We start from the raw sequence: 57,671 nt of genomic DNA, 5'->3' as shown, positions 1-57,671 counted from the left end.
TACCGGCAGATGCTCCGGGAGAGCCTTTCCCTGCAGCGGCTGGTAAACGATCTGCTGGACCTGTCCAAGCTCCAGAACGCCGATTTTAAAATGGAACTGCGTGAGCTGAACCTCTGTGATATTTTGAACGACGCGGTCCGAAGCGCCCGGCATCTGGCGAAGGAGAAGCGCGTCGAGATCCTTCAGGATTATGATGTTCCGTCTTTCCTGTTTTCCGGGGATTACGGGCGGCTTCGCCAGATGTTCCTGATCGTACTGGACAACGCAGTGAAATTTTCGCCCGACGGCGGCGAGATCCTTGTCTTGCTGAAAGACGGCACGGTATCCGTCAGCGACAAAGGAACCGGGATTTCCGAAGAGGATTTGCCCTATATTTTCGAGCGGTTTTATAAAACGAAGTCGGAGGAAAACAAGAACGGGTCCGGGCTCGGCCTCGCCATCGCCAGGCAGATTGCGGACAGGCACGGCATCCAGCTGTCCGTCAGCAGCAGGGCCGGCGAGGGCACGACGTTCCGGTTTCAGTTTCAGCGGACTTGAAATGTGAAAATAGACCTGCGATGATAAATCGTAGGGCTCGGTTTTTCTAGAACCCTGGTTTTCACGGGAATGATTAAGGGAGACTCTTTAACTTTGTATAATCGCTGATGTACTCCATACGGGTCGAACGGCTATTTCTTTTTTGACTTGGGGATGCTGCCGTGATAGTATAATGAATGTAATTAATTTACAGGAAAATATACCCTGCAGACGGAAAGTGAGAACGCTCCGTTTTGAGGGGAATCCGTAAAGGGAGGAAAGGCTGTGAAAGAGTATTTTCATTATTTCAAAGCATCCGATGGAGCCGATATCGAGTATGTGGATGTGGGAGCGGGGAAGCCTATGCTTTTTGCCCATGGATTTTCCGGCAGCGCGGAGATGCAAATTCCTATGTTTGAGCGCATCAAGGATAAATTCCGGTGTATTTCCTTTACCCAAAGGGGCTATGCTGGACTGAGCGGCATCAGCCCGGGAACCTGCGCCTCGGGGACACTTGGTCCCCATATTTCGGCCAGAGATGCAAAGGAACTCCTGGAGCACCTGGGCCTGGAAAACGTCAACTATATCGGATATTCCATGGGGGCGACGGTACTGTTTGCCTACGTGAGGCAATATGGCTGTACCCATTTGGAAAGAGCGATTATCGTGGATATGACGCCGAAGCTGATAAACGACGGGACCTGGAACCACGGCCTTTACCAGGGACATTACACGAAGGAGCAGTATGAAAAGGACCTGCGCTCTATGGAGGAGGAGTATTCCCGATTTAACCGCTATTTTATGACTCAGGTGCTGCTGCCCCACACCGCGCAGGAACACCGGGACTATGTATTCACCCCGCAGCACAGGGCGATTCTGGAGCAGGTGGTCAAAATGAGCGGTATTCCGGGCTTTACCGTGGACGGCCTGATTACGGTGCCCAGAACAATGTGGGCCGTCAACAAGGCTTACTGGAGGGGAATGGGAGACAATGATTTCCGGGACGTGCTGCCCAAAATTACAGTGCCCGTAGCGCTTCTTTACGCTCGGCCCGGCTCTATTTACGACCAGGGTACGGCGGAATACATGTATAAAAACATTCCCGGCGCGACGCTTACCTACTCCGATGACAGCACCCACTTTTCCATGGCGGCGGAGAAAATGGAGAACCTCATCCGCCTCATCAAAGAATTTTTCGCCTGACCCTAAACGGGATAAAAACGGAATAGGCCCGCGGACGCTTCAAAAGGCAAGCGGCCGCGGGCTTTACATCTCTCATACGATTTTCCCAATAAAGGATAGACAAGATTTGCGGGGGAATTATTCTCCTGCAAGGCCGAGTAGGAGTACGGGCTGACGCCCGCCGACGATAAAAACGCTGCAGAGCGGGAAATGAACCGCAAAGATGTCTGCTTTTTCGTGGATAATAGTATCAGATTCCGTGCTGCGGTTAAAAAGAATATGAAAAGGAACAGGAAGCCGTGGATGGACAATCATTCCCCGGCGCTTACGTATAACTCTTCCGCCTACTGCCGGGCCTGGATTAGCAGGGTTGTGGCGAGAATGTATTCTCTCGTGTCCGGTGCCCTGATTGCCTCCGTTTTCTTATTGAAAAGAAGGGTATAAAGCCTCCGATAGTCCGCCATCCGACCGCCCTCTTATGAATATTGCGTCATTCTTGCGTCGTTTCTACATATTATTAAAATGCGACGTTAAAATAAAGTCAATACTTCATCAAAAGGAGGCGCGGTAGGATGGAAGAATCTTTGGCCAGATACACGTTCCGTGTCAGCCCAATACTGCTGGATAAGTTGAGATACATTGCTGAATTCGAGGGCAGGTCAAAAAACAAAGAACTCGAACAGCTTGTTAAAAAGCGAATTGAGGAATTCGAATCCAGACACGGCGCCATTCCCACGGATGGAAAAAAAAGGTAAAATAATAAGAAGGACAGGGAGGCCCTGTCCTTCTTTCTGTATTCAAAAGAAATAGCTGCAATGTATGCAAGATAAGGCAAAACGCCGGACCCGGAGTTTTATTTCGCGGCTGCGCCCCTCCCGGAGATGAGCCAGGGGGCGGGGAAGGGTTCCAGCATGTTCTTGCTGTTGACCCGGGAAACGGCGATATGGATCGTTTCGGTGCGCTCCAGACCGTTTTCCAGGAAAAAGGCGGAAAGGGAGGAGAGAATTTCAAAGTCCAGTGTGTAGATTACAAACCGCATAGAGGGATTCATGGCCAGAAGGCGTTTTATTTCCCAACCGAGCCTGGGGGAAGCCACAATAAAGGCGATGTCCGGCGCCGGAAGACTCTTCAGCGCGTCATCCTCCAGGGATTGTACGACGCTTACGTTGTTGAGGCCGAATTTTTCTGCGTTTGCCTTCATGGTGCTGTAATCCCGGCTGTCGTACTCCACGGCGACGACGCTTCCCCCGGAGGCGATCATGGCTGCCTCCACGGCGATGCTCTCCCCGGATATGACGCAGATGTTGTCCCGGTCTCCCAGATTCAGCTTGCTCATGATAACGGCGCGGACCTCCCGGCACACATAGTGCACCGAACCGCAGGAGAAACGGCTGTTTTCCATGCCGATCTGGTAATTGGCGGCGGCGTTGGGATTTAGGATCAGCATGGCGGCCGAGGCGTTGATCCCGCGGTTAATCATATAGGAGAGCTTGTTGTGCTTGATTTCCCCCGTGGGGCTCGAGCCCTCGTTGTACCAGATGTCGCAGTCGCCCAGCTCCGCGTTCCACATGTCGTAAAAAATATCCGGGTGTCCCGCGTCTGTGAATACCAGCACTGCCCGGCTGCTCATAACGGCGGGGATCAGGTTTTTGTTTTCTCCGGTGATGTCCAGGAGCTTGATTTTCGACAGCTGGATATCTAGGTTTTTTGAAAAATACTGAAGCCAGGACAGGATGACTTCGTTGGTAAATATGCTCTGTTCCACAAATAGCCCCCCTTATTATACAGTATTCTACCATACTTTCAGGATTTGTGAAGAGCGGTAGCTGCGTGAATTTTAACTGCGGATCCGGACCCGCCTGCGTCTTTGAAAAGAAGGCATATGAAAGGCCGTGACACCGGAGCCGTTTGAAGGACTGGATTCAGTTTTTGTTGAAAGTTAGCTGTATCAATGATATAATCGTAAAAACGGATTGGGAAGGATTGGATGCAGATGGCGCATTACGACCAGGATTTGATCGACTCCTCCGGAGTTTTCAGAGCTTTGAGCCACCCTGCCAGATTGTGCGTGGTGAACAAACTGACGACCACCGTTCTGACGGTGGGACAGATGCAGGAGTGCCTTGGCATGTCCCAGTCCAATGTTTCCCAGCACCTTTCCATTCTGAAGAGCAGGGGAATCATCAAAGGGGAACGGATCGGCTCTGAGGTGTTTTACTCGCTGGCGGATGATAGAATGAAGGATCTTGTGAAAATTTTTCTGAATGACTGATAGGGCTTGATTATTTTTTTAATAATGATATTATGGTATCATGATATTATAACTGTATGATATCATGATAATTTTTACATTCAGGAGGCTTTTATTGTGAAAACAGACGTATTGGTCATCGGCGGAAGCGCCGCGGGACTGGTGGCGGCGACGACGGCAAAATCCAATCATCCCGATAAGAAAGTCACCCTTGTGAGAAAAGAAGAAAAGGTCATGATTCCCTGCGGGATCCCTTATATTTTTTCCACCGTCGGCACCAGCGAAAAAAACATACTGCCCGATGCCGGTCTAAATCAGCTTGGCGTTGAGATCAAGTTCGGCGAAGTGACAGATGTGGATACCGATAAAAAAATCGCGAAGGTGAAAAACGGAGAAGAGATTGAGTACGACAAGCTGATTCTGGGCACGGGCTCCAGGCCCGTTGTGCCCGGCTGGCTGAAAGGAACGGAGCTTGCAAACGTCTTTACGATTCCCAAGGACAAGTTGTACCTGGATGACACCAAGGAAAAACTGAAGAACCTGAAAAAAATCGTGATTGTGGGCGCCGGGTTCATCGGGGTGGAAACCGCGGATGAACTTCAGTCCAACGGCCATGAAGTGACCATTGTGGAGATCATGCCTAGAATCCTGGGACTGGCTTTTGACGAAGAATTTGCCGCCGCGGCCCTGGAAAAGCTGACGGCGAGAGGCGTCGCGGTAAAGACGGGGATGGCCATTCGGGAAATACTGGGCGACGGTAAGGTCGCGGGAGTCAAGCTGGACGGCGGCGAGACCATGGAAGCGGACGCGGTCATCCTGGCTCTCGGATACGCGCCAAACAGTGATCTGGCCAAAAAGATGGGCCTTGAAGTTAATGAGCTGGGATTCGTCAAAGCCGATCAGTATAAAAGAACGTCGAAAAAGGACCATTTTGTCATCGGCGATTGTTCCGAAAAAAGGGATTTTCTCACAGGAAAGCTCAGTCGGATCATGCTCGCCTCGGCCGCGTGTGCTGAAGCAAGGGTGGCCGGCCTAAACCTCTATTCCCTGTCCACCGTAAGCACCTTCCGGGGAACCATCGGTATTTATTCCACCTGTGTCGGCGACACCGCCTACGGAGTGGCGGGGCTCAACGAAGTATCGGCCAGAAACGAAGGGTTTGATATCGTGACAGGGAGCTTTACCGGCATTGATACCCACCCCGGATGCATGGCGTATTCCCAGAAGCAGACGGTCAAGCTGATCGTCTCCAAATGCGGCGCGATCCTGGGCGGAGAAACCATGGGGGGCAGAAGCGTAGGGGAGCTGACCAATGTCATCGGATTTGCCATTCAGAACAAGATGACCGTCAATGACCTTCTGGTCGCCCAAATCGGCACGCATCCCATGCTGACGGCTTCTCCGGCGGGATATCCCCTCATCAAGGCCGCGGAAGTGGTGGCAAAGGAACTGAGAAAGAAGTAAGAGGTCTTCTGTACTTTCCATGATAGAAGCAGACCGGCGCCGCTGCTGAAGCGGCGCCGGTCTTGTCAATCGGATGGATGCATGATGCGGCGATTTACGGCAGTTCCAGAACGGCGCCCTGACTGTTAAGCTCCTCTCTCAGGGCGGACACGTCCACCTTCTGCACGCTGCAGTCCTCGACGATGGCAAGCTTGGCGGCCGCTCCCGCGGCCTGGCCGAGTATCATGAACTGAGGCTCCATTCGGATGGAGGAATAGGCGATGTGGCTGGCGGAGACGCAGACGGGAACGAGAAGGTTGATTGCTTCCTCTTCCTTTGGCAGCAGGATGCGGTAGGGCAGCTGATAGGGAAAGACCGGGACCTGAAGTTCCCCCTCGTTTTTAACAAAGCCGTCCTCCGTGATCACCCTCTGAACCTGATGGGAATCGATATTATAGGAGGCCATACCCACGGAGTCGTATTTTTCAGACTCCATGTCAAGATCCTTCTGGGTCATGACAAAATTGCCCACCATGCGCCGGGCTTCCCGGATGTAGAGCTGATACGGCCAGTTATCGTGATCCGTATACTCGTCTTTGGCAAGTCCCCAGCGCGAAATGTCCCGGCGCAGCTCCTCCGGTACGCTTTCGTCGTTTGCCAGAAAATAGAGGAGGCCCTGGAGATATTCTTTATGCTCTTCTATGATGGTGTCTCTGGTATCGTAGCCGGCTTCGGGATATTGCCAGCTGCCGCCGACCCAGTCGGAGGAGAAGGGGCCCTTGCTGTTCAGGTCGTATTTGCCGTCCGGCAGCTTCCCCAGGGAAAATACATCTGTGATTTTAAGATCCCGGCCGCCCTCCGATTCCTTCAGAAGGTACAGCCACTGCAGCAGAAGCTCGTATCGGGAAGAATCGTAATGGTCCGGGCGGGCGAAGGGGACCCGGTTGTCCGGATCCGCCGTAATGCACAGGCGAAAATTATAAGCGGGCAGCTTCCGGTCTCCTGTGCCGGGTTCCGCAGCCTGAGCATTCAGTATGCCCGGCAGAAGTCCTCCTGCGGAATACGCGGACAGATCATAACTGAAGTTGTTGGTGATGGAAAAGGGGGTTACGCCCGCGAGGGATTCACCGTATGTATCACGGCTCTCGCGGCCCACGGTGTATGATACCCCCGACATGGCCATCAGGTCGCCCTCATAGGAACAGTCGATAAAAACTTTCGCGGTGAATGTGGCATTGTCTTCCGTGGCAATCCATTCGATCCGGCTGCCGGACTTTTGTACGCCGTCGTTTTCCCGTAGCCGGTGCTCGTAATATACGTCGATGCGGGCCGCTTCCACAATGAGAGAAAACAGTTCTTCCGCAAAGTGCGGTTCGATGGGGTAGACGATGGAACCCCCGTCGTCGTAGTAGATCCCCGCCCAGACGAAGAACTCCTTTGCAAGCCCCCCGATGACCTTGATATTCCCCACGTCGCTGTAGCCTAACCCTCCCGTGATGATACCTCCGAGGTGCCGGCCGGGCTCCAGGATCGCCACCTTCAGCTTTTCCCGGGAAGCTGCCAGGGCCGCCATCACTCCGGAGGGAGTACCCCCGTAAACAATGACGTCATAGGAGTAATCGGCTTCCACCTCAGGATATGTCTCGGTGGGAGCGGGGGTAGCCGCGGGTTCCGACGGCTCCGGGGAGGGGGAAGCGGAAAGAGATGGCTGCGGCGTTTCGGTGACGGATGCCGAAGGCGTCGGGGAAGAGGTTTCATGGGAGGAGAAAGACCCGCATCCCGGAAGGAGAAGGGCAAGCAGCACAGCGAGGGGAAGCAAACGAAGACGATAATTCCGTCTCGGACTTTTTTGGGCCTTGCGGCGGAAAGAAAGCGTCATAGGGGCTCCTCCGATCCTGTCGTTCCGCGAAATTGAACAGCGCAATCGCCGCCGGTTGCCCTCTGTGGGCGCGCCGGCCTCGCATCCGGGATATAATGAATAGTATACCAGAACAAAGGGGTGGTCCGCACGGAATTTTTATACGGCGGGATTGGAAGAAAAAAGCGTTGGGATCCGCCATGCGGGTTTGCTTGAAAAATAAAAAACGATTTGGGCGGAGTGCCCGCAGCCGCCCGGAAAAAACTATAATATGGAAATACAGATATAATATTACTGAATCGGAGGCAGAATTTAAACGATATATTCAATATTTATTGACTTTTGAATTGATATGATTATATTATTGTGATTGTGTTCATGAAAACTTCACAATTGCAGCCGATGAAAGGAGGGGTCTCACATAAACCTCAAGAAAGTTAAGCACGTTTTGATCGGGAAACCTCTGGACAGCGCGGCGCTTGACAGCGAAAAGTTTAGTGTGGGTTGGGGTCTTCCGATCCTCTCCAGCGATGCGATCTCGTCCGTGGCGTATGCCGGGCAGGAAATCCTGGCGATCCTGCTCCCGGCAATAGGTATACTGGCTTACAAGCATCTGATCATTATTTCGGGCATCATCATTCTCCTTTTATTTGTTCTTATGCTCTCTTACAGGCAGACCATTGAGGCATACCCCAACGGCGGCGGAGCGTACACCGTTGCAAAGGAAAACTTCGGAACAAAGGCGGGCATAGTGGCGGGGGCGGCTCTGTCGGTGGATTATATCATGACGGTTGCCGTCAGCGTATCCTCCGGAGTCCAGCAGATTGTCTCCGCGTTTGATCCCATCGAGCAATATACTGTTCCCATTTGTGTCGTGCTGGTAGTTTTGATAGCCATGGGAAATCTGAGGGGAATCCGGGAAGCGTCCAAAATATTCGGGATCCCTACATATGCCTTTATCTTCGGCATACTGGTCATGCTGGCCGCGGGCTTTATCAAGATTGCCGGCGGATATCAGCCGCCGGATCCTGTTCTTCCCACCGATGCAAGCCTGCTGCAGCCGATTACCACCATGCTGATGCTGAAGGCGTTTTCCAATGGATGCGCCGCCCTGACGGGCGTCGAGGCGGTCAGCAACGGCGTGCCGAATTTCAAAAAGCCTTCCAGCAAGCATGCCCAGACGGTCCTGCTCCTTCTTGCGTTTATTATCCTGGTCCTTTTCGGAGGGACCGCGATCTTGGCGAATCTCTATAAGGTGGTTCCCGGAGAGAAGGCAATCTTGGTGCTCATGGCCTCCCAGGTGTTCGGGAACGGCTTTATGTTTTACTATGTAACCATCACGACCTTTATCATCCTCGTGATTGCCGCGAACACGGCGTATTCCGACTTCCCCATTCTGATATCCATCATGGCGAAGGACGGGTTTATGCCCAGACAGCTGAGCATGCGCGGAAACCGTCTCAGCTACGACAGCGGAATTCTGCTGCTGTCTTCCCTCGCAATTATTCTAATCATCCTGTTCAAGGCCAGGGTGGAGCTTTTAATCGGGCTTTATGCCATCGGGGTTTTCATATCCTTTACTCTGTCGCAGTCGGGCATGTTCCTGCACTGGCTGAGGCTGCGCAAAGGAGCCTGGCGCCATAAGGCTCTGATCAACGGAATCGGGGCGATTGCTTCGGTGGTTGTCGTCGGAATCATCGCGGTGACCAAATTCAGCCAGGGCGCCTGGATCGTGGTGATCGTGATACCCCTCATGGTTATAGGCATGCTGAAGATCAAGTCCCATTATACGAAGCTTCACGACCAGCTCAGAATGGAATGCGAAGAGTATGAGACGGCTATGAAGCCTGAAAATCTGTATAAAAACCGGGTGATCGTCCCCATTGAGAGCGTGAACCGCGCCAGCATACGGGCGCTGCGGTATGCCAAGACGATTTCGGACAACATCACCGCCTTCAATGTGGTGATCGATCAGGAAACTGCGGAAAAAAATCGTCAGAAATACGACAGATTACATACCGATATCCCCCTGGTCATCAAATACTCACCCTACCGGGAAATTGTGGAGCCGCTTCTGGAACTGATAGAATCCGCCGAGTATAATCTGGGGGAAAATGAAATCGTATCCGTAATCCTACCCCAGTTCCGGGTACAGAAATTCTGGCATCGTATCCTTCACAACAACACCCGCGCACATCTGGAGCGCGAACTGCTCAAGCACAAACAGATAGCGATCTGCACCATACCTCTCCAGGTGGAAGACGGCGACTGACAGGATGCGCCGTATGCGCCTCAATCAAATTCAAAGCCCGCCGGAAAACCGGCGGGCTTTTCGTAAAGGAAAGGGCGGTGGATTGGGTCCCTTTACCGCCTTATTCTGAAGGTGTCCTCCAGCAGGACCCAGTTCTGGGGGAAGGGATATCCCAGGGCCCAGTAACTGACGCCGGCCAGATTGTAGTCCTTCACCGCGCTGAACTTCGCCCTCGCGCTTCTGGCATCCTCAAACCAGACCTCGTGGGCGCTTCCCCGGGAGTCCGTATACCGGAAATATGGAGACTCGGCGGTGTAATCATATTGGATTTCCGCACCGAACTGCGCTGCCCTCCGGATGGCCTCCTGAGGGCTGAAGGTTTCGGCCTCGTCCCCTTGGGTATGGGGAAGGGTCCAGTCCCGCGCGTAGATCTGAAAGCCCATAAGGATTTTATTCCGCGGGATGACCGAAACGGCGTAGTCCAGCACCTCCCGGATCCGGTCGATGGGCGAGATCGCCTGGGGCGGGCCCTTCCGGTAGCCCCACTCATAAGTCATGAGGATCACGAAATCGGCGATCCGCCCGTGTGCGGGATAGTCGTGGGCTTCGTACAGAAGTCCGGCCTGCTCCGGGCCGGTTTTCGGCGCCAGGGCGGTGGAAAGGAAATAGCCGCTTGCGTGCAGCCGCGCGGCTGCGCCTTCCAGAAAGCGGTTATAGGCCCCGCGGTCCTCCGGCAGTACGTTTTCAAAATCCACGTTCAGGCCCTTGTATCCTTTTTGCCGCATGATGTTCATGCTGTTGGTCAGAAGCTGTGCGGACAGGGCGGCGTCGTTCAAAATAATGGAGGCGAGATTTTCCCCCTTTGAGGTGGCCGTGAAGTTGGTTACGGCCATCATCGGCACTGCCCCCTCCTCCCGCCCGGTCTGGATCGCCGGTTCGTCCTCGATGGGCTGGAGGCTTGCGTCTTCCCGGATAAGATAAGCAAAGGGACTCAAGTAGGTCAGGAGCCTCCCCACCTCCCGGACGATGGGGACGGCGGCCTGCCCCAGCATATAGATATAGCCGTTAACGGTTTTCACCGGCCGGACGGTGCGGGGAATAATCAGTTCCATGCCGGGCTGAATCCTGTCCGGATCTTCAATGTCGTTGATCCGGATCAGATCCTGCAGAGAAACGCCGTAGCGCCGCGCGATCCCCCAAAGGGACTCTCCCGCCGCGACACGGTGCCGTGCCGCCGGAATGTAAATCATCATGCCGGGATAAATGCTGTTCGGATTGGCGATGGCATTGTTCTTAAGAATGTACGGCATCGTTACGCCATACTCTTGGGCGATGTTCCACAGCGTATCTCCGGGCTTCACGACATAAAATATATCCTCCGTGGGGACGAGCAGCGCCTCGCCCACCACCAGCACGTCCGGGTCGGAAAGCCCGTTGGCCGCGACGATGGAATCCATCGGGACGCGGTATCGGTTTGCGATCTGCCATAGCGTTTCGCCGGATTTTACCACATGAATGATCATAGAAAACCTCCCTTATTCCCCGCGCGGCCGCCGGTTTATGACGGACGGCGCAAAAAGTCGTAAGCGGCGCCTGCCTCGGCCCGTGCTTTTCCTCTTACAATATATGCAAAACCTTTCCCGGAATGGCAGATTTCAGGGGCTTATGTGAGGATGCCGGATATGCCGGCGGTGGAACGAAGAAACCGGATTGCTGATAAAAAACGGGATCTGCCCGTGTATTCCAGGTGCAAAATACGGTATTTGGAACAATATACGCGGTTTGGCGTTTATTTTTATGGAAGAATGGAGTATGATTTTATAAGACACGGCCGCAGTTGAAATTTGTCGGAATCCCCGGCGGAAAGAAAAATCTGCGTTTCTTCGGCGAGCCGGATGTTCGAAAACTCCGCGGCCAACGCCTTACAGTGGTGTTTTGCAGGGTGGAGGTAAGGGAGCGTATGCCTGGGGCGCAGAGAGCGGAGCATTCGGTGCCGGGTAGGGCCGGACCGGCTTGGGGAGGCGGTACTGCTGAATTTGATACGGATACGGTTCACGGACTTTTGGGATTCCTTCGATCCTGAAAATAACTTTGTTTTAGACATCCTCAGAACGCGCTACGAGGTTGTTCAGACCGGCCGGCCGGAGTTTCTTTTCTGCTCGGTGTTTGGGCATGAGCATCTTCAACACGACTGCGTGCGGATCTGCCTGATTTGTGAAAATACGGCTCCGGATTTTAATGGCAGCGATTACGCGGTGGGGATGAACGATCTGCAGTTCGGCGACAGGTATCTCCGATGCCTCCTGAATATAGCCGCGCCGGAGAATCCCGCCGCCCTTCAGGCGGTAGGGGATAAGCATCTGAGGGCAGAGGCGGGCATGAAAACAAAGGACGGCTTCTGCAGTTTTGTCTATTCCAATTCCTGGTGTTCCGCTCCGCAGCGCATGGAACTGCTGGAGGCCATAAGAAGCGTGGAGCATGTGGACTGCGGCGGAAGCATCGAAAACAACATTGGTGGAAAAGTGGCCGACAAGGTTGCCTTTGAGGCGCATCATAAATTTTCCATTGCCTGTGAGAACAGCAGCCAACCGGGATACTGCACGGAAAAGCTCCAGGAGTCCTTTGCCGCATGCACGGTGCCGATCTACTGGGGCGACCCGGACGCGGCGCGGATTTATAACGAAGACGCCTTTATTGACTGCGGAAGGTTCGCGGATTTCGGCGCGGTTGCCACGGAGGTGGCCAGAATTAACGGCGACGAGGGCCTCTACAGGCGAATGTTGCTTCAGCCGGCTTTCGCCCCCGGTTTTGATCCCCTGGAGCATCGCCGGCGCCTGGAGGACTATCTGCTGTATATTGTGGGACAGGGACCCGAGAAAGCCTTCCGGCGCTGCCGGTGGGGATGGGCAAAGCCCCATGCCGATCTCGAGCGGAATGTGCACAGGCTGGACGCGCTGCTCACGAATCATTTCCGGACCGGTCAGGTGGTCTGCCGGGCCGGCGAGCGACTGTCAAAGCTAATGGACGGCAAAGCGGTGCGGGAAGTGAAAAAGCTGCTGAAATAGAGGATTGTAAGGCGCGGCGTCCGGCGGTGGGAACAAGAGAAGGCGCCCGCGGGAAGAGGCGGATTGAAATGAAGGACACGGAACCCGGAAAAAGCGAAAGGCGGGCTCTGATTACCGGCGCTACGGGCCAGGACGGCAGCTTTTTAGCCGAGCTGCTGCTGGAGAAGGGATATGAGGTCTGGGGAATGGTCCGGCGCAGCTCCGTGGGCAGATACGAGCGGATCGAACATCTGATGGGCAATTCCCGCTTCCATATCCGCTACGGCGATATGACCGACGCCGTGAGCCTTGTGCGCCTCGCGGCGGATCTGCGGCCGGACGAGGTCTACAATCTCGCCGCCCAGAGCGATGTGGGGATCAGCTTTGAGGTTCCGGCCTACACGGCCCAGACAGACGCCCTGGGCACACTTTATCTGCTGGAGGCCGTGCGTGCCGCCGGACTTGAAAAATCCTGCCGCGTGTATCAGGCGTCCACCTCCGAGCTCTTCGGCGGCAGCGCCGGAATACCGCTGGGAGAGGATACCCCGTTTCATCCCCGTTCTCCCTACGCGGCCGCCAAACAGTACGCGTTTTCCATCTGCCGGAATTATCGCGAGGCCTACGGCATGTTTATATCCAACGGCATCCTATTCAATCACGAGTCGGAGCGCCGGGGCGAGAACTTCGTCACCCGCAAGATAACGCTGGCTGCATCCCGCATTGCCCACGGGCTGCAGGACAGGCTGCACCTTGGAAATCTGGACGCAAGGCGGGACTGGGGCTTTGCCGGAGACTACGTGGAGTGTATGTGGCGGATGCTTCGTCATCCCCGGCCGGACGATTTTGTCATCGCCACCGGCAGGCAGCATTCGGTCCGGGAATTTTGCTCGCTGGCCTTCCGCTATGCCGGGATGGAGATCGCCTGGAGGGGTGCGGGGCCGGATGAGCAGGGGGTCGACAAAAAGACGGGCCGCGTTCTGGTGGACGTTTTGCCGGAGCTGTTCCGGCCTGCCGACGTGGAGTCGCTTCTGGGGAATCCCGAAAAAGCGGTGGCCTTGCTGGGCTGGACCCCGGAGAAGACCTCCTTTGAAAAACTGGTGCGCCGGATGGTGGAATTTGATATGAAATACGTTCTGAAATAGGGGGACCGGGATGGACAGGCATGCGAAAATTTATATTGCCGGACACCGTGGAATGGTCGGCTCTTCCATCGAGAGGGCCCTTGAGCGCAGGGGGTATGACAATCTCGTCTGCCGGAGCCATAAAGAACTGGATCTGACGGATCAGGCGGCAGTGAAACGGTTTTTCGATGCGGAGGAGCCGGAGTATGTGTTTCTTACTGCGGCAAAGGTGGGAGGAATACTGGCAAACTCCGCCTATCCGGCCGATTTTCTGTATGAAAATACGATGATGGAGATGAACGTGCTCCGCGCAGCCTTTGAGCATGGGGTTAAGAAACTGCTCTTTACCGGTTCCTCCTGTATCTATCCCCGGCTGGCGCTCCAGCCCATCAAAGAGGAAAGCCTGCTGACGGGAGCCCTTGAGCCTACCAATGAGGCTTATGCCGTTGCAAAGATCTGCGGACTGAAATACTGCGAATACCTGTTCCGCCAGCACGGCGCGGATTTTATCAGCGTCATGCCATCCAACCTGTACGGACCGGGGGACAATTACCAGCCGGAGGAAAGCCATGTTCTGCCCGCCCTGCTTCGGCGCTTTCACGAGGCGAAGACCCTGGGAAGGGAAGAGGCCGCGGTATGGAGCAGCGGAAGGCCCCGCAGGGAATTTCTGTACGTGGACGACATGACGGACGCATGCCTGCTTTTGATGGAGAACTATTCCGGACCGGAGACGGTGAATATCGGCACGGGACACGATATTTCCATACGAGAGGCCGCCGAGGCGGTGGCGCGCGCCGTGGGGTTTGAAGGACGACTGGCTTTTGACGCCTCGAAGCCGGACGGAACACCCCGTAAGCTGCTGGATGTGTCAAAACTCGGAGCCATGGGCTGGAGCGCGCGGGTGCCTTTGGAGGAAGGACTTCGCCTGACCTATGCGGATTTTCTGAAAAACGAAGGCGGGAGATACGGAACATGATGCATGTAATTATCCTCTCCGGCGGTTCCGGAATAAGGCTGTGGCCCCTTTCCAACCGTGTGCGCTCCAAACAGTTTCTGAAACTGTTCCGCGATACGAAGGGGGAACCCTGCTCCGGCATCCAGAGGGTATACCGCCAGCTTCGGGAGGCGGGCGTCGCGGCGGATATTTCCGTCTCCACCGGAGCGGATCAGGCGGGAATGGTACGAAGCCAGCTGGGGGAAGAGGTTGCCGTCATCACGGAGCCGGAGCGCCGGGACACCTTCCCGGCGATACTGCTTGCCTCGCTGAACCTTGCCCTCACACGGAAATGCGGCGGGGACGACGTCGTCGCAATCGTCCCCGCGGATACGTATGCGGACACGGAGTATTACCGCTGCCTTTCAAAGCTGGAGCGGGCCGTCTGTGAGAAGACGGCGGATATTCTTCTCATGGGCGTTGAGCCCACCTATCCTTCCGCCAAATACGGATATATGATTATGGAGGAAGGCGCGGAGCCCAGACGGGTATCCCGGTTTATTGAAAAACCCGGCGAAAAGGCGGCGGCGGAGCTGATTGCACAGGGCGCCGTCTGGAACGGGGGGATTTTCGCCTTCAGACTGGAGTATATGCTGGAGCTTGCCGAGCGATACCTTCCGGTATCCTCCTACGACGAGGCCCTGGCACGGTACGGGCAGCTGAAAAAGACGAGCTTTGACTACGAGGTTCTGGAACATTCCGGTTCCGTTGCCGCGGTAACCTACCGGGGGCCCTGGAAGGACCTTGGCACCTGGAACACCGTCACGGAACAGATGGACGGCCCCTCCATGGGAAACGTGACGCTGGCGGACACCTGCCGGAACACCCATGTATTGAACGAGCTGAGCATACCGGTGATGGCAATGGGTCTGAAGGACCTTGTGATAGCCGCCAGCGCGGACGGGATATTGGTCGCGGATAAGGCCGAGAGTTCCTACATAAAGCCGCTGGTGGACGGTATCAGGCAGCGCCCCATGCAGGAGGAACGCGCCTGGGGGGAATACCGGGTCCTGGATATGGTATCGTTTCAAGACGGGACAAAATCCCTGACAAAGCAAATCTGTATCCGCGCGGGGCAGGCGATCAGCTGCCAGCGGCATAAAATGCGCGACGAGATATGGATGGTGGCGGACGGTACCGGAGAGCTGCTGCTGGACGGAAAGCTTCTTGCGGTGGAACGGGGCAGTACCGTGAAGATTCCTGCAGGCGCGTGGCACCGGCTTCGTGCCGAGACCGATCTGCATCTTATTGAGGTGCAGATCGGCGGGGAACTGACCGAAGAGGACATCGAACGTTGTGAGCAAATTCCGTAAAAAGACGCCCGCCAAAGCATCTTTCATCCCCTCCGGCGGCGTCGTAAAGCTTTATCGGCAAAAAAGCAAGAGCCCGAAAAGGCTCTTGCTTTAATAATATGAATTTAATATCGGCTTTCTATTTGGCGTGGGAACGAATCTATGAAATACTGATCCTCACCGCCATGGCCGCCATTTCGGCCCGGGTCACCGGAGCATCCGGCCGGAAGCTTCTGTCGGGATATCCCGTCAGGACGCCGGAGGCGCTCAGGGCGCAGATGGCGCCGTAGGACCAGGAATTTCCGTCCGCGGTGACATCCGTGAAGGGCGAGGTTCCGCCGCCGTTATCATATCCCAGCAGATTACTGAGCATAACGGCTATTTCCTCCCGGGTCACCTGCCTGTCGGGTTCGAAGAGATTGCCGCCCACGCCCGAGAGAATACCGTATTTTCTCGCGGTGTCTATGTGCGCCTCTGCCCAATTTCCGGCACAGTCGGAAAAACTGTAATCGCTGTCCTTCGCGGCAGTCAGACCCAGCATTCTCACAAGGACGGCGGCCGCCTGGGCCCGGGTAAGGGATGTGCTGGGAGAAAAGGATTCGGAGGAGACGCCGATCATCCAGCCCTTCAGGTAGGCGCTCAGGATGTAGTACTTTGCCCAGCTGTCCGGAACGTCGCGGAAGGTACAGCCGTTGAGCCAGAGCGTATAGTAGTTCCAGGTGTCATCCGTTTCCTGACCGAGGCTCCAGCTTCCGGTGCCCTTGATGTCGTACTTGGTGACCAGCTCCAGCTCCGCCTTGAGAGCAGCCTCGCCGGAGTACCAGATGACATAGGTGCCGGCCGGCAGTTTGCTTCCGCCGACGGTCGGCTTCACGTCGGAAGCCTTGACGGTGATGGTGGCGCAGGAGGACAGGCTGGCTTCATCCAAAGAAACCGTTCCGTCATACGCCCCGATCAGCGCTTCTATGGCGGAATCACTGACTCCGTAGCCGTCGGGATATCCTCCGTCGGCGGACCAGATCCGCCCGTAAAACGGAAGGCCCAGCACGATCTTATCCTTGGATACGACGCTCAGGGCATATTGAATCGACTTTTCCACAAAGGAGATGCTGGCGACCGGACCGGGATCGCTGCCGCAATAGGATTCGTCATAGGCCATGATCATGAGATAGTCGCTGTATTCGGCGAGCTGTGCATAATCGTAGGACCCCGTCCATCCTAGCGAAGTACCCCAGGGATTGGCGGCCACCGACACCACGATCCGGGCATCTTCGGGAAGCTTTGAGCGCAGCATCCGGACAAAATCCACATAGGCGGTACGCTCGTTGGGGGTCACGTTTTCGATGTCGATATTGACCCCGTCCAGGCCGTATTCGGATACCGCCGCCGCCAGCTGGCTGGACAGTGCTTCCCGGTTGCTTAAGGCAGCGATTCCCTTATTCCGGTCCCAGCCGTTGGAGAGAAAGGGCACGACGAGTATGCCCGCGTCGTGCATGGTCTGAACGAAGCCGCTGTCCGCGGCGGAGGTCAGAACGAGACTGCCGCCGTCGTCCAGAGTAAAATAGGCGGGCGATACCTCGTTCAGGGAATCCTGCGCTTCCGACACCAGCTGAGAATACTGGGAAGAATCGCCGAAGTATATGTAAGACATGCTGTATTTATAGTCCAGCGCATAGGCGGGCAGGCCGGAGACCGAAACAATCAGCAGAAAGATAAAAATTAGGAATGGTCCTCTTCTAATCTTTTTCAAAACGGCGGTACCTCTCAATGAATAATATATTTAAATACTACCGGATGGCGATTGAATTTTCCATGAGAAAAAATTGGAATAAGGGTGTGCGCAGCGGAGTCCGGTTCATTGCCGGAAGGGCTTGATACGATCCGACGTCGTTTGAATCAAATAAAGAAACAGAAATAAATGGATTAAATTAAGTAGTGCTGTACGGTCCGCCGGGTGATATACTGGAATACAGACAGATGGGCCGGAGCATCATAAGCAATAAGCATCTTGCTCAGATCCCACTGACAAATCGGTCTGTAATTGAAATTATATTTTTAGTGAATTCATTTCAGGGAATGAAAGGAGTTAATATGCTTAAGAAAAGACTTGCAATGCTGGGTGTTTCCGCCGCAGTTGTCTGTGCGGTTATGATTCCGTCGGTACGGGGAGCCGCGGAATCAGCCCTGTCTATTTTTCGCGTCGGCGATACCAGGACGATCACGATCACCGTTTCTGATATCCAGGACATGATAACATATTATGGGAACTGTGACCTGCCGCTTAAGATGCAGGAAGGATCGGATGAGCAGGAGGATAAAATGCCGGGCAGCGCTGAGCTGTCCGATAAGATCGGTGAAGCGATGTCGCAGGTAAAAACGCTGAGCACACTGGGCGATTTTACCGCTTTCTCCTTTCACCTGCCCACGAGCTTGAAATTGGAAACGCCCAAGCTTCTCGCCGTCGATGCCCGGTCTGAAACCCTGACGCTGGATACGGCGAAAATCAACGCGGCGCTTCAAAAGCAGGGCGCGACTGTGACGGTTGACGACAGTTTCGACGGCACGGAAATCACGGTCAACCTGCCGGCGGCAATCGCGGCAGAGTATCAGGATGTGACGCTGATAGCAACACAGAGCGTTTATGTCGATGCGCCAGATGCTGTTATGAACAGCCTTTGGTCGGGCCTGATCAGCATCCCGGCGATTTCGGACGATCTGCGGGTGCAGCTGGAAGCGATCGACCCCATGACGCGGGACATCTATCTGCCGGTGATAGAAGGACTGGGCCGTGAAACCGATCTCGGCAGTGTGACCGGATATATTTATTCCGCAAGTGATTTGTCTCAGGTCATGGCCATGATCCCCAGCCTGGCCGACAGCACGATGACAGCGCGTCTGCAGAAGGAAAATGCTTCGGCGCTACTCTGGACCAAAAACGGCGTCCTGTACTGCCTTGCAGGCCAGAAAACCGACAGCGAGCTTTCTCAGATAGCAAGGAGCATTCACTGATGATCATTGAAACCGAAAATCTGGTAAAAGCGTATCAGAATAAGGTTGCTGTGAATTCCATAAATCTGTCCGTTGAAAAAGGACAGATTTATGGCTTTTTGGGACCGAACGGCGCCGGAAAAAGCACGACGATCAAAATGCTGACCGGCCTGGTGTTCCCGTCCTCCGGGAAAGGGCAGGTGCTGGACCGGCCGCTGGGCGATGTGCAGGCGCGCGCCAAGCTCGGTTACCTCCCGGAACATTTTCGCTATCAGGAATGGATGACCGGAGAAGACCTGTTGAATTTTCACACGAGTTTGTACCGCCTGAAACGTGACCCGGAGCGCAACAGGAACGTTCTTCGCCGCGTAGGACTTCTGGAACAGGGAAATTATAAAGTGGGCGGATACAGCAAAGGGATGCAGCAGCGCATCGGACTGGCCTGCGCGCTGCTGCCGGGTCCGGATCTGCTTTTTTTGGATGAGCCCACATCGGCCCTCGATCCCATCGGCCGAAAGGATGTGCGGGATATCATCCTGGACCTGCAAAAAGAAGGCACGACGATTTTTTTGAACAGTCATTTACTCAGTGAAGTGGAGGCCGTGTGTGATCATATTGCGATTATCAATAAAGGCGTTATCGTGAAATCCGGGTCTATGAAAGACCTTCTCATGGGAAAAGTGACCCTCAGCATCCGGTGCAGTCCAATTACGGAAGACATTTATCATAGGATCAAAGAGCGGTTTGACAGCACGGCGGCCCCTCAGCTGGAAGACGGCAGCATTTTTATGACGCTGAAAACCAGGGAAGAAATTCCGGAAATTGCCGCTCTTCTTACAGCCGGCGGGATAAAATTGTATGAACTGACGCCGCAGCATGAAACCCTGGAAAGCGTCTTCCTTAAGGTAGTGGGAGAGGAGGAGACCTCATGATACCCATCGCGTCAGCAGCATGGAAGGAAGCGGTCCGCAAGAAGACCTTTATTGTGATGAGTATCGTAACCGTGCTCTATCTGGTACTCTGGGCAATCCTGCTGTATTACTTTCAGAATCTGGGCCCCGGGAGTAAAAATGAATCGTTCAGGGCGCTGGCGGAGGTAATGGTGAGCCAGATGGGACTGCAGTTTTCTTCCATGCTGATGTGTCTGCTGACCATTATCCTGGGAGCGGGAACCATAGCCTCAGAGCTGGAATCCGGAATGGTCCATGCCATACTGTCAAGACCTCTGGGCCGTACGGAATACGTCCTTGGCAAAACGCTGGGGCTTGCTGCCCTGACAGCCTTGTACACCACAGCGCTCTACACCGCGCTGCTTCTGATCAGCGGCGCTTTCGCGCTGAGTACAATTACGACATTAACGTTTGTTCAGATACTGGAGGGCTGGATTTTATATCTGCTGGTACCTCTGTGCGTTTTGTGCCTGACGATTTTCGGCTCCGTATCCTTGAAGGTTGTGCCAAACGGGCTGCTGATGATATTTATCTATTTACTGGGCAACCTGGGCGGTATGGTTGAGATGATCGGCAACTATTTAAACAGCAGATCGGTCGTCAGCTCCGGAATATTCATCAGTTTGATCTCACCGTTCCATACGCTTTATACAGCGGCGGAAAGAGCATTGCTGCCCTCTTCCGGGCTTGCCGGGGAAATGATGAGAGGGATGGGCGGTCTCACCGGCGGCGGCCGGCCGGCCAGCACGGTGATGTATGTTTATATCGCGCTGTATTCCATTGGATTTCTGGCGTTGGCCATACGCAAATTCGGCAGGATCGATATAAATTGAGATGCCGATAGGGGCGAAAGACATGAGTAATTTTATATGCCCTGTCTGCGGGAAAAAACTAAATAACAACACGCATTGCCTGTATTGTGAGAACCGTCACAGCTTCGACCTGGCGAAAAGCGGGTATGTCAACCTGCTTTTATCCCAGCAGCCGAAGGAAAAGCGCCACGGGGACGACAGGCGGATGGTCCGCGCCAGGAGCGATTTCCTCGATCGGGGGTATTACGCTCCGCTGCTGCGAAAACTCCTGGAAACGGTGAAAAAATACGCCCTCCCCGGGTGCAGGATCCTGGACGCCGGGTGCGGCGAGTGCTGGTATACCTCGAATGTTTTTGAGGATCTGACCGGCTGCGGCCTGAAACCGGAGCTGTTTGGGGTGGATATCTCGAAAGAAGCCCTGGCGGCGGGGGCGAAACGGAACCGGGCTATCGAGCTTGCGGTTGCCAGCGTGTTCCGCCTTCCCGTTGAGGACGCGTCCTGCGACATCGTCCTTTCGATTTTTGCCCCTTTCACCGGGGAGGAGTTCGGCCGGGTCTTAAAAGACGGTGGTGTCGTCATCCGGGTAATTCCCCTGGAAAAGCACCTTTTGGGCTTAAAAGAGGCCGTCTATGACCATGCGGTGGAAAACAAGGAGGAGCCCATAAACGCGGAAGGCTTTGAACTCACAGAGCGGCAGGAGATCCGGGAATCCATGGTTCTCAGACGCAGCGAGGATATACGAAACCTTTTTATGATGACACCATATTATTATAAAACCGGCGCTGAAGATCAGGAAAAGCTGGCGCGGCTTTCGGGCCTGGAAACGGAAATCGAATTCGGGATACTGGTCTATCGAAAAAAGCGGCAGGTATAATGAATCGGACCAATAAAACGACCGCCTCGGATGAGGCGGCCGTCAGTCTGTCGAAAAAGCCTCGCAGAGTTTCGCCACCGGAGTGGCGAAATATAATCGGATCATTTTCGGGCGCGGCGTGTACGTGCCCGAAAATACATCTCAGGCTGCAAGCGGCGAACCGTCCGCCTGCGGCGGACGGCGAGGCGCACGGCAGACTGTAAGCCCTTTTGTCGAAAAAGGCAGAACGCCTTTTTCGACAAAAGGGGCCGCCTCGGATGAGGCGGCCCCTTCGTCCTTGTAAAAGCGTTATGCGGCGATGCGGGACATGACGGCGGCGCCCATGGCGCGGCTGGCTGTCCCCAGGGGGTCGAAGGCGGAGGCGCTGCCGGTCATGATGCCGGAATCGGTGCAGTAAGCTACGCCGAGCAAGGCCCAGCCGTCAACGGAGGCCGCATCGGTATAGGCAAGCTCGATGCTGGTCTGGGCGTCTTTGCCGGTGAAGAGCTCATAACGGTAAATCAGTGTGGCCATCTGCTCCCGCGTCAAAACCGCATTGGGAGCGAAGGAGGCGGCGGTAATGCCGCTCACGATGCTGTTCTGGGAAGCCCACACGACAGCGTCCGAATACCACTGGCCGTTTTCACAGTCCGTAAAGAGTCCGGACACATTTCCGGTGACGGCGGGAGAGCCCTCCAGACGGTAGAGCATGGTGACGAACATGGCCCGGGTCATGGCCGTGTCGGGAGAGAAGGCCGTCGTGGAAGTGCCGGACATGATGCCGCCGGAATAGGCGCTGACAACGCTGCCGCTGTACCAGGCGTAAGTGGAGACGTCGCTGAAGTGGCTGATGGCCGTGATGCGCCCCTGGGCGGACCCGTAGGAGGCGGGAACGACGCCGCCCAGCGTTTCCGTGATGTACGTGATGAGAACCTGATTGTCCAGCATGACGTCTTCCAGGATAAAATGGTTGTCGGCGAACATGTTGATGCCGTCGCCCCCCGATTTGAGCATGTAGTTATGGGAAGCGAGGGTGTAGGTCTTCGTAAGGCTGATGGGCTCGTATACGCCGGTCGCGCCGTTTAGCACCTGCACGTCTTTGACGCGGCGGCCGCCGTCCACGCCCACGAACATTCCCTTGTCGTCCACCTTGACGGAAGAGGCCACGGCGGTGTCGATGGTGTATTTGAGGCCGGATACCTGCAGGAAGCCGCCGTTTTCCGACGGGCAGTTGCGGGAGGCCATCTCCAGGGCGTCGAGTATCTCCTGCCCCGTGGCCTCACAGACACACAGGGCGTTCCCGAAGGGGTTGACCGCTATGATCTGGGAATAAGTGATATCGCCGGCGGCGATATTGTCCCGCACGCCGCCGCCGTTGACCCATCCGATGTCGGCTCCTCCGACGATGCGGTAGGCGTCCGCCACCAGGTCGCCCATGTTGGTCTCCCGGTTGCGCACGGCCCGGGTCCCGTCCGGGTTTTTAATCGTGAGGCCGACGGAGGTGCCGGCGACCACGGTATTCAGAAGCGTGTCATTTTCCGCCTTGATATTGTCTACAAAAGCGGCGATGTCGGCGTCCTTCTCCGTATAGTCCGTGACAAGCTCGCTGGTGACCGTGCCGTCCGGCGAGATGACAAGCTTGCCGATTGCTGCCAGCTTTGTGCCGGAGGAGGTGAGGACTACGGTCTTGCCGTCTTTATCCGTCACGTTCTCACTGGGTATGACGCTGTGGGAATGCCCGTCGATGAACGCAGCAAGCCCCGAGACGTTTGCGATGATGTCGGTGGAGCGCCAGGGAGCGCTCTGCTCGTCGGTGCCGCAGTGGCCCACGGCGACGACGTAATCCGCGCCGGCGGCTTTGGCGTCGTCAACGGCGGCCTGGACGGCGTCGTAAAGGTCCTGGCCGTTGTTTCCTTCGCAGAAGCTGTAAATATATTTGCCCGCATCGTCCTGGAAATACGTGGGGGTGGATTTTGAGAAGGTCTCGGGCGTGTCGATCCCCACGTAGGCGACCTTCACGTCGCCGTAAGAGATCATTTTATAGCTGTCGAAAACAGGATCGCCTGTAGTCAGATCGATGAAATTGCAGCAGATATAGCCCGCATCCTGCATCCCCGCCAGCTCCAGGAAGCGGTCCATGCCGTAGTCAAACTCATGGTTTCCGGGAACAAGTACGTCGTAGTCCATCTGGTTCATGATGTCGACGAGATAGGCGCCCTTGGAAAGAGTGCCCAGAACGCCGCCCTGGAGGGCATCGCCGTCGTCCACCAGGGTCACATAGTTGCCTGCCTCGAGCATGTCAGCCCGATAGGCAGCGAGTCCCGCGTAGCCGATATTGTCGTCCACGGCGCAGTGAACGTCGTTGGTGTAGAGAACCACAATATCGCTGTTTGAGTCTGCTGCGAACGCCGTGATACAGAGATTGAGCGCGAGTATAACCGCGAGCAGAATGGATAGAAGCTTTTTCCCGATTTTCATTTTCATCCTCCTTTAGTGCTTATTTAGCAGATTATTACAATTATTATATCACGGGATTGTAAAATCCGATAGGGTCCTCATGGATATTGTTTGCTGATTTTATATCTTCATGTCGATACTATAGAAGAGAATAACAAAAGACGGCGGCTCCGTTCCGGCATTTTCTGAAACGGCTCGGACGGACTCAACTATGGATTTCTTGTACAATATCGGGTGAAATGATACACTGTGAGCAGATGACAGGTATTCCGCGATTCAAAATGGTGTTTATCGGCTATAGGATTCATAGTATCGGCGCTTTTTAGCCGCATACTCGCTCAGGGCTTTTATTCCAAAATCGGGGGCAGGAAAATGACGGAAACAGGCGTTGTTGTGATACTGGTTTTTATTATCGCCTCCGGCCTCCTGTTCGCCCTGTCCAACGGCCTGCACGACGCAAGCTCCGTGGTGGCCACCTTTATCAGCTGCAGGGCGGCCACCCCGCGGCAGGCGATTGCCTTGGCTTCCGTTTTCGGTCTGCTGGGGGCGGTATTCGGCGGGGACCAGGTAGCAAGCACCGTCTCCGGAGTGATAGACCTGCCCGCCCAGACCCAGCTGCTGCCAGTGCTCCTGTCGGCCATACTGGGAGCGACCTTATGGAATTTGGTAACCTGGAGACTCGGAATTCCCTCCAGCTCCACCCATGCCCTGATCGGCGGCATCATCGGGGCGATTCTTGTCTCCCACGGCCCTCAGCATGTGCTATGGGGCCTTGCGGAGCTGTTTGGCCCGTCCCATGAAGTCACCGGCATGGTCAAGGTGGTGGTTTTCCTGCTGGCTTCGCCGTTTATCGGGTTTATCCTTGGGTTTTTCTTTGAAAAATTATCCGATCTGATACTCAGAAATGCCAAATTCACGGTCAACCGCTGGCTGATACGGCTTCAGTGGATCATTTCCGCTCTGCTGTCCTATAACCACGGCGCCAACGACACGCAGAAAATGATCGGCCTTATCGCTCTTGCCCTGGCTTCGGCGGGCGCGGCGCCCGCCGGATCCGCGCCTCTTTGGGCGAAGATCTGCGCAGGCGCCGTCATGTTTGCCGGAACCATGATGGGCGGCTGGAGCATCATGAAGACTATCGGCCGCCGCATCTATAAGCTCAGGCCGGTTAACAGCCTGAATTCGCAGTTGTCCGCCTCCGCGTCGGTCATCGCGGCCAACTGGTTCGGCGCTCCCGTTTCCACCACTCATGTGGTGGTGGGAAGCGTGATGGGCGTCGGCTCCGCGGACAGATATAAAATGGTAAACTGGTCGATTGCAAAAGAGATCGTTGTGGCCTGGGTAGTAACCATTCCCCTGTCCGCCGGGGTTTCGGCGGCCGTGTATTTTCTTGTTTCCATGCTGCCCGGCCTGAAGTAAACGCAGAGAGGGAGGATTCCATTGAAGAACCGGAGCATTCTGGACAGGCTTTTTCCTAAAAAGTACGATTTCTTCAACAGCCTCGGCAGGCAGGCTCAGATCAACGCCCTAAGCATTTCCGCCCTCAACAGCTGGCTGAAAGAAGGGAAGGACGGCGACGCCGATGTTTTAGAGCGGTGCGGGAAGGAGGCCGACGAGGTCAGGCTGAGCCTGGAAAGGGATCTCGTGGAGGCATTCTCCACTCCGGTGGAGAGAGGCGATATTTATCTGCTTTCCGTGGACATGGACAAGGTGATCGACTATGCCCGTTCGACCCTTCATTCCATGAGGGCCTTCGGCGTGGAGTCGGACGGTATCATCCGGAGTATGGTCGATGAGCTCAATTCGGGTGTGAACGGATTCTATGAGGCGGTAAAATACCTGAAGAGCGATCCCGCGAAGTCCGAACAGCTGATTCCTGCAATGAGAAAAACCCATGCCGCCGTGGAAAAGCTGTATATTGACGGGATGGCGGCGCTGTTTCAAAGCGGCGACCCGATGCATGCCCTGAAGCTCCGGGAGGTTTACCACCACATCAAGGACGCCTCGTCCAACCTCGATTATTCCGTGGATACCCTGCACAGCATCATCGTGGGGCTGATCTGAAGCGCAGCCGATGCATAATAAAGACGCCCGCCTCACAAAGAGACGGGCTCAGATATAAGATGCATTTTTATTGCCTTCCGAATATAAAATCAGCATGATTCCTTTTCCATGAGATAACAGCGGGGATGGGGCGGAACCGGAGAATACCCCGTCGTTTCTTTGCGGATGTGGAAACCAAACTTTTGATACAGGCGGATGGCCGCCGTGTTGTCGGACAATACATGAAGGGATATCGGCTCCGAAGGGTATCTGCCGGAAAAAGCGCTCAGCAGCCCGGTCCCGACTCCCTGATTCCGCATGGCGCTGTCGACGCAGACATTCAGGATATAGATGCCCTTCAAAGCGCCCGTGTCCCGCTGGGTTTTTTCAAAGTAGGCCGACGCGGCGCTGTAAAAATGCTCCGGAACGGCAATGCCGTGCTCTTGAAATGCTTTCAGGAACAACCCGGCGTCCCACTTGAAATCGCGACGGATATAATAAATCAGGCCTGCCATCCGCCCTCCTGAAACCGCTGCAAAAAAGCGATCCGGGCGGAAACAGGACTCCCCGCGCCGTATCACCTCGGGCAGAACCGTTTCGGCGGTTTGGACGCTGCCAAAAAGCGCGGGGTAGATATAGTCGTCCGTCTGATAAATCAGCCTTGCAGCGTCCGTCAGATTGTCCGAAAGTTTCATGGGCCTGAATTCGAGTTCGAAACGGCCGTCCCGCGGACTATTTGGCATAGCTGTCAAACTCCTTCGTTTTGTCCAGGGCCGTTTCCTCCAGGAGAATCGGCAAACCGCTTTTTTTTCGGTAGGCGCTCCATTTTTTATAGAGCTTGAAGCACCCCTTGTAATACTGAGCCTCGGGACACAGTTCTTCTTTTTGGATCACCGGGTTGTTAACGGCGAGAAAAAAGCGGTACATGAACAGATCGTCGATATTCTTAATATTGAGAACTCCCCGGAAAATCATGGCGGCCAGCGCCTCGTGATAGACAAGATAATTGATGACGGACTGCCTTTGGGATTCCGGAAACTCAAATTCCCCCGTTTTCCGGTATCCTTCCAGGGCTTTTTCGATCTCTGTCAGCTCCGGATTCCCGATGAACGCGGTGTTGTAATTCATGATGAATTCCGCTTCCTTGAGATCCTTCTCCCGCTTTAGCTGCCACCAGATGGCATAGGCCCCGATGATGGCGGTAAGGGTGGTGAGGACGGTGGAGGTGTATTCTATGTTCCAAAAACGGCAGCCCGCGATATATACGGCGGCCAGCACCAGCAGAGAAATGGGCAGAAGAACACGTTTCATTGGCGGTACCTTTCCTGTGTGGTTTTCAGAATTTTGTCAGCGCCTGCGGCAGGTATACCACAAACGCGAAGCGTTTCGTGGTATATGGCCTCGTTTGCGGTTTCGCCCGAAGGGCGGGAGCAAACCGCGCCATTGAGCCCGGTATAATGGCTGCTTTGCGGCAAGTCCCATCGTCCTTTTCGCCACCGGCGAAAAGCTTTTTTGGATTTCGCGTTGCGCTCCGTGACCAAAATCCAAAAAAGATCAAATCCCAATGTCTTGCGGGAATTCACTTTCCGCAAGACATACTTTGCGCGCCTTCGCAAAGGCGCGGTCCTTCCCCCGTACCCGTCGGAAAACAGGGTTTTTCGACGGCCGTATAATAGCCGCTTTGCGGCTATTATACCATGTCTTTTACGGTACGGAAAGCATTCCCGTGGATAATGTACGTTTTGTTCACGGCGGATTGGGAAATGGAGCCGGAACGGATTCGGACGGCGGAATAGGAGAAAGGATACCGTTTGACAAATTCCCACGAATGGTTGTAATGTGGAAGAAAGACGGACGGATAAGGAAGAGGAACATGAAACTTAAGATTGCAGGCCTGTTTAGCTTGATCGCACCTGTTTACGGATTCTTTTTCGGATATCAGAAGAGGCATTACAAAGAGATCCTGGAGGGTGCCTCCTGTCAGCTGGACTTTTCGCAGTATAAAACCTGCGTCGACGTCGGCTGCGGAACGGGAGCCCTGTGCTCCGTGCTGCGCCGGAAGGGGCTCGACGTCACCGGGGTGGATCCCGCTCGGGGAATGCTCCAGATCGCTTCCAGGAACAACAAAGGCATGGAATTCGTACAGGCAAGCGTCGTAAAGGGACTGCCTTTCGGAGACAAGAGCTTTGACATCTCCTTTGCCTCCTATGTGGCTCACGGCCTGAATAAAGAGGAAAGACGGGCCATGTACGCCGAGATGGGCAGGATTACGAAATATTTCGTCTTAATGATCGACTATAACGAAAATCGATCGCCTTTTGTGAGTGTTGTGGAGTGGCTGGAAGGCGGGGACTACTTCAATTTTATTAAGAACCCCCGCTCTGAGATGCAGGAGGCCTTTGCGGACGTACGCGCGGTGGACGTCGGCCCCCGCGCAGCATGCTATATGTGCGTGCCGTCTGACGGGTAAGACGATAAAATAGGCATTGACAAAAAAAGCCCGGTATGGTATTTTGATAAAAATCAATACGCAAACCGTTGAAGCGGAGATAACGGTGACGATGCTCCTACAGAGAGCCCGGGACACTGAGAACCGGGCGGAAAACAAGTCATCAAATGGACCGCGGAGGGCGCAGTCAAAGGCAGGGGCCGAGTATTCTGCGACGTGGGGGCATACGTCAGTTGCCGGGGATATGTTGGTATCCCGAAAAGCGCACGGCTGCAATATTCCGTGAATCAAGGTGGCACCGCGAGTTCAGGCTCGTCCTTGACAGAAATGTCAGGGACGGGCTTTTTTGCCGTTCCTGGCAGGGAATCAAAAACCGATGAGAGAAAGGCGGGCCGGGAAGATGATAAGACCTACGTTCATGGAAGCGAAAAAACTGGCCGAAACGGGGGTGTATCAGGTGCTCCCGGTAAGCTGCGAGCTCTATTCCGACGTCAGCACCCCCATGGAAGTGCTGCGCAGGCTGAAAAACGTCAGCAAACACTGCTATATGCTGGAATCCGCGGAGAACAACCGGATGTGGGGGCGCTATACCTTCCTGGGATACGACCCCGAAATGGAACTGACATGCACCGACGGAAAGATGACGGTCAAAATGGGCACGTCCATAGTGTTGGATACGAAAAATCCAGGGGACGTGATCCGGCAGGTGCTGGCGGACAACCGAAGCCCGCATTTTGAGTACCTGCCCTCTTTTACCGGCGGACTGGTGGGCTATTTCTCCTATGACTTCATCAAATACGCCGAAAGCTCCCTGGTGCTGGACGCGAAAGACGAGGAAAACTTCAAGGACGTGGACCTGATGCTCTTTGACAAGGTGATTGCCTTTGACAACTTCCGGCAGAAGATTATCCTCATCGTCAACGTTCGCTGCGGGGAGATGGAAACGGAGTACAACCGGGCGGAAATGGAACTGAAAAGCATGAAGGAGCTTATATTACACGGAGTCCCTAAAAAGGATGTGCCCGGAAGGATAACGTCGCCGGTCCGGAAGCTGTTCGGCAAAGAAGAATTCTGTCGGATGGTGAAAAGAGCGAAGGAATACATCCGCGAGGGCGATATTTTTCAGGTGGTACTTTCCAACCGGCTGGACGCGGATTTCGAAGGGAGCCTTCTGGACACCTACCGCGTTCTCCGGACGATAAACCCGTCACCGTACATGTTCTACTTCTCCAGCGACGACATCGAGATCGCCGGCGCTTCCCCGGAAACCCTGGTGAAGCTGGAAAACGGAGTGCTGCACACCTTCCCCCTGGCCGGGACCCGGCCCAGGGGCAAAACGGAGGAAGAGGACAAACGGCTGGAAGAGGAGCTTTTGGCCGACGAAAAGGAGCGGGCCGAGCACAACATGCTGGTGGACCTGGGACGCAACGACATCGGGAAGATCAGCCGGTTCGGGAGCGTAGAGGTGGAAAGCTACATGAGCATAGAGCGGTTTTCTCACGTCATGCACATCGGTTCCACCGTCCGCGGCGCCATCCGGGAGGACAAGGACGCGGTGAGCGCGGTGGACGCGGTGCTCCCCGCCGGGACTCTGTCCGGCGCGCCGAAAATCCGGGCCTGCGAAATCATCAACGAGCTGGAAAACAACAAGCGCGGTATATACGGCGGCGCCATCGGATATCTCGATTTCACCGGCAATCTGGACACCTGCATCGCCATCCGGATCGCGTTCAAAAAGAACGGCAAGGTGTTTGTCCGTTCGGGCGCGGGCATCGTGGCCGACAGCGTGCCGGAAAACGAATACCAGGAGTGCATCAACAAGGCGAAAGCCGTTGTCCGCGCCCTTGAGATCGCACAGGAGGGACTGGACTGATGGTACTGCTCATCGACAACTACGACAGCTTTTCCTACAACCTGTATCAGTTTGTCGGGACGGTGGACCCGGAGATCCGGGTCATCCGAAACGACGAAATATCCGTGGAAGAGATCCGGGCGCTGCGCCCGTCCCACGTCATTTTATCTCCCGGGCCGGGATACCCCCGGGACGCGGGCATCTGCGTTGCCGCCGCGGCCGAGCTGGGGAAAGAGTTCCCGCTGCTGGGGGTATGCCTCGGGCATCAGGCGATCTGTCAGGCCTTCGGAGCCACCGTTTCCCACGCGAAACGGATGATGCACGGCAAGCAGTCCGAGGTTATTCTGGACGATGCCTGCCCACTGTTTGGCGGTATGCCGAAGCGGATCAGAGCCGGCAGATATCACTCCCTCGCGGCAATGCGGGATACCGTCCCCGCCTGCCTGCGCGTCACGGCCGAAACCGACGAAGGGGAGATCATGGCCGTGATGCACCGCGAATACCCTGTTTTCGGCCTGCAGTTTCACCCGGAATCCATTTTGACGCCGGACGGGATGCAGATCATCCGGAATTTTCTGAAACTTTGAAAGGAGCCCCGCCATGATTAAGGAAGCAACCGCAAAACTGATTGATAAGGAAAACCTGACGTATGAGGAGTCCGCTGCCGTTATCGATGAGATCATGAACGGCCAGACCTCCCAGGTACAGACCGCGGCGTTTCTGGCGGCCCTTTCCGTCAAGGGGGAAACCGTCGAGGAAATCACCGCCTGCGCCGCCGGGATGCGGGCCCACGCGACGCCCGTGAGGTATGGGCAGGATCTCCTGGAGATCGTCGGAACCGGAGGCGACGGCGCGAAATCCTTCAACATTTCCACCACGGCTTCCATCGTCATCGCCGCCGGGGGCGTAAAGGTGTCCAAGCACGGCAACCGCGCGGCTTCCTCCAGAAGCGGCGCGGCGGATGTTCTGGAGGCGCTGGGGGTGAAGATCAGTCTGTCTCCGGCAAAGTGCGTGGAGCTGCTGGATACCGTCGGGATCTGTTTTCTCTTTGCACAGAGCTACCACGCCTCCATGAAGTATGTCGCTCCGGTGCGAAAAGAGCTGGGGGTGCGCACCATATTCAATATCCTGGGGCCGCTGACCAATCCCGCCTCGGCCAATCTGCAGGTCCTCGGCGTGTATTCAGAAGCGCTGGTGGAACCGCTGGCCCGTGTGCTGGCAAACCTCGGCGTCAAGCGCCTTATGGTGGTATACGGAACGGACGGGCTGGACGAGATCTCCATGTCTTCCCCCACGTTGGTCTGCGAATATGACGGAAACGCTTTCCGCACATACAGGATCCGGCCGGAGGACTTCGGCTTTGTATCCTGCGAAAAGGCGGACCTGGAGGGCGGCACGCCCGGGGAAAACGCGCAGATCACTTTGGATATAGTAAGCGGCGCGGCGGGCGCGAAGCGGGAGGCGGTGCTTTTAAACGCAGGCGCGGGCTTATATATCGCGGGGAAAGCCGATTCCCTGGCGGGCGGCGTGCGTCTTGCCGCGGAGCTCATTGACAGCGGAAGGGCAAAGGCCAAGCTGGAGGAATTCATCCGGCAGTCCAACCGGTAGGGGGAGCGATATGATACTGAGCGAACTTGCCGCCCATGCCGCCGGGCGGGTGGAACAGGCAAAGAAAAGGATCGGCCTTGATGAGCTGCACGATGCTGCCTTGCGGCTTCCCAGAGGGGAATTTTCCTTTGAACGCACCCTGAGGGTCCCCGGAATGTCCTTCATCTGCGAAGTGAAAAAGGCGTCCCCATCCAAAGGCGTAATTTCGGAGATCTTTCCATACCGGGAAATCGCAAAGGAATACGAAGAGGCGGGCGCGGACTGCGTCTCCTGCCTCACGGAGCCCAAGTGGTTTTTAGGTTCGGATGAAATATTCCGGGAGATCCGCGCCGCGATTTCCCTTCCCATGCTTCGCAAGGATTTCACGGTGGACGAATATCAGCTGTACGAGGCCAAGTGCATGGGAGCGGACGCGGTGCTCCTGATCTGCGCGCTCCTGGACACGGTCACGATGGCGCGGTATCTCGGAATCTGCGGCGAACTGGGCATTTCGGCCCTGGTGGAGGTCCATGACGAAGGGGAAATCGTATCTGCGGTTTCAGCGGGCGCCCGGATCATCGGAGTTAACAACCGGAATCTGAAAAATTTTTCCGTGGACCTGTCCAACGCCGCAAGACTGCGGGATAAAATACCGGCCCCGGCGCTGTTCGTTGCCGAATCCGGCGTCTCATCGCCCTCGAACGTTGCTTCACTCAAAGCAATCGGCGCGGACGCGGTGCTCATCGGCGAGGCACTGATGAGATCGGAGGACAAAAAAGCACTGCTCGCATCCTTCCGGAGGGCGGCGGAATGAGCGGGACGAAAATCAAGATATGCGGACTGTTCCGGCCGCAGGATGCAAAGTACGTTAACGACGCCATGCCGGATTACGCGGGCTTCGTGTTTTACGAAAAAAGCAGGCGGTATCTCCCGCCGGAAGAGGCGAGTAAACTGCGGGAGGCAATCGACCCGAAGATAAGGACCGTCGGGGTGTTTGTCGGGTCGTCGAAAGAGCAGATCGCGCAAATCTACCGGGAGGGCAGTATCAGCATAATCCAGCTGCACGGCGATGAAAACGACGCTTACTTGGAAGAGCTGCGCGGTATGCTCCCCGGCGCAGAGATCTGGAAGGCGCATAAAATCCGATCGGAGAAAACCCTGGAGGCCGCCGCAAAGTGCGTGGCCGACCGGGTCCTCCTGGACAACGGATGCGGCACGGGAGAACGCTTCGACTGGTCGCTGCTGCTCTCTTTTCGGCGCCCGTTTATCCTGGCGGGAGGGCTCACGCCGGAAAACATACCGGAAGCGGTGAAGCTCTGCCGCCCCTATGCCCTGGACGTAAGCTCCGGGGTGGAAACGGACGGGGTGAAAGACGGGTACAAAATACTGTCCGCGGTAAGAGCGGCAAGAAAGTATGAAATAAGCCGTATCCAGGCAGACAGCCAGTCCTGTGGATAAGAAACGGTTTCCCCGGAAAGTAGCCGGCAGCTCTCTCAACAGCGAAGAAAACGATCCCGCCTCGAAAGAGGCGGGATCGTTTTTGCTTGTCGTGCCTGCCGGTTTTTTTAATCCAGCTGGAACTGCAGCAGCACCGGGTTGTGGTCCGAGGAGAGGAAGCCGGCCTGGATATGCGCTTCATGAACCACCGTTATATTATCGGAAACGAGAAAGCCGTCGAGAACGGTTACAAACGACACTCCCTCCACATAGCCCGCGTCGGTGGAGCGGAGGGTGGGAAGAAGATCCTCCTTGTTTTCCGGGCGTACGAGGGTAAAGCAGTCCGGGATCAGCTCCGTGTTGATCGGCTTGGCCCAGACGGGTGTCTCCCGGGTCGTGCCGAAGAGCTCAGGCGAATTGCCCATCAGGTCCTTGTTGAAATCGCCGCCCACAATGACGTAATTGCCCGAATCGTATTCGCGTTGGGCGTCTTCGAAGAGCATTTTCAGCTGCTCTTCGCCGATGGTGACATCCGCCGTGAAGGCAGAGAGGTGAACGTTTATCAGGATAAGCTCCTTACTGTTTGAAACGGGGATCCTTGTCACGGTATAACAGCGGTCCAGATCCAGCAGCTTGCGGAAGCCCGATTCCAAAGGTAGGCTGCGGCGGAGAGATGAGCGGATGAAGTATTTCGAGAAGGTGGCGATGCCGGACACGGATTTGCCGATGGGATCCGTGATGGGATAAAGAAGATACGGGGAGTCGTAGTTGACGGCGAATACCGACGAGCAGGCGGGGAAGTTATCCTGAAACATGGCATACTCGTCCACATGGTAACTTCTTGTGGCGTTGGTGTCCACCTCCTGGAAGAAGGCGAAGTCCGGGCTGATGTTGGAGATGACGCCGGCAGCGCCGGTGATGTTTTTATCGACTTCCTCTTTGCTGTATGCCCTGGAGTACTTGCCGCCGTCCATGAAAAAGCTGTAATCCCTGCTGTACGCCCCGTAGCCCACGTTGAAGGTCGTCAGAGTATAGGTAACGCCCGGCTGCGGCATGTCGGAGGAAACACCGTCGACTTCCAGCGCAAGATTGTCCTCCACGCGGTGATACGCGATAAAGACATACGCGACATAGCTCCCCGCCGCCAGAACCACGACTAAAATCACAATGGCGATCATTTTCATCAGCTTCTTCATAAGGCCTCCCTGAATCGTTTTTTCCGGTAAACGGGTGAGCTGAAAGGAGGTAATGCATTCTGCGGCGGATCCCATGCTGTATTTATAAGGCAGCCGCCTGAAACGGGTCCGCCTGTCTTTATTGTAATATGGACCTGCGGGTTTCACAAGAAAAATGAAACGGGAAGCTCCGCGCTCTTTATTATAAAAACAGCGGGAAACTCCGCCGGGTAAAAAAGTGTACTGGTATTGAAATGGGGAGGGGGGGGAGAGTATGGATAATAAGGTTGTATTTACCTGATAAATGAGCTAATATTGGTTTAATGTTTGTTTGTAAGGAGCCGCTTATGAAACGAAAGCTGTTGAGCGCCGCGCTGATCCTCTGCATAACACTGATGATCCTGCCGGTTTCCGCTGCGGCGGAAAAAGCGGTGGGCGTTGAGATAGACGGGACCCAGGTGGAGTTTACGGAGTCCAGCGGAAGTCCCTTTGTCGATTCCAACAGCAGAACGCTGGTCCCGCTCCGGGTCACCATGGAAGCCTGCGGCTGCGAGGTCACTTGGGACAACGAGAACTACCGGGCCGTCGTTTACAAAAACGGCGTCACCGTCGTGGTCCCCATCGGCGAGAACCGCATTATCGTAAACGGGGTGCCGGAGGAGATTGACACCGCCGCCGTTGCGAAAAACAACCGCACTTATCTTCCCATCCGCGCCGTGCTGGAGGCTTTCGGTTCCGACGTGGGCTGGGACGGAGAGAACTGGACGGTGACCGTGTCCCTTCACGAAAGAGACTATGGGGAGTGTGACGATCACACCGCCGCCATTGTTGCCGCCATCGGAAGGAATACCGGTATCAGCCAGGAGGACCGAGAGGTTCTCACCGACTACGCCCAGCGGCTGTTTGCCAACCTCACGCTGACGGATGATCAGGCGGCTTCGGTCGCGAACAAGTTCTCCACTCTGAGAATCAGCCACGGCAGCCTGGAGCAGGGCCTGGACGGATGGGCGGACACCGCCGCGAACACGATTGCCGTCGACGACGGCAAATTTACTGCGGCGCTCAATCAAGTATACTACTATAACACCTTTTATCACGAGGTCAATCATATTATCGCCGGAAATCTCAAAAGCTGCGAATTTATCTCGGAAGCCCTTGTGGAAACACTGGCTGAGGAATTCAGCGGCGCCGCGGACTATGCCAGCGACTATCGCCCCTGGGTCATCGCCGTCCGGATGATGGCGGAGGTTATCGGCACGGAGGTTCTGGAGAAGGCAATTCTCACCGGGAACCCCCAGGTGGTGTTCACCGCCCTGCAGCAGTATGACGGGAAAGACAGCGCGAGCGCCTATCTTCTGCCCCTGATGGATCAGCTGAAAAGTTACTACATGGCGATGGACGGAGAAAATCTTCGTGTAGCTGCGACGGAATTCTGCGGGTATATCTACGCGGCGTATGAAAACAGATACCATGTTTCCGCGGAAGAGGATCCGGTGATGGAGGCCTACGCCTCCTATTTGAAAGGCATGTGGAGCGGAGGTACGCCCCTGCAGATGAGCAAGCTGCCCGTCTATTTCCGAAAAGACGCCGCGCCGGACTATGTGGTCGTTACGGACCGGGAAAAAACCTACTGCGATGACGGCACTTTCATAGTCTACCTTTACGAGAGGCCCTGCGCCGGGTGAGGAATTTTCCTGCTCTGCCGGACCGGCCGTATCGCAGGAGACGAAGCCGGCCGGAGTTTGGATACAAGGAAGCACCGCCGGCATTGTTGGACGGATAATTCTATGCTAGAATATTTGACGTACTGTTCAGATATAATTTCACACCTGCTCGTTCCGAAAGCTGAGCCTGATAAACGCTTGAAAGAAGATGAAATAAATGGATAAACTTACGAAAAACGATAACGGTGAAATGGTATTGGTAAATATCGTCGAGGAAATGGTAAAGCAGAAAGTGGATGAGATGATAAAGAGCCTTGATATGTGCGGCTGCGAAAAATGCCGTCTCAACGCATGCGCGATTGCTTTGAATAATCTTCCCTCCCACTATGTGACCACGGAAAAGGGAGCTTTATTGGGCCAACTGGAAGATGTGGAGGTCAATTATCAGACCAATCTGACGGTTGAAGTCATGAAAGCCCTCATGACCGTTAAGGAGCACCCGTTCCACTGACAAGCTGCGGCTTTTGAGATAAACCTTCTTTAAAAAACAGGCTATTCGGCCTGTGCAGTATGAACCCCGCTTCCGGCGGGGTGCGCGGAGCCGCTCGTAACAAGCGTTTTACGCTTCGCACAAAACCTTAATGCCGGGGCAATTCATTTGCCCCGAACAGATGAAATAACCCACGATACCAAAAAAGAAGAACAGGCATAGCCTGTTCTTCTTTTTTGGCGGATCGACTCAACTCAAATACGAACGGTGCTGTATTTGCCGGCGGCTTTGCGGTTTTCATACGGCTATAGCTGTTTAATCAGTTTTGCCGTGACAAAATCTGCAAATTATACTTAAGGAGTATGGACATGCACGGAATCATTCCTTTTACTCTCTCGGTGCGCCAAGAAAACCGTTCTCCTGGCACCCGATCTCTTGTATAATCCAAACTTGCCGTAATCGCTATGCGATGAATCCAGAAATGAACTGCTGAACACCATAATACCGCCGAAGCAGCCGTTAAAACTCTTTATATTCGTATGTGGTGGTGAAGTCCAGCGTGACGCCGTCCTCCAGAAACCGCTTCTGGGAAATCAGGCAACCGTTGCTGTCGTATCCATATTCAATCATATAAGCCATTGAGCTGTCAGCGTATTTCATCCTGACGCAGTTGCCGGCGCTGTCGTAGGTGTATTCCACATTCGTTTCGTCGGAGGACGAAGAATATGTATGCAGCTGCTTCTCGGTCAGCACTCTGCCCGCGGCGTCGTAAGTGTATGTGTACCGGGTACTCTCCCACAGCTCTCCGTCCTGCGTATAGCTGTAGGTGAGCGGGTTTCCGAAGGCGTCATAGGTGTATTCCTCCAAAAGCACGTTGCTGGGATAATAAACATTGGCGTTTCTCTCCGTGAGCAGATTGCCGAAGGCGTCATAGGTGTAGGTGTGCTTCATCTGTGTGCCGCCGCCCGACGCATTATCGTAGGTTTCCAGCATGGAGGCAACGCTGCCGTCGGCGTTGTATGTATAGGCGTATGTGTAAGTTTCATTTGCGTTGTTATATGTAGTTGTCTGCACACTACCATCCGTATTGTAGATATAGCTGTATGTCAGCGTCATTCCGCCGCCATTATTCAGGGTGAACGTATCCGTCAGCAGGTTTCCGTGGGAATCATAGGAATATGTATCATATCCGTAGTTATTGGTCGCCTTTACCAGAAGATAGAGCTTATCCGAGCCCGTATCTGCCGCGCCCGTCAGCCCGAACGTTTCGGCATAGCCAGCGCTTATTACGCCCTTGTCCGCAAGCGTTTTCGCCAGCGTCACGCCCGCGTCCTTGATTTCGGCTGACAGCGCGTTATAGCTGGTATACACGCAGTCGTCACGATAGAAGGTATCGGATGTATATTGTCCGCTTTTGCACACACCTGTCTCCGCAGCTTTCAGATAGGCCGTGCTGTAACTGAAATCACCGGATTTGTCACTATAGCCCAGTGCGCGCAGAAGGAAAGTCAGATACATGTTTGCGGTAGCCGTTGTATTCGGGTTAAATGCTGTTGCCGACACGCCGGTCGTGTAGCCCTTGCTGTATGCGTAGGCCACATATGCTTTGGCCCAACTCGATTCGGTATCCGTAAATGGGTTTTCGCCTGTGTAGCTTTTGGCATTTTCCTCCTCGCCAAGCAGTCGAATCAACATGACCAACGCCTCAGCGCGTGTCGGAGCCCGGTCCAACTGATAAATCGGGTGCCCGTTTGAATCCGTGCCCGTGCCATTGAACAGCCCCAACACGTTGAGCCTGTCGGCGTATGCAGTATACTTCGGAGTATATGCCGCCAGCGCGGTCGCGGGGAAAAGGCTTAGGCACATGATAAGTGCCAACGCAAGGGTAAGAATGCGTTTTTTCATAAAAAAAATGACCTCCTCTGTTTTTTTACCTCAGAGGAAGTCATATCGTTCCGCTATGTACTCCTCAGAGCCGCACAGTTTGCCCTCGGGGGTGTTTTCCTCGGAGGTATTATAAAGAATGTATCTTTATCTATAATATACTCCGAACCAACTTTGTTTGCAATACCCTCTTTTGGAGAATACTGGAGTGCTGCGATAAAAGCAGAATCGCAAAATGCTTAAAAAGAGATAGAATCAAGGTGAAAGGTTTGAAGCGATAATGGCACGACATACGACAAACAATTCAGGGAAGAAGCTATCACACCGGGCGGAGTAAAGATAAAGGACCCTTTTTGTTCTTTGCCCTATGAATTTTCGGGAGCGGCGGAGTTTAATGAGATATATAATTCCTCCAGCTCCAAAGCCGCCTGAACAAGTCTTGCCTCCGAATCGGCGGAAAGAGCCGCGGACAGCTGCGCCAGTTTCACCGCGTCGGCAACCTTGGCGCTGATGCTTGCAATAGAGTCCTCCATGCATTTACGCTGTATTTCTATTTCCTCCCGGTTCATAGGTATCCCTCCCATATAGTATACTTCAATCCATTTCAAGGGAATATACCTTAAAAGTAAATAAGGGATATACCCTTATTGCATAATTGGATTGAGGTGACCGGCATGTACGAAAGAATCCGCAATATGCGGGAGGACAAAGACCTGACCCAGGCCCAGATGGCCGCCTATCTCAGCATCCACCAGACCACGTATTCCGACTACGAACTCGGAAATCTGAATATCCCCGTCTCCGTCCTGGACAAACTCGCCGACCTGTTCGGCACCAGCATCGATTATCTGGTAAACCGGACGGATGTAAGTAAACCGTATCCAAGATAGAGATATTAATTGGTTATTATGGTTGCTGCATAACAATACCCCGCCTCCGGCGGGGCGCGCGGAGTCGCGCGTAACAAGCGGTTTGCGCTTCGCGCAAATCCTTGATGCCGGGGCAATTCATTTGCCCCGAGCAGATAAAATGTCCCTCGGTACCCAAAAAGAAGAACAGGCATAGCCTGTTCTTCTTTTTGGTGGAGGTGAGGGGAGTTGAACCCCTGTCCGAAAGCACTTTGACGGGAATTTCTCCGGGCGCAGACGGTTATTTAGAATTCCCTTTCCCCGGCGAAAGCCGTCACTCTCCGGGTTCCGGTAGCTTCATTTTACATGCCGCGGGCAAAGCTTACCGCGGACACGTGCACCACTCAGTCACGCCCAACCCCGGCTCGTGGTCCTTCCGGGGCGGACGGCCGCGTTAATTACGCAGCGTAAGCGAGTTTATTGTTGTTCTTTAATTTATAAAGATGCCCATATTAAAGCGGTTGGGCGCCGCTGCCCGCTTATCCCGCCTCCACACCCCCGTCGAAACCGGTACACCCCCGCGGACGGGACGCTGAGACGAAACCGCGTCCCGTATCAACAGTATACACGATGGAAAGGGCGCTGAAAAGGGAAATGATTGCCTTGGGAAACTGGAAATGAACTTACACCTGTTCGGGAGGCGGATACTCCTGGCCGAAGGTTTCCACACGGACCCGGAGCATCTTCTGAGGCGTCAGCGGCGCGTCCGAGCGGCTCCGCTTCACGTTCACGATGCGGTCGGCCTCTTGCATTCCCTCGATGACCTTGCCGAAAGCCGCGTACTGCCCGTCCAGGTACGGCGCGTCCGCCACCATGATGAAAAACTGGCATCCCGCGGAGTTGGGGTTCTGGGCCCGGGCCATGGATAAAACGCCCCGGGTGTGGGCAAGGTCGTTGGGAAATCCGTTGCCGGAGAACTCTCCCTTGATGTTGTATCCCGGGCCGCCGGTGCCGTTTCCCCGGGGACAGCCGCCCTGGATCATGAAGCCGGGGATTACACGGTGAAAGATAAGTCCGTCGTAAAAATTTGCGTTCGCCATGAAAATGAAATTGTTTACGGTGTTGGGGGCGATCTCTGGATAAAGCTCGGCGCGGATGACGCCGCCGCCTTCCATTTCAAAGGTTGCCACCGGATTTTGACTCATGAGAATTCCTTCCCTTCCTAGATAAAAATGCCGGGAACGCCGTCAGTCGTCCCGCCTTCGGTCCTTCATGCTCCGGTCCATCTCCCGCCGGGCGTCTTTTTCCGCTTCGGCCTCCCGCTTGTCGTGGAGCTTCTTGCCCTTGGCGAGTCCCAGCTCCACCTTGACACGGGCGTTTTTGAAATAGACCGAGAGGGGGATCAGGGCGTATCCGTCCTGCCGGATGCGCCCGTAAAGCCGGAGGATCTCCTTTTTATGCATCAGGAGCCTGCGGGGCCGGACCGGATCCTTGTTAAAAATGTTGCCCTTTTCATAGGGGCTGATGTGCATGCCCCGGAGGAAAAGCTCCCCGTCGGAAACTGTGCAGTAGGAGTCCTTCAGGTTCAGCGTTCCCTGGCGGACGGACTTGACCTCCGTGCCGAACAGCTCGATGCCGGCCTCGAATTTGTCTTCCACAAAATAGTCATGCCACGCCTTGGGGTTTTTGGCCACCACCTTGATGCCCTTTGGTTCCACGGGAACACCTCCTTTCCGCGGGGACGGATGATTCCATAATAGAGTATGCTCAGGCCTTTTCCCGCATACACCGGATGAGCAGCTCCTCGGCCAGTACCGCATCCGCCTTGCCGCGGGTTTCCCGCATCACTTGGCCGATGAGGGACTTGACGGCCTTTTCCTTGCCTCCCAGATAGTCGGAGACCACCTTGGGATTGGCCTCGACGGCAGCCCGGCAGATGGCCAGGAGCGCGTCCTCGTCTACTCCCTCGAGGTCCTCCTTCGTGATGAACCGGGCGGCCGGCTCTCCGGTCTCCAGCATTTTGTCCAGGGCGGCCTTGGCCAGGTTCAGCCGCAGACCCTGGGCTTCCATCATGGAGCACAGCTCCCGGAGATGCTCCGCGGAAACGGAAATCCGGGCGGCTTCCTTGTCCTCCTCGGTTTCCAAAGTGCGGAAGATCTGTCCCAGGATGAAATTGGAGACGGCCTTGGGATTTTTAAGGCCCCGGGCGGCGGCCTCGAAATATTCGCAGATTTTCGGGTACCGGACCAGAAGACGGGCGTCCGCGTCGGAAAGTCCGAAGGAGGAGATGTAGCGGGCGAGCTTTGTATCGGGAAGTTCGGGAAGCAGGGCCCGGATTGCCTCGACTTCCTCCCGCGTCGTCACGATGGCCACCAGGTCGGGTTCCCGGAAGTACCGGTAGTCGTGGGCGTCCTCCTTGCTGCGCATGGACTCGGTGGTATTGTCCCCGTCGTTGTAGCGGCGGGTCTCCTGAACGACCTTTTCTCCCGACTCTATGAGATCGATCTGCCGGTGAAACTCGTAGTCCACTGCCTTTTCGATGAAGGAAAAGGAGTTCATATTCTTGATTTCCGCCCGGGTCCCCAGCTTTTTGCTTCCGGCCGGGCGCACGGACAGGTTGACGTCGCAGCGCAGAGACCCCTCCTGCATTTTGCAGTCGGAAATCCCGATGGATTTCATGAGAAGCTGAAGCTGCTCCAGATACTCCCGGATTTCGGACGCGCTCCGGAAATCCGGTTCGGTGACGATCTCGATGAGGGGCACGCCCCCCCGGTTATAATCCACGAAGGTGTTGCCCCCCTGGTGCACCAGTTTGCCCGCGTCCTCCTCGATATGGATCCTCGTGATCCCGATTTCCCGGCCCGAGGAGAGGGTGACATGCCCATGCTCGCACAGGGGCTTGTCGTACTGGGAGATCTGATAGGCCTTGGGAAGGTCGGGATAGACGTAGTTTTTCCGGTCCATCCGGGCGTCCCCGCGGATCTCGCAGTTCATCACCAACCCCGCCATGATGGCGTAGCGCACGACCTCCCGGTTGAGCTTCGGAAGGGTCCCCGGGTGCCCCACGCAGATGGGACAGCAGTTGGTGTTGGGCTCCCCGCCGAACCTGACACGGCAGGAGCAGAAAATTTTCGTCTGGGTGGAAAGCTCCACATGGGTTTCCAGCCCGCACACCATTTCCCAGCTCATAATTTTACCCCCATTTCCGCGCTGCGGATCCAGACCCTTCCGGTGGCCTCCTCGTACTGCCGGGCGGCGTTCAGAATGGTCCTTTCCCGGAAGTGGTTCCCGATGAGCTGCATGCCGATGGGAAGCCCTTCCCCGTCCAGCCCGCAGGGGACCGACACGGCGGGGATCCCGGCGATGTTCACGGGAACGGTGCAGATATCTGTGAGGTAGGTTTCCACCGCGTCCCGCTGCCCGGCGGAGCCGGACTCAAAGGCGGTCATGGGCACGGTGGGGGCCAGGATCATATCGCACCGGGAGAATGCCTCGGTAAAGTCTTGGATGACGGCGCCCCGGAGCTTCTGAGCCTTCTTGTAATACGCGTCGTAGTAGCCGGAGCTGAGCACGTAGGTGCCCAGAAGGATCCTTCGTTTCACCTCGGCGCCGAATCCCTCGCTCCGGGTGCGGCAGATCATGTCGTGAATGCTGGAGTACCCCGCGGCCTGATATCCGTACCGGATGCCGTCGTAGCGGCCCAGGTTGGAGGAGGCCTCGGCGCAGGCCAGAATGTAATAGACCGGCAGGGCGTACCGAATGGAGGGCAGGCCCACGGGGACAAGCTCGGCCCCCATCTCCCGGAAAACGGATATCGCCTGCTCCAGAGAGGCCTTTACGTCTCCCCGGATCCCCTCGAAATATTCCTCCGCGATCCCCACGCGAAGGCCGCTAAGGGATTTGGAAAGACCGGGGACCGCGGGCTCCTCCGAGCCGCAGCTGGTGGAATCCTGAGGGTCCTTGCCGGAAATGGCGTCGAAGACAATGGCTGCGTCCTCCGCGTCCTGGGTAATGGGCCCGATCTGGTCGAGACTGGAGGCGAAGGCCACCAGGCCGAAGCGGGAAACCGCGCCGTAAGTGGGCTTGAGCCCCACGAGGCCGCAGAAGCTGGCAGGCTGCCGGATGCTGCCCCCCGTGTCCGAGCCCAGGCCGTAGACCGCCAGGTTCCCGCCCACGGCGGAAGCCGCGCCCCCGCTGCTGCCCCCGGACACGTGAGTGAGATTCCGGGGGTTTTTCGCGCCTCCGTAGCAGGAGTTCTCGCAGGTGGAGCCCATGGCGAATTCGTCCATATTGGCCTTTCCCAGAAGGACGGCGTTCCTGGCCTTCAGTTCCTGCCAGACGAATGCGTCATAGATGGGAACGTACCCCTGGAGGATCCTGCTGCAGCAGGCGGTCTCCATCCCCCGGGTGGAGATGTTGTCCTTCAGGGTCATGGGAATCCCCTCCAGAAGGCAGATGGCCTCTCCCGCGGCAATCTTTTTATCCACCGCGCAGGCAGCCTGAAGCGCCGTGTCCGGGGTAATCCTCACATAAGCGTTGAGGGCTTTGTTGTCCGCCTCGATGGCGCGCAGATATGCTTCCGTAAGCTCCTTACAGGAAATCTTTTTTGTCTCCAGCAGCCTGTGCAGCTGCGCGATCTTTCCCATGCGTCTTCCTCCTTGCGCCGATGCTCGTTGCCTTCCGGTTATCCCCTGCGTCTGACGAGGAAAAACCCATCCTCGCCGCCGCCTGCGTTTCGCAGAATCTCCTCCTGGGGATAGGAGGGGGCGGGGACGTCCTCCCGGAAGACGTTTGAGAGCCGGTTGATGCCGTCAAACTCCGCCTCCGTACCGGCGTTGTTGATGGTGTCGGCAAAGGAGATGATATTGGACATTTCCTCCGTCAGCGCGTCCAGCTCCTCTTCCGAAACAAAGAGTTTGGCAAGAACTGCGAGATCCAGGATTTCTTCACGGGTGATCATGACGATGCTCCATTCTGCCGCGCGGCGGCGTAAAGTGATATACAAAAGGGCCGGGAAACGGTTCGGCGCTTCCCCTCTGCCCCGGGTTCAGCGGATTTTGATGTGAGTTTCCCGCAGCTGGGCCTCGGAGACGATGCCCGGAGCCCCCAGCAGCAGGTCCTGGGCGTTGGAGTTCATGGGGAAGGCGATGACCTCCCGGATGCTCTGCTCGCCGGTGATGAGCATCAGCATCCGGTCCACACCCGGCGCCATGCCCGCGTGGGGCGGCGCGCCGTAGCGGAAGGCGGAGTAAAGGGCGGAAAACTTCTCGATGATCTCCGCCTCCTCATAGCCCGCTATCTCAAATGCCTTCAGCATGATTTCCGGATCGTGGTTGCGCACGGCGCCGGAAGAGAGCTCCACGCCGTTGCACACGATGTCGTACTGGCAGGCGAGAATATCCAGGGGATCCTTTTCCTCCAGGGCTTTCAGCCCGCCCTGGGGCATGGAAAAGGGATTGTGGGTGAAGATGATCTTCCCGGTCTCCTCCTCCGCCTCGTACATGGGGAAGTCGGTGATGAAGCACATGCGAAAGCCCTCTTTTAAAAGCCCCAGGCGCTGCCCCAGCTCAGTGCGGATCTGGCCGGCCATTTTCGGGGCCAGATCCCTCCGGTCCGCGATGAAATACAAAACGCACCCCGGTTTGAGTCCGGCCCGGAGCTTAAGCTCCAGCCGCTGCTCGTCGGAAAGAAACTTGTCGATGGGCCCCAGGTAGTTCATGTTCTCGTCCACTTTGATATAGCCCAGGCCCTTCATTCCGATGGACATGGCAAAATTCAGCATGTGTTCGAAAAAGCTCCGGGGCTGCCCCGCGCAGTCGGGTACGCAGATGGCCCGCACGGTCTTCATGCGGAAGGGGGCGAAGCCCGTCTCCACGAAAAGATCGGAGATGTCGATGATCTCCAGGGGATTTCGAAGGTCCGGCTTGTCCGTCCCGTATTTCAGCATGGCATCATGGTAGGGAATCCGCGGGAAGGGGGGGGCGGAAACCGGAAGCTCGGAAAAGTGGGAAAAGGCTTCCGACAAGACCTCCTCAGCTACCGCGAAGACCTCCTCCTGGGTGGCGAAGGCCATTTCAAAGTCCAGCTGGTAAAATTCCCCCGGAGAGCGGTCCGCCCGGGAGTCCTCGTCCCGGAAGCAGGGGGCGATCTGAAAATACCGGTCGAAGCCGGAGACCATCAAAAGCTGCTTAAAGATCTGAGGCGCCTGGGGCAGAGCGTAGAACCTGCCCCGGTGCTTCCGGCTGGGGATCAGGTAATCCCGCGCGCCCTCCGGAGAGGAGGCGGAGAGGATGGGTGTCTGCACCTCCAAAAAGCCCAGCTTCTGCATCTTTTCCCGCAGGAATGCGATAAAGCGGCTGCGCAGCACGATCCGGCTGTGAAGGCCGGGATTCCGAAGATCCAAAAACCGGTACCGCAGGCGGATGTCTTCCTTCACGTCGGCGGCGGCGGATATTTCAAAAGGCAAAGAGTTGACGCATTTTCCCAGGACGGTGAGGGAACTCGCCCGGATCTCCACCGTACCGGTGGCGATTTTGGAATTGTAGGTGTCCTCGCTGCGGAGAACCACGGGGCCGGCGACGGATATGACGCATTCCCGGGTGACGCCTTCCAGCAGGCATTCCTCGTGAACCACCACCTGCACCACGCCGTAATGGTCCCGGAGGTCGATGAAAATAATGCCGCCGTGGTCCCGGATGGTCTCCACCCAGCCGGCGGCGCGGACCTCCTGCCCGATATCGTCTTCGGATATCTCAGCGCAGGTTTTGGTCCGGTATTCGTTAGCAGCGGTCATAATCAGCAATCCCTTCGTCGAGTCGGATGGAAATACGGGAAAGATGCCTGCACCTTCCGAGGATGCCGGAAAGCCCGGTGGGGCTTATGCTCCGGACATAATGCACAGACATCTTTGTCTATCTAGGCATCATACCATATAGGAGGAAAAATGTCTACCATTTGCTAAAAAGTGAAATGGTAGATGCTCCGTGAGGACGGAATCATCTGGCGCACCGAATCGGGATATGGTATAATAGCCGCAGAGCGGCTGTCATACCGGGCTGGACGGCGCGATTTGCTCCCGCCCTTCGGGCGGAACCGCAAACGATGCCATATACCGCGAAACGCATCGCGTTTGCGTTATACCGGCCGCAGAGCGGCTGTCATACCGAACGATATAGCGTGGCTGCCTCACCCTGTAGGGGAGGCCGGCGGCGCTGCCGCAGGATAGCCGGCAGGATACTAATTGAAACGGAGCGCGAAACAAGTGGATTTGACGGAAAGAACGATAGAGAGTGAAACGGTATATCAGGGCGTGGTGGTCAAAATCAAGGTGGACAAGGTGAGTATTCCCGGCGGCGGAAGGTCCGTCAGGGAAGTGGTGGAACATCCGGGCGGTGTCGCCATCCTGCCGCTGGATGAGGATGACAACGTGGTCACCGTGACACAGTACCGCTATGCCTTTGGGAAAGAGCTTCTGGAAATTCCGGCGGGAAAGATGGAGCCGGGGGAAAATCCGCTGGAGTGTGCCCGGCGGGAACTCCGGGAAGAGACCGGAATTTTGGCGGACGAATGGGTTTCTTTGGGGTCGATATACGCTTCACCGGGCTTTTGCGATGAGGAGCTGCACTTGTTTCTGGCAAGAGGCCTGAAGCAGGTGCAGGCGCAGCCGGATGAGGACGAGTTTCTTATTATAAAGCGCCTTCCCCTGGATTCTCTCGTGGAGATGGTGATGGCGGACGAGGTGCGCGACGCCAAAACGGCGGCGGCGGTTCTCAAGGCGGAGCGGCTTCTGAACCGATAGGTAAAAGCGGCGGTATCAACCGCTAAGGCTGAAGCCTCAGCCTCCGGCGGTTTCGGCGGGCAGGGATCCGGCCGGCGCGGCCGGTTTCGGCGGGAAAGGAGAAACCGATGGGCAAGAACATTCTCATCGTCGAAGACGAAAAGAATATCGTGGATATATTAAACTTCAATCTCCGGCGGGAGGGATACGAAACCATGGAAGCCTACGACGGGGAGCGGGGGCTGGAGCTGGCGCTGAAAAACAACCCCGACCTGATCCTTCTGGATGTGATGCTGCCTCGGCTGAACGGATTCGACGTCTGCCGGAAAATCCGGGAGCAGAAGATCACGACGCCGGTCATCATCCTCACCGCCCGGGAGGAGGAGGCGGACAAGGTCCTTGGCCTGGAAATCGGCGCCGACGACTATATCACAAAGCCTTTTTCCGTGCGGGAGCTTATGGCAAGGGTGAAGGCCAATATCCGCAGGACGGAGATGGTTCCCTCGCAGGACCCGAAACCGGAGGATTCGACCGGAATTATAGTATCCGGCAGGCTCCGCATCGACAGCGCCGGATATGAAGTACGCAAGGACGGGCGGTTCATCGAGCTGACCCAGAGGGAATACGAGCTTCTTCGGTTCCTGGCGGCCCGTCCGGACAAGGTTTTTTCCAGGGATGAGCTCATGAACCAGGTTTGGAACTACGATTTCTTAGGTGATGTGCGCACGGTGGACGTGACGGTGCGGCGGCTGCGGGAGAAGATCGAGAAAAACCCGGCGGAACCGGAATACATAATTACCCGCAGGGGAGTGGGGTACCTGTTTTCCTCCAGAGGAGACTGACCGGGAAGAGAATCGCCGGACGGATTTGCTGAAACCGTCGGGCTTGGAGGGGTAAAGAAATGTTTCGCAGCCTGCATATGAAACTGGTTTTGATCCTGCTCCTGCTGATCACCTCCCTTATGACGGTGATCGGTTCCTTTCTCATCAGCAGCGTCGTTCAGTTTTACCTGGACGAGTTTTATCAGCAGATGGGGGACGCCTTCGGCGAAGGGAACGCCAGCTTTGTCGCCGACCTGCGCAGCGCCGCCGTCCAGGAGGACGGAGCGGAGCGGATCCAGGTGATTCTGGAGGCAAACGCGGGTCTTTTGGGTATCAACTCCGGCAGCAGGAACTATTATATCCTCAACGGCGTGACGGGAGAGTTCATCACCGGATCGGACGAGGAAGGCGGGAAGGATTTGGCCGTCACCCCCAATATATTGACCGCTATAAACGGTCAGGTGGGGGACGACAGCGACATCACGGCCTCCTATATGGATGTGGCCGTTCCCATTTCCCCCGACGGAAATTCCCAGAACTCCTATATTATTTACATTCTGGACAATCGTCAAACAGTGGAGAAACTCAACTCGGAACTCGTTATGATTATTATAGAGGCGCTGATCTTCGGCCTTGTGATTTCTGTTCTGCTGAGCTTCCTGCTGGCGAAGACCATGATAACCCCCATCGAGCGGCTCACGGAGGGCACCGAACGGGTGGCGGCGGGAGATTTTTCCCACCGGATCGAAGTGGAGTCCGGGGATGAGATCGGCGTTTTGACCAATACCTTCAACCACATGGCAAACGTCCTGAAAGAGACCCTGGAAGAGGTGGAAAACGAGCGCAACAAGCTGGGAACGCTGTTTTTGCATATGACGGACGGCGTGGTGGCCTTTTCCAGGGACGGGAGCGTCATCCACTACAATCCGGCGGCGGAAATGATGCTCCACCGGAAACTGGAAGGCGAGAAATACGAAAAGATTTTCGGCGAGGCGGCCCGGTTTGAAAACCTGCTGGCCCTGGAACAGCCGGCTTTCGTGGAGGCGGAGCAGTCGGTGGCCGGGCGGAGCCTGGAGCTCTTCCTCGCCCCCTTCAGCAAGGACGAGGCCCAGGGTGGCGTCCTGGTGGTGATCCACGACGTTACGGAGCAGCGGAAGGCCGAGGAACTCCGAAGGGAGTTCGTGGCAAATGTTTCCCACGAGCTCCGCACGCCACTTACCAATATCAGAAGTTATGCCGAAACCCTGGCGGCGTCTCCCGACCTGCCGCCGGAAACCGCGGAGAGCTTCCTGGAGGTCATTCTCAGGGAATCGGACCGGATGACCCATATCGTGCAGGATCTCCTTACCCTCTCCCGCTTCGACTACGGCCGCATGGAATTGAAATTTTCCTGGTTTCCCTTCGGGGAGGCCATCGACAATGTATGCAGATCCATGCAGATGGAAGCTAAAAGGCACGGCCATAAGCTGGAAAAGAGCTTTGTGGGTACTCTTCCCCGGGTTTGGGGAGACCGGGAGCGGCTGGAACAGGTCATGCTCAACGTGCTGTCCAACGCGGTGAAATACACCCCCGACGGCGGCGAGATTCGCCTCACCGCAGGCACGGAGGGCGAAAGTGTCTGGATGGAAGTGACCGACAACGGGATCGGGATTCCCGAGGAGGACAAGGATCGGATTTTCGAGCGGTTTTACCGCGTGGACAAGGCGCGCTCCAGGGAATCGGGGGGCACCGGCCTGGGCCTTTCCATTGCAAGGGAGATAGTGATGCAGCATAAGGGAACGATTGAGCTTGTGAACCGCCCGGGTCCGGGTACGACGGTGCGCGTCACGCTGCCGATTGGAGGGAAGGCCGATGGGAGCCTCTGACAGGAAACGGTGCGTGGAAAAATGGAAAACGGCGGCGATTGTGCTGCTGGCCCTGAGCTCCGTATACCTCACCCTTCAGGTTCAGCTGTATACCGGGGGAAACAAGGAAACCTCTGCGGCGGCATGGATTTTGAGCCTGGCGGGCCGTATCGGAACGGGTTCGGACAGCGGCGAATCCTCCGGAGCGGCCGGGACGGGATTTCTAAGCGGTATTTCCGCCGTTCGCATTGCCGTGAAGAATGAAAACGGACGGTACGCTGTTCAGTACGATACCCAGGAGACCGGGGAACTGTTTGACGCGGTGGGAAACCTGCTGGGAGAAGCGGTGGGTTCCGCCGGGACGCCGGAGGCCGTTTCCGCCGAGCAGTGGCGTTCGGCCCTGGGCCGGGTGGGCGTTTATTTCGATTTTCTGGGCCGGATTCCGCTTTCTGCCCTGTCTCAGTGGCTGGGAGCCGACAACGCGGCCCTGGAAGGTTCGGCCAGAAGGATCCTTCTGGCCCTCGGCGATGAGAACACGGCGACACTGTATATCGCCGACGAGGCCGGCGGGGGGTATTACGCCTGCAGCACCGCCGTGACCGCAGCCAGCCTTACGGCGGATTTGTCCGGTTACCTTCCCAACGGGGCGTCCTTCGCCTTTGAACTGGGTGAAGAATATGTGGGTCTTCCTCCGTATACGATGGTACTACCCGATGCACCGCTTTTACATGTGCTTTCCGCCGTAAACCCCATGTCGGACGAGTCGGACAAGGAAACTCTCCTCAAGGCCCTGGATTTTAATCCCCATACCAATTCCCGCTATCCGGAGGCAAACGGCACGGAGGTAATCATTGAGAGTCTGCGCACTCTGCGCATCGGGACCGACGGGACGGTACAGTATCACAACAGCGGCGTGGGAGAGGGGAGCAAGCTCCGGATAACGGAAGATAACGACACGCCCACGGAAACCGAAGTGCTGGAGTACGTCCTGAGCCTTGCGCAGGAAACCGTCGGGAGTCTTGCCGGAGAAGGGAAACTGTATCTCATCGACCTGGAGCCCGGGGGAGAAACGGGAAGCTATACCCTTCGCCTGGGCTACCTGGTAAACGGGGCGGGAGTATATCTGTATAAGGACGGATATGCCGCCGAGTTTGTCATCCGGTCTTGGACCGTAAGCGACGCCACCCTCTATTTCAGAAGCTATACAGCGACGGAAACCGCTTCCGCCGTGCTTCCGGAACGGCAGACCGCGGCGGCGGTGGCGGCGGTGGGGGAGAGCGATCTGGCTCTTTCCTATATAGACGGCGGGGGAACGGAAGTCAAAGCCGGGTGGATTGTGAAATCCCAATCCTGAAAGACGGCGCATTCCGATTTACGGCATGGAGGAGGGATGGGACATGGAATGGTCCAAGCTGAAAACCATCATTATTTTGATTCTCGCCGTATCCAACGTGTTTCTGGCGGGTCTGCTGATATCCAGGGCAGCCGCCCGGGATGCGTCACAACAGGCCGCCATAGATCGCACCGTCGCGGTGTTTGAAAAAAACGGCATCCGGATGGACAGTGAAATCATACCCAAGGTCCTGACCTATAAAACCCTTCAGCTGGAAAGAAACCGGAACCGTGAACAGGAGATCGCCTCCGTGCTGGGCCGGTCGAGTTATTCCGATCAGGGCGGCGGAATCAGCATCTATTCCGGTGAAAACGGGACGGCTCTTTTTCGCGGCAACGGGGAATTTGAAATTCTCATGAATGACGGCGCGATCCCTGTGGATCCGGACAGTTATAAAGAATACGCATCGGAGCTGTTTGCACGGATGGGCTTCGATACCAAAGAAGGCTTTTCGCTTTCCGAGGAGGAGGACGGAACGGTTGCCGTTTCGTCGGGGCAGACGCTGGACGGCTCTCCCGTCTTCAACTGCCGCGCCATCGTGTCGTTTCTGGATGGCCAATTGATATCCGTCGCCGGGAGGCGCCTTACCTCCGACCCTGTGAGTTCGGAGGAGGCGGAGTCGATTTCGGTGGAAACCGCTCTGGTTCGGTTTTTAAACTATCTCAATGAGCAGGGAGACGTCTGCAACCGGATCGAGACGATCACTCCCGGCTATACGGCCCAGGCCACCGCGGTGGATCCTGTCCGCCTCGTGCCGGTATGGAAGATTGTCACCGACACCGGGGCATATTATGTAAGCTGTGAGACAGGCGCCGTGGAAAAAACGGAATAGGGGACCGCCGAAAAGAGAGCGCCGCTGTTTTTCTGCGGCGCAAGGATGGATTTTCCGGCGGGACAGCCGAGAGGTTTCATCAAAAATGGGAGAATATGGGCCGATAATTGCCAAATCTATCATTTTATTTGACTATTTTTATTTTGATTTTGTATAATAATAATGGTATACTAAATACCGCGAAACAAGCAGTCTGCCAAAGACATGAAAAAGGCGCGTGTTGTGCCGGAAATCGGCTGAGTGAAGAATAAAACGCCGGAGGACGGAAAAGGGCGGATCTGCCCGTGAAAACCGCCTGACGGCTGGATTGGGACGGAAAAGGAAGCCGCTGATCGCGGCTGAAGAAATGAGAGTTAAGAGGGTGCGGGCTTGACAAAATATATCATCAGAGGGGGAAATCCCCTTCATGGCGAGGTCAGTGTCAGCGGAGCGAAAAACGCCGCTGTGGCGATTATTCCGGCGGCATTGCTGGTGGAAGGGGTATGCCGGATTGAAAACATTCCTCAGATCAGCGATGTGACTTTGATCCTGAACATTTTGCAGGAACTGGGAGCGGACATCCGCGTGGTCAACCGCAACACCATGGATGTGGATTGCTCCCGCATCCGCAATTCCAGGGCTCCTTACGAGCTGATGCGGAAAATCCGGGCTTCGTATTATCTCATCGGTTCTTTGCTGGGCCGGTTCGGCAGTGCGGAAGTGGCCATGCCCGGCGGGTGCGATTTCGGGGTCCGCCCCATTGACCAGCATATCAAGGGATTTGTGGCCATGGGTGCCTCGGTGGAGGTGCGAAACGGGTTCATTCACGCCAGGACGGAAAACGGGCGCTTAATCGGGGCCCATACCTATCTGGACGTGGTGTCCGTGGGCGCCACCATCAACATCATGCTGGCAGCTACCCGGGCCCGGGGTATGACCATCATCGAAAACGCCGCCAAGGAGCCCCATGTGGTGGACGTGGCGAACTTTTTAAACTCCATGGGCGCGGATATCATGGGCGCCGGTACCGATGTGATCAAGATCCGGGGCGTGGAGACCATGCGGGGCGGCACCTATTCCATCATTCCCGACCAGATCGAAGCGGGAACATATATTGCCGCCGCGGCTGCCGCGGGCGGCGAACTTCTGATCCGGAATATCATTCCCAAGCATTTGGAATGCATCACCGCCAAATTCCAGGAAATGGGCGTGGAGGTGGAAGAGCAGGACGACGCTCTGCGCGTATGCCGCTCGGGGCCGCTTCAGCGCGTGAATATCAAAACCATGCCTTATCCCGGCTTCCCAACGGACATGCAGCCCCAGATGGCGGCGGTTTTATGCCTGGCCGATGGCACCAGCGTGATCACAGAGGGCGTCTGGGACAACCGCTACCGCTATGTGGACGAGTTCAAGCGTATGGGCGCCAGGATTCAGGTGGATGGCAAGGTGGCCGTGGTGGAGGGAACGGGAAAGCTCACGGGAGCCCCAATCCAGGCCTGCGATCTCCGCGCGGGCGCTGCCATGGTGATAGCGGGGCTGGCAGCCCAGGGCGTTACGGAGATCGATCATGTATACCACATCGAGCGGGGTTATGAGGACATCGTGGGGAAGCTCACGGGCTGCGGCGCGGACATCCGCGTGGTGGTTACCCCCGACGACGAGGACAAACAGGCCCAGGTGGGATGAAGGCGCGAACATACGCGTTTTGCTGAATCGGACCGGCATCGGCAGGGGGCGGCGGCGGGAGCCGGCGTTCCCTTTTTCATTCCAGCCGGCAGGAAATGGGTTCCTGCTTTGAAAATTCGTACATTTGGACGGTGGAAATCTTGCTCTCTGTCTGCACCTTTGCCAGCTCCTCCAGCGGGAACTGCCTGCTGGTTTCCTGCGGGAACGCTCATATCCTTGTGGACGCCGGAATCTCGGCCCGCAGGATTGCCCAGAGCCTGAAGTGCCTGGGCCTGTCCCTGGCGGATCTGGACGGGATTTTGATTACCCATGAGCACAGGGATCACATCGCGGGACTGGAAACCCTGGCGAAGCACTGCCCGGCACCCGTGTTTGCCGGGGAGGGGACGGCGGAAGCGCTCCTTGGATGCGCTCCCTCGGTAGGCCCGCGTCTGCGCCCGTTTATCCCCGGAAGCGGGTTTGAATTTAGCGGGGTGTGCGTCAGCTCCTTTCCTACGCCGCATGATACTCCGGTAAGCGTGGGCTACCGGCTGGAATCCGGCGGGCGGAGCGCGGCGGTGGCCACCGACCTGGGCTTTGTCCCCGAGGCGGTCCTGAAAGCCGTCAGCGGCGCGGATGTTCTGGTGCTGGAGGCCAACCATGACGTGGAGACCCTGAAATACGGACCGTATCCGTATTTTTTAAAGCAGCGGATTCTCGGTAACCGCGGACACCTGTCCAACGACGCCAGCGCTGCCGCCGCCTGCACCGCAGCCGGCGGCGGAACCCGCCGGATCATCCTGGCGCACTTGAGCCGGGAGAACAACACGCCAAAAATGGCGCTGGATACCGTGACACAGGCGCTTTTCCGCGCCGGGATCCGGGCGGGGGAGGATTTGGAGCTCAGCGTGGCCCCGCAATTTGAAATGGGGCCGCGGTACATACTGGATTGACGGGAGGACGGCCTTGCTGCACGTTGAAATGATTTGCGTGGGAAAATTAAAGGAAAGATTTTACGCGGATGCCGCCGGGGAATATGAAAAGCGCCTTTCCCGTTACTGCAGGCTCTCCATCCAGGAGCTGCCGGAGGAAAAGGCGGCGGACGACTCTCCCGCCGGCAGAGAAGAAGCCCGGAGGAAGGAAGCCAGGGAGATCGAATCCAGGCTCCAGGGCGGACCGCTGGTGGCGCTGTGCATAGAAGGGGAGGCTTATTCCAGCCAGGAGCTGGCCCGGTATCTCCAGAAGATGGAGCTGGCGGGGCACTCCAGGATAACCTTCATCATCGGAGGCTCGGAAGGGCTTCACGATTCTTTGAAAGACAAGGCAAACCTGAAGCTTTCCATGTCTCCCATGACCTTCCCCCACCATCTGGCCAGGGTCATGATCTTGGAGCAGCTTTACCGCGCGTTTAAGATCCGGGAGGGTTCCCGGTATCACAAATAACAAGCTCCGGTCGGGTTACATGCGGAAAGCGGATAAAATCACGGAAACCGGATAAGGAAGGAAGGCGGTAGTATGCCCTGGTGTCATACCTGCGAAACGGAATATGGGGAGGGGATCACCCGCTGCCCCGACTGCGGCGGGCCGCTTTCTCCCGAAATGCCCCCCGCCAGGATGAAAAAGGCCCGGCCGGTCTGGAAAAAAGACTCCGCGGAGGATACTCCCTGGCCGAAAACGGCGGATGGGCAGCCGGAGCGCGCGGTTTTTCTCGCCACGGTTTCCGACGTGGGGGTGGACGCGGAGCTGGTGATCAGCATGCTCCGGGCCTTCGGCGTCCCCGTGGTGCGTCAGTTTGAACACGGCGGCCAGCTGGGAAAGGTGATCCTGGGTTTTTCGGGGTACGGAGAGGACCTGTATGTGCCGGAGAGCATGCTGGATTTAGCAAGAGAACTCCTGGCCCCGCAACAGGATGACCAAGCATAAAAAGAGGCGGTGACAAATATGTCTTACAGCGACGAATACCGCAGATGGATGGAAAGCGGGGCCCTCACCCCGGAGGAGCTCGAAGAACTGGCGGCCCTGCAGAATAACGAGGGAGAGCTGGAAAGCCGGTTTTTCGGGCCTCTCGCCTTCGGAACGGCGGGGCTCCGCGGCACTATGGGCCTGGGGCTGAACCGGATGAACGCCTATGTGGTGCGCCACACCACCCAGGGCTTTGCCAAAGTGATTCTGGAGTCGGAGCCGGACGCGGCGGAGCGCGGCGTTGCAATCTGCATGGACTGCCGGATGAACAGCGCCGAGTTTGCCAGACAGGCGGCCTGTGTCATGGCGGCCAACGGGATCCGCGTGCGCCTGTTTGAGGCCATGCGACCCACGCCGGAGCTCTCCTTCGCCATCCGGGAATACGGATGCATGGCGGGGATCAACATCACCGCAAGTCACAATCCAAAGGAATATAACGGCTATAAGGTATACTGGGAGGACGGCGCGCAGCTCCCGCCGCAGCACGCCGCGGCGATTGCCTCGGCACTCCGGGAGATCGACATGTTCTCCGGCGTGCGCACCATGAAGTATGAGGACGCCGTGGGCAGTGGCCTTATCACCCTCCTGGGAGGGGAGACCGACGAGCGTTTTTTGAAGCGGGTCCTGGAAATGGCCAGCGACAGGGACGTGGTGGCCCGGGTGGCCGACCGCTTCAAGATCGTATACACTCCGTTTCACGGAACGGGATACCGGCTGGTTCCCGAAGCGCTGCGGCGTCTGGGGATGAAGCACATCCTCTGCGTGCCGGAGCAGATGATCCCCGACGGGAGCTTTCCCACGGTAAAAAGCCCCAACCCGGAGGAAGCCGCGGGCTTTGCTCTGGCCGTGCAGCTGGCCAGGGAAAACGACGTGGACCTCATTATCGGCACCGACCCGGACGCCGACAGGGTGGGCATCATGGTTCGGGAGAAAAACGGGGAATATGTCACCGTCTCGGGCAACCAGACGGGAGTGCTGCTCCTGGACTACCTCATCGGCGCAAAGCGCCGGGCGGGTACCCTTCCGAAAAATCCGGCCGCCCTCAAGACCATTGTGACCACCGAAATGGCAAGGCGCGTGGCCGAAGAAAACGGCGTTTTGTGCTTCGATACCTTTACCGGCTTCAAGTTCATGGCCGAGAAGATCAAGGAGTTCGAGGATACGGGCGGCCCGAATGTGATCTTTTCCTACGAGGAGTCCTATGGGTATATGGTGGGGGACTACGTGAGGGACAAGGACGCCGTTACCGCCTCCATGCTGCTCTCCGAGATGGCCGCCTGGTACGCCTCCCGGAATATGACCCTCTCCGACGCTCTTGCGGAGCTCTATGAAAAATACGGGCATTACATGGAGCGGACGGTGAACCTCATGATGCCGGGCCTGGACGGGATGCGCCGCATGAAGCAGCTGATGGAAGCCCTGCGGGAGCGCCCCCTGGCGCAGGTCGCCGGGACCCCCGTACTGAAGCTCCGGGATTACCGGGACGGAACGGTGCGGGATCTTCACGCGGGTAAGGCCGGTAAAATGGAGCTTTCCGGCTCGGATGTTCTCCGGTTCGATTTAGCCGATAAAACCGCCTTTATCGTTCGGCCCTCGGGAACCGAGCCGAAAATCAAGGTATACGTTCTGGCGTGCGGAAACACCATGGAAGAATGCCGGGAAAAGGTGAGCCGGTACGGGGCCTTCGCGGAAACCCTGGGCGGCTGAAACGCAATAGAAAGGCGCGGCCGGTTAAACCGGCCGCGCTTTTCTATTCCGGGAAAGGGTTTGTCCGGGCCGGAAACTGGGATATAAAATGCACAGCAGGAGGCTGCGCGTCAAGTAAACTTGACACGCAGCCTCCTTTCTGTTATACTGCATGTAAGGTAAACATGACATGCGGGAGGGGTGCCCATATGAAAAATCACGTCCGGAAGCTTCGGGAGGAGCGCGGGCTGACCCAGAAGGAACTGGGTGA

51 protein-coding genes and 1 other RNA gene (1 of these 52 running past the window's edge) are annotated in these 57,671 nt (G+C 56.2%); 35 read left to right on the top strand and 17 right to left on the bottom strand.

Features of this window, described 5'->3' with window-relative positions:
* From B9A13_RS12835 to B9A13_RS12825, 3 genes are all read left to right on the top strand, one after another.
* A protein-coding gene (locus B9A13_RS12835) for a sensor histidine kinase (RefSeq protein WP_084235559.1) crosses the window boundary here: on the top strand, positions 1-537 show its final stretch. 912 nt of this gene lie to the left of the window's left edge; only the last 537 of its 1,449 coding nucleotides appear in the window; its start codon lies off the left edge, out of view; the stop codon is at positions 535-537.
* A 264-nt stretch (positions 538-801) separates the two neighbouring features.
* Positions 802-1,719 carry an alpha/beta fold hydrolase gene (locus B9A13_RS12830; protein WP_084235558.1) on the top strand — a complete coding sequence of 306 codons (918 nt, stop codon included), beginning with the start codon at positions 802-804 and terminating at the stop codon, positions 1,717-1,719.
* A gap of 551 nt (positions 1,720-2,270) precedes the next feature.
* A complete protein-coding gene (locus B9A13_RS12825) occupies positions 2,271-2,453 on the top strand; it encodes a TraY domain-containing protein (protein WP_084235557.1) in 183 nt (60 codons plus the stop codon).
* 98 nt (positions 2,454-2,551) lie between these two features.
* Here the strand turns inward: B9A13_RS12825 and B9A13_RS12820 are convergent, their stop codons facing one another.
* Complete coding sequence (locus B9A13_RS12820) at positions 2,552-3,463, bottom strand: bifunctional cobalt-precorrin-7 (C(5))-methyltransferase/cobalt-precorrin-6B (C(15))-methyltransferase (protein ID WP_084235556.1); 912 nt, start codon at positions 3,461-3,463, stop codon at positions 2,552-2,554.
* A 222-nt stretch (positions 3,464-3,685) separates the two neighbouring features.
* Between B9A13_RS12820 and B9A13_RS12815 the strand changes: the two genes are divergently transcribed.
* On the top strand, positions 3,686-3,970 hold the full coding sequence (locus B9A13_RS12815) for an ArsR/SmtB family transcription factor (protein ID WP_242942865.1): 285 nt from the start codon (positions 3,686-3,688) through the stop codon (positions 3,968-3,970).
* A gap of 96 nt (positions 3,971-4,066) precedes the next feature.
* Positions 4,067-5,413 carry an FAD-dependent oxidoreductase gene (locus B9A13_RS12810; protein WP_242942864.1) on the top strand — a complete coding sequence of 449 codons (1,347 nt, stop codon included), beginning with the start codon at positions 4,067-4,069 and terminating at the stop codon, positions 5,411-5,413.
* Positions 5,414-5,507: 94 nt separating this feature from the next.
* Here B9A13_RS12810 and B9A13_RS12805 read toward each other — a convergent pair whose 3' ends face one another.
* Positions 5,508-7,271 (bottom strand): FAD-dependent oxidoreductase, encoded by a 1,764-nt coding sequence (locus B9A13_RS12805; protein WP_084235554.1) that lies wholly within the window; start codon positions 7,269-7,271, stop codon positions 5,508-5,510.
* A 427-nt stretch (positions 7,272-7,698) separates the two neighbouring features.
* On the opposite strand from B9A13_RS12805, the gene B9A13_RS12800 reads away from it, so the two are divergent.
* Positions 7,699-9,522: an APC family permease gene (locus B9A13_RS12800; protein WP_242942863.1), complete on the top strand. Its 1,824-nt coding sequence runs from the start codon at positions 7,699-7,701 to the stop codon at positions 9,520-9,522.
* 92 nt (positions 9,523-9,614) lie between these two features.
* Here B9A13_RS12800 and B9A13_RS12795 read toward each other — a convergent pair whose 3' ends face one another.
* Complete coding sequence (locus B9A13_RS12795) at positions 9,615-11,024, bottom strand: glycoside hydrolase family 18 protein (RefSeq protein WP_084235552.1); 1,410 nt, start codon at positions 11,022-11,024, stop codon at positions 9,615-9,617.
* A 513-nt stretch (positions 11,025-11,537) separates the two neighbouring features.
* Between B9A13_RS12795 and B9A13_RS12790 the strand changes: the two genes are divergently transcribed.
* From B9A13_RS12790 to B9A13_RS12775, 4 genes are all read left to right on the top strand, one after another.
* The gene (locus B9A13_RS12790; RefSeq protein WP_084235551.1) at positions 11,538-12,566 is read left to right on the top strand and encodes a glycosyltransferase family 10 domain-containing protein; all 1,029 of its coding nucleotides are present in this window, start codon (positions 11,538-11,540) and stop codon (positions 12,564-12,566) included.
* Between the two features lie 68 nt (positions 12,567-12,634).
* Positions 12,635-13,687: a GDP-mannose 4,6-dehydratase gene (gene gmd / locus B9A13_RS12785; RefSeq protein ID WP_084235550.1), complete on the top strand. Its 1,053-nt coding sequence runs from the start codon at positions 12,635-12,637 to the stop codon at positions 13,685-13,687.
* A 10-nt stretch (positions 13,688-13,697) separates the two neighbouring features.
* Positions 13,698-14,642, top strand: a complete 945-nt coding sequence (locus B9A13_RS12780; RefSeq protein WP_084235549.1) for a GDP-L-fucose synthase family protein — start codon at positions 13,698-13,700, stop codon at positions 14,640-14,642.
* Complete coding sequence (locus tag B9A13_RS12775) at positions 14,639-15,973, top strand: sugar phosphate nucleotidyltransferase (protein ID WP_242942862.1); 1,335 nt, start codon at positions 14,639-14,641, stop codon at positions 15,971-15,973. Before B9A13_RS12780 ends, B9A13_RS12775 begins: the two co-directional genes overlap by 4 nt.
* Before the next feature lie 139 nt (positions 15,974-16,112).
* Here B9A13_RS12775 and B9A13_RS12770 read toward each other — a convergent pair whose 3' ends face one another.
* On the bottom strand, positions 16,113-17,702 hold the full coding sequence (locus tag B9A13_RS12770) for an S-layer homology domain-containing protein (protein WP_084235548.1): 1,590 nt from the start codon (positions 17,700-17,702) through the stop codon (positions 16,113-16,115).
* A gap of 341 nt (positions 17,703-18,043) precedes the next feature.
* On the opposite strand from B9A13_RS12770, the gene B9A13_RS12765 reads away from it, so the two are divergent.
* The 4 genes from B9A13_RS12765 to B9A13_RS12750 are packed head-to-tail and all read left to right on the top strand — an operon-like array spanning position 18,044 to position 21,576.
* The gene (locus B9A13_RS12765) at positions 18,044-18,961 is read left to right on the top strand and encodes a hypothetical protein (RefSeq protein WP_084235547.1); all 918 of its coding nucleotides are present in this window, start codon (positions 18,044-18,046) and stop codon (positions 18,959-18,961) included.
* Positions 18,961-19,872, top strand: a complete 912-nt coding sequence (locus tag B9A13_RS12760) for an ABC transporter ATP-binding protein (RefSeq protein WP_084235546.1) — start codon at positions 18,961-18,963, stop codon at positions 19,870-19,872. The genes B9A13_RS12765 and B9A13_RS12760 overlap by 1 nt, the downstream gene beginning before the upstream one ends.
* Positions 19,869-20,723 carry an ABC transporter permease gene (locus B9A13_RS12755; RefSeq protein WP_084235545.1) on the top strand — a complete coding sequence of 285 codons (855 nt, stop codon included), beginning with the start codon at positions 19,869-19,871 and terminating at the stop codon, positions 20,721-20,723. Before B9A13_RS12760 ends, B9A13_RS12755 begins: the two co-directional genes overlap by 4 nt.
* 22 nt (positions 20,724-20,745) lie before the next feature.
* Positions 20,746-21,576, top strand: a complete 831-nt coding sequence (locus B9A13_RS12750; protein ID WP_084235544.1) for a putative RNA methyltransferase — start codon at positions 20,746-20,748, stop codon at positions 21,574-21,576.
* A gap of 288 nt (positions 21,577-21,864) precedes the next feature.
* On the opposite strand, the gene B9A13_RS12745 is transcribed toward B9A13_RS12750, so the two are convergent.
* Positions 21,865-24,033, bottom strand: coding sequence for a 5'-nucleotidase C-terminal domain-containing protein (locus B9A13_RS12745; protein ID WP_341456036.1), 2,169 nt, complete (start codon positions 24,031-24,033; stop codon positions 21,865-21,867).
* A gap of 351 nt (positions 24,034-24,384) precedes the next feature.
* Between B9A13_RS12745 and B9A13_RS12740 the strand changes: the two genes are divergently transcribed.
* Both B9A13_RS12740 and B9A13_RS12735 read left to right on the top strand, forming a co-directional pair.
* A complete protein-coding gene (locus B9A13_RS12740; RefSeq protein ID WP_084235542.1) occupies positions 24,385-25,431 on the top strand; it encodes an inorganic phosphate transporter in 1,047 nt (348 codons plus the stop codon).
* A 21-nt stretch (positions 25,432-25,452) separates the two neighbouring features.
* On the top strand, positions 25,453-26,076 hold the full coding sequence (locus B9A13_RS12735; protein WP_084235541.1) for a DUF47 domain-containing protein: 624 nt from the start codon (positions 25,453-25,455) through the stop codon (positions 26,074-26,076).
* A gap of 89 nt (positions 26,077-26,165) precedes the next feature.
* On the opposite strand, the gene B9A13_RS12730 is transcribed toward B9A13_RS12735, so the two are convergent.
* A complete protein-coding gene (locus B9A13_RS12730; RefSeq protein ID WP_084235540.1) occupies positions 26,166-26,798 on the bottom strand; it encodes a GNAT family N-acetyltransferase in 633 nt (210 codons plus the stop codon).
* Positions 26,788-27,366 (bottom strand): hypothetical protein, encoded by a 579-nt coding sequence (locus B9A13_RS12725; RefSeq protein WP_084235539.1) that lies wholly within the window; start codon positions 27,364-27,366, stop codon positions 26,788-26,790. The genes B9A13_RS12730 and B9A13_RS12725 overlap by 11 nt, the downstream gene beginning before the upstream one ends.
* Positions 27,367-27,928: 562 nt before the next feature.
* On the opposite strand from B9A13_RS12725, the gene B9A13_RS12720 reads away from it, so the two are divergent.
* From B9A13_RS12720 to B9A13_RS12695, 6 genes are all read left to right on the top strand, one after another.
* Positions 27,929-28,525 (top strand): class I SAM-dependent methyltransferase, encoded by a 597-nt coding sequence (locus B9A13_RS12720; protein ID WP_084235538.1) that lies wholly within the window; start codon positions 27,929-27,931, stop codon positions 28,523-28,525.
* 379 nt (positions 28,526-28,904) lie between these two features.
* Positions 28,905-30,377 (top strand): anthranilate synthase component I, encoded by a 1,473-nt coding sequence (gene trpE, locus B9A13_RS12715; protein ID WP_084235537.1) that lies wholly within the window; start codon positions 28,905-28,907, stop codon positions 30,375-30,377.
* Positions 30,377-30,943: an anthranilate synthase component II gene (locus B9A13_RS12710; protein ID WP_084235536.1), complete on the top strand. Its 567-nt coding sequence runs from the start codon at positions 30,377-30,379 to the stop codon at positions 30,941-30,943. Before trpE ends, B9A13_RS12710 begins: the two co-directional genes overlap by 1 nt.
* Positions 30,944-30,956: 13 nt before the next feature.
* Complete coding sequence (gene trpD / locus B9A13_RS12705; protein WP_084235535.1) at positions 30,957-31,964, top strand: anthranilate phosphoribosyltransferase; 1,008 nt, start codon at positions 30,957-30,959, stop codon at positions 31,962-31,964.
* A 10-nt stretch (positions 31,965-31,974) separates the two neighbouring features.
* Positions 31,975-32,757, top strand: coding sequence for an indole-3-glycerol phosphate synthase TrpC (gene trpC, locus B9A13_RS12700; RefSeq protein WP_084235534.1), 783 nt, complete (start codon positions 31,975-31,977; stop codon positions 32,755-32,757).
* The gene (locus B9A13_RS12695) at positions 32,754-33,401 is read left to right on the top strand and encodes a phosphoribosylanthranilate isomerase (protein WP_084235533.1); all 648 of its coding nucleotides are present in this window, start codon (positions 32,754-32,756) and stop codon (positions 33,399-33,401) included. Before trpC ends, B9A13_RS12695 begins: the two co-directional genes overlap by 4 nt.
* Before the next feature lie 107 nt (positions 33,402-33,508).
* Here the strand turns inward: B9A13_RS12695 and B9A13_RS12690 are convergent, their stop codons facing one another.
* Complete coding sequence (locus B9A13_RS12690) at positions 33,509-34,576, bottom strand: endonuclease/exonuclease/phosphatase family protein (RefSeq protein WP_084235575.1); 1,068 nt, start codon at positions 34,574-34,576, stop codon at positions 33,509-33,511.
* Between the two features lie 326 nt (positions 34,577-34,902).
* Between B9A13_RS12690 and B9A13_RS12685 the strand changes: the two genes are divergently transcribed.
* Both B9A13_RS12685 and B9A13_RS12680 read left to right on the top strand, forming a co-directional pair.
* Positions 34,903-36,240 (top strand): copper amine oxidase N-terminal domain-containing protein, encoded by a 1,338-nt coding sequence (locus B9A13_RS12685; protein ID WP_159448139.1) that lies wholly within the window; start codon positions 34,903-34,905, stop codon positions 36,238-36,240.
* A 196-nt stretch (positions 36,241-36,436) separates the two neighbouring features.
* Positions 36,437-36,730, top strand: a complete 294-nt coding sequence (locus B9A13_RS12680; protein ID WP_084235531.1) for a late competence development ComFB family protein — start codon at positions 36,437-36,439, stop codon at positions 36,728-36,730.
* Positions 36,731-37,228: 498 nt separating this feature from the next.
* Here the strand turns inward: B9A13_RS12680 and B9A13_RS12675 are convergent, their stop codons facing one another.
* Together B9A13_RS12675 and B9A13_RS12670 are read right to left on the bottom strand one after the other, a co-directional pair.
* A complete protein-coding gene (locus tag B9A13_RS12675; protein WP_084235530.1) occupies positions 37,229-38,614 on the bottom strand; it encodes an S-layer homology domain-containing protein in 1,386 nt (461 codons plus the stop codon).
* Positions 38,615-38,958: 344 nt separating this feature from the next.
* Positions 38,959-39,162, bottom strand: a complete 204-nt coding sequence (locus B9A13_RS12670) for a hypothetical protein (RefSeq protein WP_084235529.1) — start codon at positions 39,160-39,162, stop codon at positions 38,959-38,961.
* A gap of 105 nt (positions 39,163-39,267) precedes the next feature.
* Here B9A13_RS12670 and B9A13_RS12665 point away from each other — a divergent pair, with 105 nt between their 5' ends.
* Complete coding sequence (locus B9A13_RS12665) at positions 39,268-39,483, top strand: helix-turn-helix domain-containing protein (RefSeq protein WP_084235528.1); 216 nt, start codon at positions 39,268-39,270, stop codon at positions 39,481-39,483.
* Between the two features lie 189 nt (positions 39,484-39,672).
* On the opposite strand, the gene ssrA is transcribed toward B9A13_RS12665, so the two are convergent.
* The 7 genes from ssrA to aspS form a co-directional block, all read right to left on the bottom strand.
* Positions 39,673-40,021: a transfer-messenger RNA gene (gene ssrA / locus B9A13_RS12660) on the bottom strand.
* A 103-nt stretch (positions 40,022-40,124) separates the two neighbouring features.
* On the bottom strand, positions 40,125-40,646 hold the full coding sequence (locus B9A13_RS12655) for a peptidylprolyl isomerase (protein ID WP_084235527.1): 522 nt from the start codon (positions 40,644-40,646) through the stop codon (positions 40,125-40,127).
* Between the two features lie 42 nt (positions 40,647-40,688).
* A complete protein-coding gene (gene smpB, locus B9A13_RS12650; protein ID WP_084235526.1) occupies positions 40,689-41,159 on the bottom strand; it encodes an SsrA-binding protein SmpB in 471 nt (156 codons plus the stop codon).
* A gap of 49 nt (positions 41,160-41,208) precedes the next feature.
* Positions 41,209-42,630: an Asp-tRNA(Asn)/Glu-tRNA(Gln) amidotransferase subunit GatB gene (gatB, locus tag B9A13_RS12645; RefSeq protein WP_084235525.1), complete on the bottom strand. Its 1,422-nt coding sequence runs from the start codon at positions 42,628-42,630 to the stop codon at positions 41,209-41,211.
* Positions 42,627-44,087, bottom strand: coding sequence for an Asp-tRNA(Asn)/Glu-tRNA(Gln) amidotransferase subunit GatA (gene gatA, locus B9A13_RS12640; RefSeq protein WP_084235524.1), 1,461 nt, complete (start codon positions 44,085-44,087; stop codon positions 42,627-42,629). The genes gatB and gatA overlap by 4 nt, the downstream gene beginning before the upstream one ends.
* A gap of 38 nt (positions 44,088-44,125) precedes the next feature.
* Positions 44,126-44,401 (bottom strand): Asp-tRNA(Asn)/Glu-tRNA(Gln) amidotransferase subunit GatC, encoded by a 276-nt coding sequence (gatC, locus tag B9A13_RS12635; RefSeq protein ID WP_084235523.1) that lies wholly within the window; start codon positions 44,399-44,401, stop codon positions 44,126-44,128.
* Positions 44,402-44,488: 87 nt separating this feature from the next.
* The gene (aspS, locus tag B9A13_RS12630) at positions 44,489-46,234 is read right to left on the bottom strand and encodes an aspartate--tRNA ligase (protein ID WP_084235522.1); all 1,746 of its coding nucleotides are present in this window, start codon (positions 46,232-46,234) and stop codon (positions 44,489-44,491) included.
* A gap of 468 nt (positions 46,235-46,702) precedes the next feature.
* On the opposite strand from aspS, the gene B9A13_RS12625 reads away from it, so the two are divergent.
* The 10 genes from B9A13_RS12625 (at position 46,703) to B9A13_RS12580 (ending at position 57,421) form a co-directional block, all read left to right on the top strand.
* On the top strand, positions 46,703-47,239 hold the full coding sequence (locus tag B9A13_RS12625; protein WP_084235521.1) for an NUDIX hydrolase: 537 nt from the start codon (positions 46,703-46,705) through the stop codon (positions 47,237-47,239).
* Positions 47,240-47,346: 107 nt separating this feature from the next.
* The gene (locus B9A13_RS12620; protein WP_084235520.1) at positions 47,347-48,060 is read left to right on the top strand and encodes a response regulator; all 714 of its coding nucleotides are present in this window, start codon (positions 47,347-47,349) and stop codon (positions 48,058-48,060) included.
* Positions 48,061-48,119: 59 nt separating this feature from the next.
* Positions 48,120-49,904 carry an ATP-binding protein gene (locus tag B9A13_RS12615; protein ID WP_084235519.1) on the top strand — a complete coding sequence of 595 codons (1,785 nt, stop codon included), beginning with the start codon at positions 48,120-48,122 and terminating at the stop codon, positions 49,902-49,904.
* Positions 49,891-51,237, top strand: a complete 1,347-nt coding sequence (locus B9A13_RS12610) for a hypothetical protein (protein ID WP_084235518.1) — start codon at positions 49,891-49,893, stop codon at positions 51,235-51,237. The genes B9A13_RS12615 and B9A13_RS12610 overlap by 14 nt, the downstream gene beginning before the upstream one ends.
* A 43-nt stretch (positions 51,238-51,280) precedes the next feature.
* Positions 51,281-52,108, top strand: a complete 828-nt coding sequence (locus B9A13_RS12605; protein WP_084235517.1) for a two-component system regulatory protein YycI — start codon at positions 51,281-51,283, stop codon at positions 52,106-52,108.
* Between the two features lie 369 nt (positions 52,109-52,477).
* Positions 52,478-53,773 (top strand): UDP-N-acetylglucosamine 1-carboxyvinyltransferase, encoded by a 1,296-nt coding sequence (locus tag B9A13_RS12600; protein WP_084235516.1) that lies wholly within the window; start codon positions 52,478-52,480, stop codon positions 53,771-53,773.
* 140 nt (positions 53,774-53,913) lie between these two features.
* Positions 53,914-54,705, top strand: a complete 792-nt coding sequence (locus B9A13_RS12595) for an MBL fold metallo-hydrolase (protein ID WP_084235574.1) — start codon at positions 53,914-53,916, stop codon at positions 54,703-54,705.
* Positions 54,706-54,718: 13 nt separating this feature from the next.
* Complete coding sequence (gene rlmH, locus B9A13_RS12590) at positions 54,719-55,195, top strand: 23S rRNA (pseudouridine(1915)-N(3))-methyltransferase RlmH (RefSeq protein ID WP_200809724.1); 477 nt, start codon at positions 54,719-54,721, stop codon at positions 55,193-55,195.
* Positions 55,196-55,267: 72 nt separating this feature from the next.
* A complete protein-coding gene (locus B9A13_RS12585) occupies positions 55,268-55,675 on the top strand; it encodes a hypothetical protein (RefSeq protein ID WP_084235515.1) in 408 nt (135 codons plus the stop codon).
* Positions 55,676-55,693: 18 nt separating this feature from the next.
* Positions 55,694-57,421, top strand: a complete 1,728-nt coding sequence (locus tag B9A13_RS12580) for a phospho-sugar mutase (RefSeq protein WP_084235514.1) — start codon at positions 55,694-55,696, stop codon at positions 57,419-57,421.
* Positions 57,422-57,671: the final 250 nt, after the last annotated feature.

The sequence above is a fragment of the Papillibacter cinnamivorans DSM 12816 genome (genome assembly GCF_900176335.1).
GTDB classification, from domain to species: Bacteria; Bacillota; Clostridia; order Oscillospirales; family Oscillospiraceae; genus Papillibacter; species Papillibacter cinnamivorans.
The sequence above is the reverse complement of the archived record's forward strand: the minus strand, read 5'-3'. Positions and strand labels throughout refer to the sequence as shown.

What these genes read in the sequence shown, in the direction of transcription:
- B9A13_RS12825 (WP_084235557.1), top strand. Translation starts at nt 2,271, where the DNA reads ATGGAAGAATCTTTGGCCAGATACACGTTCCGTGTCAGCCCAATACTG.
- B9A13_RS12815 (WP_242942865.1), top strand. Translation starts at nt 3,686, where the DNA reads ATGCAGATGGCGCATTACGACCAGGATTTGATCGACTCCTCCGGAGTT.
- B9A13_RS12805 (WP_084235554.1), bottom strand. Translation starts at nt 7,271, where the DNA reads ATGACGCTTTCTTTCCGCCGCAAGGCCCAAAAAAGTCCGAGACGGAAT.
- B9A13_RS12795 (WP_084235552.1), bottom strand. Translation starts at nt 11,024, where the DNA reads ATGATCATTCATGTGGTAAAATCCGGCGAAACGCTATGGCAGATCGCA.
- gmd (WP_084235550.1), top strand. Translation starts at nt 12,635, where the DNA reads ATGAAGGACACGGAACCCGGAAAAAGCGAAAGGCGGGCTCTGATTACC.
- B9A13_RS12780 (WP_084235549.1), top strand. Translation starts at nt 13,698, where the DNA reads ATGGACAGGCATGCGAAAATTTATATTGCCGGACACCGTGGAATGGTC.
- B9A13_RS12775 (WP_242942862.1), top strand. Translation starts at nt 14,639, where the DNA reads ATGATGCATGTAATTATCCTCTCCGGCGGTTCCGGAATAAGGCTGTGG.
- B9A13_RS12765 (WP_084235547.1), top strand. Translation starts at nt 18,044, where the DNA reads ATGCTTAAGAAAAGACTTGCAATGCTGGGTGTTTCCGCCGCAGTTGTC.
- B9A13_RS12760 (WP_084235546.1), top strand. Translation starts at nt 18,961, where the DNA reads ATGATCATTGAAACCGAAAATCTGGTAAAAGCGTATCAGAATAAGGTT.
- B9A13_RS12755 (WP_084235545.1), top strand. Translation starts at nt 19,869, where the DNA reads ATGATACCCATCGCGTCAGCAGCATGGAAGGAAGCGGTCCGCAAGAAG.
- B9A13_RS12750 (WP_084235544.1), top strand. Translation starts at nt 20,746, where the DNA reads ATGAGTAATTTTATATGCCCTGTCTGCGGGAAAAAACTAAATAACAAC.
- B9A13_RS12745 (WP_341456036.1), bottom strand. Translation starts at nt 24,033, where the DNA reads ATGAAAATCGGGAAAAAGCTTCTATCCATTCTGCTCGCGGTTATACTC.
- B9A13_RS12740 (WP_084235542.1), top strand. Translation starts at nt 24,385, where the DNA reads ATGACGGAAACAGGCGTTGTTGTGATACTGGTTTTTATTATCGCCTCC.
- B9A13_RS12730 (WP_084235540.1), bottom strand. Translation starts at nt 26,798, where the DNA reads ATGCCAAATAGTCCGCGGGACGGCCGTTTCGAACTCGAATTCAGGCCC.
- B9A13_RS12725 (WP_084235539.1), bottom strand. Translation starts at nt 27,366, where the DNA reads ATGAAACGTGTTCTTCTGCCCATTTCTCTGCTGGTGCTGGCCGCCGTA.
- B9A13_RS12720 (WP_084235538.1), top strand. Translation starts at nt 27,929, where the DNA reads ATGAAACTTAAGATTGCAGGCCTGTTTAGCTTGATCGCACCTGTTTAC.
- trpE (WP_084235537.1), top strand. Translation starts at nt 28,905, where the DNA reads ATGATAAGACCTACGTTCATGGAAGCGAAAAAACTGGCCGAAACGGGG.
- B9A13_RS12710 (WP_084235536.1), top strand. Translation starts at nt 30,377, where the DNA reads ATGGTACTGCTCATCGACAACTACGACAGCTTTTCCTACAACCTGTAT.
- trpD (WP_084235535.1), top strand. Translation starts at nt 30,957, where the DNA reads ATGATTAAGGAAGCAACCGCAAAACTGATTGATAAGGAAAACCTGACG.
- trpC (WP_084235534.1), top strand. Translation starts at nt 31,975, where the DNA reads ATGATACTGAGCGAACTTGCCGCCCATGCCGCCGGGCGGGTGGAACAG.
- B9A13_RS12695 (WP_084235533.1), top strand. Translation starts at nt 32,754, where the DNA reads ATGAGCGGGACGAAAATCAAGATATGCGGACTGTTCCGGCCGCAGGAT.
- B9A13_RS12690 (WP_084235575.1), bottom strand. Translation starts at nt 34,576, where the DNA reads ATGAAGAAGCTGATGAAAATGATCGCCATTGTGATTTTAGTCGTGGTT.
- B9A13_RS12685 (WP_159448139.1), top strand. Translation starts at nt 34,903, where the DNA reads ATGAAACGAAAGCTGTTGAGCGCCGCGCTGATCCTCTGCATAACACTG.
- B9A13_RS12680 (WP_084235531.1), top strand. Translation starts at nt 36,437, where the DNA reads ATGGATAAACTTACGAAAAACGATAACGGTGAAATGGTATTGGTAAAT.
- B9A13_RS12675 (WP_084235530.1), bottom strand. Translation starts at nt 38,614, where the DNA reads ATGAAAAAACGCATTCTTACCCTTGCGTTGGCACTTATCATGTGCCTA.
- B9A13_RS12670 (WP_084235529.1), bottom strand. Translation starts at nt 39,162, where the DNA reads ATGAACCGGGAGGAAATAGAAATACAGCGTAAATGCATGGAGGACTCT.
- B9A13_RS12665 (WP_084235528.1), top strand. Translation starts at nt 39,268, where the DNA reads ATGTACGAAAGAATCCGCAATATGCGGGAGGACAAAGACCTGACCCAG.
- B9A13_RS12655 (WP_084235527.1), bottom strand. Translation starts at nt 40,646, where the DNA reads ATGAGTCAAAATCCGGTGGCAACCTTTGAAATGGAAGGCGGCGGCGTC.
- gatB (WP_084235525.1), bottom strand. Translation starts at nt 42,630, where the DNA reads ATGAGCTGGGAAATGGTGTGCGGGCTGGAAACCCATGTGGAGCTTTCC.
- gatA (WP_084235524.1), bottom strand. Translation starts at nt 44,087, where the DNA reads ATGGGAAAGATCGCGCAGCTGCACAGGCTGCTGGAGACAAAAAAGATT.
- gatC (WP_084235523.1), bottom strand. Translation starts at nt 44,401, where the DNA reads ATGATCACCCGTGAAGAAATCCTGGATCTCGCAGTTCTTGCCAAACTC.
- aspS (WP_084235522.1), bottom strand. Translation starts at nt 46,234, where the DNA reads ATGACCGCTGCTAACGAATACCGGACCAAAACCTGCGCTGAGATATCC.
- B9A13_RS12620 (WP_084235520.1), top strand. Translation starts at nt 47,347, where the DNA reads ATGGGCAAGAACATTCTCATCGTCGAAGACGAAAAGAATATCGTGGAT.
- B9A13_RS12615 (WP_084235519.1), top strand. Translation starts at nt 48,120, where the DNA reads ATGTTTCGCAGCCTGCATATGAAACTGGTTTTGATCCTGCTCCTGCTG.
- B9A13_RS12610 (WP_084235518.1), top strand. Translation starts at nt 49,891, where the DNA reads ATGGGAGCCTCTGACAGGAAACGGTGCGTGGAAAAATGGAAAACGGCG.
- B9A13_RS12605 (WP_084235517.1), top strand. Translation starts at nt 51,281, where the DNA reads ATGGAATGGTCCAAGCTGAAAACCATCATTATTTTGATTCTCGCCGTA.
- B9A13_RS12585 (WP_084235515.1), top strand. Translation starts at nt 55,268, where the DNA reads ATGCCCTGGTGTCATACCTGCGAAACGGAATATGGGGAGGGGATCACC.
- B9A13_RS12580 (WP_084235514.1), top strand. Translation starts at nt 55,694, where the DNA reads ATGTCTTACAGCGACGAATACCGCAGATGGATGGAAAGCGGGGCCCTC.